The following is a 53,377-nucleotide window of genomic DNA, read 5'->3' as shown; positions in this document are numbered from 1 at the left end:
GGCGCACTGGAACAAACTGGCCCCTGCCGATGCCGTGGCCGCGCGGCTGTGGGTCGCGCTCAAGCACGAAATCACCTATCGCAAACCGGCATTTCTGGAAGACGATGTGATTGCCCGGACTGTGCTGGAAAAAATTCACGGTGCGCGCGCTTTCTATCACACCGTAATCGAACGCGGCGGCGAAGTTCTGGCCGAAGTCCGGTCGAGCTGGTGCTGCGTCGATGCCGACACGCACCGCCCGGCGCGGATCGGCGATGAAATCGCGCGGTTCTTTTTCCCGAACGACTGACGTATAGCGGCAGGCACGATGAGTGTGCTTGCCAATATCCTGTTCCCCGCTGCAATTGTCGCCGCCAGTGTGCTGGCGATGGAAGGTGTCGCGTGGGGCAGCCACAAATACATCATGCACGGCTTTGGCTGGGGCTGGCACCGCGATCACCACGAACCACACAGCGGTTTCTTCGAGAAAAACGATCTCTACGCGGTGTTCGGCGCTGCGCTCAGCATCGCGATGTTCGCGCTTGGCAGCCCGATGATAATGGGGGCAGGGGCGTGGTGGCCCGGCACATGGATCGGGCTGGGCGTGCTGATCTACGGCCTGATCTACACGCTGGTGCACGACGGGCTGGTGCATCAACGCTGGTTCCGCTGGGTGCCCCGGCGCGGCTATGCCAAGCGGCTGGTGCAGGCGCATAAACTGCACCATGCCACTGTGGGCAAGCACGGCGGAGTCAGCTTCGGCTTCGTCTTCGCCCGCGATCCGGCCCGCCTGAAGGCCGAACTCGCCGCCCAGCGCGTCGCTGGCATTGCCGAAGTGCGTGAGAGTGTGGGGCGGGGGTTTTAGCGGGCGTTTTGTCTGTTTCGCGAAAGGGGGAAGCTGGACCCCGGGTCAAGCCCGGGGTGACGAGAAAGGGAGGGGCAGTCAGGATAGCCAGCCGGCTTGGTATCTGCGTAACCACCCCACGGTTCACCCACCTCCGCCGCCACTCGCAACAACGTCACCCCGGGCTTGATCCGGGGTCCAGCTAACCTTCGCATCTCGCATTAGATCAGCCAGCCCGACAGGTCCTCCCAGCCGGGATTGCCTTTCTCCACCAACGCGAACTTCCATTCGCGTCGCCAGTGTTTGATGCGCTTTTCATGCGCGATGCACGTGGCGATATCCTCACCACGTTCCGCCCATACCAGTCTGGTCAGGCCATATCGTGCACAGAACTCGGAGCCATTGCCCGCGATATGCTGGTGAATGCGGCGCGGCAGATCGCTGGTGACGCCAATATAGATCGTGCCGCGATAACGGTTGGCCATCATATAAACCCAGCCGCCGCGCTTCTCCCGATCCATTTGCGTGGTGGAAGGGGAAGCTGGACCCCGGATCAAGTCCGGGGTGACGGGGTGACTAAGAATTGAGGGTTTTACGAATGATCAATGTGACGGCGTGACCGGCGCGCGCCGCCGCGTACAGATGATCCCTTCGCGAACCCGCACAACGTCACCCCGGACTTGATCCGGGGGCCAGCTACTTTCCGATCGCGCCACTCCCCACTTTCCTACACCCCATACGCGCCCCTAAAACGCGCTGTATGACAAATATCCACCACCTGCACATTTCGTCAAAAAGCGAAGTCCACACTCAGCCTCTGGCGCAGACCCCGTTTTACCGAGGGCGCGGCGGGCAAAAGTCACACTTTTCAAAACTCAAAGGAGCGGTCCATGTCTCCCCCGTTTTGACCGGTTTTCCTTGCTCCCGACCCGTCGCCCGCTAGGATAATGGCATAAAGGGGAGACCACGATGGAATATGTACTGATCCTGCTGCTCGCTGCGCTGGGCGTGTTTCTGATGAGCAGCGTCCGCGTCGTGCGGCAGGGGTATGTCTATACGATCGAGCGGTTCGGGCGGTTTACCAAGTCGGCCGATCCGGGGCTGCACATCATCACGCCGTTCATCGATCGCGTGGGCCACAAGATCAACATGATGGAACAGGTGCTCGATATTCCGGGGCAGGAGATCATCACGAAAGACAACGCGATGGTCGGGGTCGATGCCGTGGTGTTCTTTCAGGTGCTGGAAGCGGGCAAGGCGGCATACGAAGTGTCGGGCCTGCATCCGGCGATCATGGCGCTGACCACCACCAATCTGCGGACGGTGATGGGCAGCATGGATCTGGATGAAACCCTGTCGAAGCGGGACGAGATCAACGCCCGCCTGCTGTCGGTGGTCGATCATGCGACTTCGCCGTGGGGGGTGAAGATCACCCGTGTCGAGATCAAGGATATCCGCCCGCCGATGGACATTTCCGAAGCGATGGCGCGCCAGATGAAGGCTGAACGCCTGAAACGCGCCGAGATTCTGGAGGCGGAAGGCGACCGCGCCAGCCGCATTCTGCGTGCCGAAGGGGAAAAGCAGTCCGCTATCCTCTCCGCAGAGGGCAAGCGCGAAGCGGCGTTCCGCGATGCCGAGGCCCGCGAACGCGCGGCAGAGGCCGAAGCGCGCGCCACGCAGATGGTGTCGGACGCCATCGCGCAAAGCGGCAACGCGGCCATCAACTACTTCATCGCGCAGGAATATACCAAAGCGGTGGGCAAGTTCGCCACCAGCCCCAATGCCAAGACGATCCTGTTCCCGGTGGAGGCGACTCAACTGATCGGCTCGCTCGGCGGCATCGGTGAACTGATGCGTGAAGCGATCAAGCCGGGCGATGTGACGACGCCAGTGCCCTCTGCCACACCCGATGCGCCGGTGTCGCGCAGCCGGGCGCAGGCAACGGTGCCGCATACCGGGCGCAGCGGTTCCTGATGGACTGGCTGGGCGATCTGGACGCCTATTGGGCGTGGCTGTCGATCGGGCTGTTGCTGGCGATCATGGAAATGCTGGTGCCCGGCGTGTACCTGATCTGGCTGGCGCTGGCGGCTCTGGCGACCGGGGCGCTGACATACGTGCTCGATCTGGGGGTGCCGCTCCAGATCGTGAACTTCGTGTTCCTGTCGCTGATCATCGTGTTTTCCGCCCGCCGCATGGTGCGCGATAACCCGATTGAAAGCACCGATCCGTTGCTCAACAACCGCATGGGGCGATTGGTGGGGCAGAGCGCGACTGTCACTGTGGCGATCAGCGATGGCGACGGGCGCGTACGGCAGGGGGACAGCGAGTGGCTGGCTCGCGGGCCAGATATGGAGAGCGGTGCGCGGGTGCGGATCATCGGTTTCGAAGGCGGCACACTGCTGGTCGAACCACTCACCCGGCTGGAAGACAAGCGCGATGGTCCGGCGGCGAACGGCGCTCCGGCGTGATCGCTGGGCGGGCTTGCAGAACCTGACTGGATGGATGGGGGCCGTGCGCCCCCGGATCAGCCCGCTACGGTTTCGTTGAACCGGCCATAGCGACGGAAACGGGTCATCCAGCGGTCGAGGAACAGGCCCAGCGGGCGCGGCGCAATGCCGAGCTGCTTCATACCCGGCAGCTTGCCACTGGGGACGTTGCCTTGCCTTAGCATGGTCCACTGGTCGCTGTTCATCGGGGTGCCCGGCAGCGCCGCAAACAGCGCAGAGAGCGAATCGGGCATTTCGATGAAGGTTCGCTTGCGATGCTGGCTCGCTGCGATTCTTTGGTGCAGCGTCAGCATGGTGATGGTTTCCGGGCCGGCGATTTCGAAGGTCTTGCCCCCGAACGCCGCCGGATCGGCCAGTGCCACCACCACGGCCTCTGCCGCGTCGTCCACGAACAGCGGCTGGAGCGGGGCGTGGGGGGCGAACACGGGCAGGACGCGGAAAGTCGATACCAGCCCGGCGAACATCTGGATAAAGTGGTCGTCGTCACCGAACAGGATCGATGGGCGCATGATTGTCGCCTTGGGAAACGCGGCCAGTACCTCGGCTTCGCCAGCGGCCTTGGCCTGAGCATAGCCGCTGGGCGACTCGCTGTCGGCCCCGATGGCACTGACATGGACCAGCGCGGCTACCCCCGCTGCGGCGGCGGCGCGCGCGACATTGCCCGCACCATCGGCCATCGTCGCTTTCAGGTCGCCCTCAAATGCGCCGACGAGGTTGACCACGGCATCGGCCCCGCGCACCGCGAATGCGACAGTATCCGGCTTGGTCACGTCGCACGGCAGGAACTCGATCTGCCCCAGTTGCGCCAGCGGCTTAAGCTTGAATGCCCGTTCCGGGTGACGGCTGGCAATGCACAGCCGCGCCCCACGTTCGAGCAGCGCCTGCGCGACATGGTCGCCAAGGAAACCGCTGCCGCCGATGATTGTCACCAGCTTGCCATTCAGGGGATCGCGAGATGCCATTGCTTGCCTCGATAGGGGTATAATTTGGACGGTTGGTATCGCCCTGCCAAAACCCACCGCCTCCTGCAACACCGCATCGCGCGACAAGATGCGCGGCAAGGCATGCGCGGTGGGTTTCTGCGGTAATGTGTAGTTCGTAATGCGATCGTCGTTGACAACCCCCCGCCACCCCAGCTATCGGCGCGCCCCTACCCGCAGCTGGCTTTGATGACCGGCTCGATTGTGTGCCCAGATGGCGGAATTGGTAGACGCACCGTCTTCAGGTGGCGGCGCTCGCAAGGGCGTGGAGGTTCGAGTCCTCTTCTGGGCACCATTTGTTCTTCTCACGTTCTCCCAAATAATCTATAAAACCCGCAGAAATCCTAGGGATTTGGCCCTTGGATCGTTCCGGATCGTCCCGCCTGTTCTCGGGGGTTCCAGACACTTTTGTGGGCCTTTTGAGGCCGTTTCGCAAAGGCCCAGATGAAAAGGCCCCCACATGCCGCTGACAGATACTCGACTCCGAGCTCTCAAGCCCAAGGATAAGCCCTACAAGGTCACCGATGAGCGCGGCCTATATGTTGAGGTCACGCCCACCGGCGGCAAGCTTTGGCGATTCCGATACCGGATCGGCGGTGCGCAAAAGAAGCTCTGCATTGGTAGCTATCCAGACATCAGCCTCAAGCAAGCGCGAGACGTAGCCTACGAGGCGCGACGAGCTGTCGCTTCTGGAGGCGACCCGGCCTTTGAGAAGCGGAAGCGGAAAATCCGCGCGGAGTTCCTTTCTGCACAGACGTTCGAGGCAGTCGCACGTGAGTATATTGAACAGATGATGGTCCAGAATGGCCGCGCCGATGGCACGATCGTCAAGGCCAATTATTTCCTCGACAAGCTTGCGCCTGCCATCGGGAACCGACCCATCCACGAGATCGAGTCGTTTGAGGTCCTGGCTCCCCTCAAACGACTGGAAGCCACTGGTAAGCACGAGACTGCGAAGAAATGTCGCTCGTTCGCTGGCCGCGTGTTCCGCTATGGGGTCGCAACGACCCGTTGCAAATCCGATCCGACCAGTATGCTGAAGGGTGCTCTCGTAACGCCGCGAGCCACGCATTATGCTGCAATCCTCGAGCCCACCGAGCTAGGCGGGCTGCTGCGCGCAATCGACGATTTCACTGGCTACATGGTGACGAAGTTAGCCTTGCAGATAGCGCCGCATGTGTTCGTACGCCCCGGCGAACTCCGCCACGCCGAATGGCATGAGATCGACCTCGTCGATGGGGTCTGGAAGATCCCTGCCGGTAAAATGAAAACGCGCCGAGCGCATGCCGTCCCGCTTTCCAAGCAGGTTAGAGGCTATCTCACTGATCTGTCCGAGATGCTCGGTCGTGAAGGATATGTTTTCCCATCTGCGCGCAGCTCCAAGCGTCCCATGAGTGAAAACACGCTCAATGCCGCATTCCGTCGCATGGGATACTCGAAAGAAGAAGTCACCGCGCACGGACTCCGGGCGACAGCATCGACATTCCTGAACGAATCGGGACTTTGGAATCCGGATGCAATCGAGCGGGCCCTTGCACATGGCGACAGCAACGTTGTGCGTGGCATCTACCATCGCGGCAAACATTGGGATGAGCGCGTGCGGATGGCTCAATGGTGGAGCGACTACCTCGATGAGCTTCGGACAGGAGGAAAGGTCATCATGGGAAAATTTGCGAAGGGTTGATCGGAAGAACGAGTTTCTTCTCAGCCAGTGCAGGACTGAAGGCTCAGGATCAGCCCTATCAGGGACACTGACGCCAGCAAGCCGAACTCAATTCTGATGCCCCAGACGTTAAGCCAATTCCGCATCGTGCCGAGCCTCAGTTCTTAGAGCTTTGGCAGCTAAGCTGATCGAAGCGCTCAGCAACAGTCTTCCACGTTGCTATGCCTGCCTCGTCCCCTTCGTTGGATAGCCGCTGGATTTGCTGCGTGATATACGCGGCTCCCTCGTCGCCATGGTTCTTTTCGACCCAAAGCGCGACGGCCCACAATTCCTGGTCGCGGTTCAGCACCATGGTTCACGTCTCCCGGTCCAGGTCCGCGCCAGCCCTTCGCTGACTAACTGATCGCCAAGCGAGCGGCCGCCGCGCGTTACAACCCGCAGCTTACGACCGTACTGATCCTCATCTCTGCTCCCGATGGTCCTCAGTTCAAAGGGCCCGCCATTGAGCAATTCGACAAGGCGGTGCGTCGCACGCATGCCGAGTTGGTATTCATAATCGCAACGAGGCTCGCTGATCTCGGGAGTATCGATGTCGGCAATGCGGATCTTCACGCCATCAAGCCAGAAAGTATCTCCATCCACGACGCAAGTTCGCCGGATGGATCCGCAGATGTCGAATTGTGGGGAGCTCGCTTGCTGGAATAAAGCCAGAGGCTGCTGATCGTCGTTGGCAAGGCTGGCATCATGGACTGGCCAATTGAGTGCCAGCATCCCTCCAGCAAGTACGACCGCGAATGCTCCCAAACCCAACGCGATCTCCCTTCTCAGCTTTCGGCGCTTCTGTGCCTTCAACGCCTTGCGAAAGTCGAACGGCTCACCGGGGGTCTCATTCACTAGCGTTGTCCGTCTTCATTCCGGCACATGATTTCAGACAATAGCCGGAAATCAGGCAGTTTCGTCAATTGTGCGTACCAATTGCTTGCCAACGTCCCAACACGGACCGGACATATTGCGGTGTTTCACCGTTGCTGGGAATGCCGCGTGATCGGGAGACGGCACCTGGGCCAGCATTGTAAGCAGCCAAGGCCAGGTGGACTGCGTCGAACCGGTCCAACATATCGCGAAGGTACCTGGCGCCACCGTCGATCGATGCAAGAGGGTCATGACGGTTCCGGACGCCCAGTTCTCTCGCCGTGGCCGGCATAAGCTGAGCCAGCCCGGCAGCACCGGCTGGACTAACAGCCATCGGATTGAAGCGGGACTCAGCCCAGATAAGAGCACGAAGCAGGTTGGTCGGAAGCCCGTACCGGCGTTCAGCCTCGGCTATCGCCGCCATATACAAGCCTTCCCGGTGGGATACGTTTGCTGGCTCGGCCTGGTAGATTGCAGGAAGATATTCCCTTGCCGGCTGCTGGCCCGTCTTCGGCGGAACGATCGCGTGCTCGAACAAGGTGAAATCCTGGGCGCGTACTTGCTGTGAGGAGGTCGCGATCATCCCCAGACAGGCGACCGCTAGCGCGGTCAGACAATTGAGGCAGTTCATCTCGTCTTGTGCTCCATTGATTCGAATCGAAAGAGAACATAAAAAGAACATGTGCCTGTAGGAAATCAGGAACTGGATTTTGGGGCTGCCGACCAAGCAAAAAGCGACATCGGAAGGTGCGATGGCCGGGATTCGCGCAGGCTGATCGCGCAGCAGCGCCGCCTGTGCCGACTTTAGCGCGAAGGGTGCTGCGATACGCGCGAGCGCGGCCGGAATTCGCGCGAATTGTCGAAGGAAGCTGATTCGTTCCTTCCTCCATGTTCTCTAGATGTTCTTTTCGTTTTCCTACAGGCTTCCTTCGCGGTTAGCGGTGAGTCGTTCACTTCTAGAGATAAGGATTCGTCGATGAACAACATGGCGCTCTTTGCCGAACAACAGGTTCGCGCCGACCTCGCCCGGCTGCTTTTGGCGGCCGTCGAAGCCAGCGGTCGTGCCCGCTGCGACATCGCGCGCGACGCGCAGATCCATAAGGATGCCTTGCGCCGGGTCCTTGCAGGCGAGCGTTCGGCCAGCCTCGGCGAAGCCTTGCGCATTCTTGCCGCGAGCGGAGTTGCGCCGCACGCACACCTGCTCCTCTTCCTCGTCAGCAGCGGCGATCACGCGATTGCGTGGTTGCAATCGGACCTCGCGCAATTCTTCGAGGACTTTTCCGGGGAGCTGCCTTCAGCACTCGAGCGTGTCTTGGGCAACCAGGTTCATGACGTGAAGCCGCGTTGGGCCAAAGGCACCGCGCACCGGGTTGCGCGCTTGCTTTCCGACCACATCGATGAGCTTGAACGAAAGGATGCGCTACTCGGCGATGTCTTTGCCGGTGTCGAAGGAGGCCATCGTGGGTGAAGAGATCGACAAAGGAGCGACGGAAGCCCGCAGGGTCACTCGCCTCATTCGTTTGCCGGAAGTGCAGCATCGTGTCGGGCTGGGCCGATCGACGATCTATCGCTGGATGGCCGAGGGCAAGTTTCCGAGACCAGTGCAACTCGGTGGATATGCCGTTGCGTGGGCCGAGCACGAGATCGAGAATTGGATCGATGACAGACTCGGATGAACGCAATGGGGCCGGTAGCGTAAAGGCCGGATCCAAGCGGCGAAATATGAGAGCGGCGTCTCTGTACGACTTCGCCTGAACTTCATAGCGGCAGAAATGCCCATCCCAATTTCGGGAAAGATGAATAAATCACTCGGAACTCAGCACCAGAGGCCGGCACGAGTGAAAGAGCGTTGCGCACAGAGTCGAGCCGGACCGTCAAGATCCGGCTCGACTCAGGATGGTGTCCTATTGAACCGAGAACTTGGCGACCACGGGATTTCCGTCCTTCATGACCGGCTTGTCATAGTCCGTTGTGCCTGGCCCGAACTGGTATACGCTCGGCTCGCCATCATCGACATGCAGCATCGCGATTAGTTCGTTGCCTTCGGGAGCATCGAGAAGATCGACTTTGACATCGCTGTTGTCGCCCTGCTTGACGTAGGTGTGTCCGATCGAAGCGGGGACAACAGGTTTGCCGTCCTGGACGCGGTGGATCACCACCCAACCGTTCTGGGCTGCAGAAACCGACTGGACCGTTACGGACGAACCGGCAGGCTGGTCCTGAACGCTAAGTGCGTTGGCAGGCGCCGCGCTTGTCAACTCCGGTCCGGGGGATACCATGTCGTTCTGATCTGCCTTCTGCTCTTGTTGCGAACCGCATCCGGCGAGGGAGAGGGCAGTCATTGCAACTGCCGCGATGTTAAATGGTTTGAACATTGGTAGATACTCTTTCCTAATCCAGATTAGCCTAGCGGCTTTCTGGCATTTTCTAACGGTCCGACCTGTTATTTTGACACCTTCAATCCTGCTGAGTCTGCACGACAGTACCCGGCTGTCCGTCTGCCATTTCACGGATCGCGAGATACCTCCGGGTTGCCGTTTCGTTGCCTCGAACTATCTGACGAATTGGTCCGGTGGTGTTGACAATCGCACCTCCAGCAGGATTGGCCTTGAACTTAGCAATCGCCTCGACTTCGCCCGTACCATCGGGATGACTGGCAAGAATGAGCTGATATTCCTGTCCGGGCTTCAATCCGGCGACGCCCGCTTCCAGAATCTGTACGAGCCCCTGGTCGAACAGCGCGATCGACGTCATGCCTGTGCCAGTAAGGTTGAGCCGCGTCAGGTTCCCGGCGTCACCTAGTGGCATGAGATTCGCTTTTCCATTGCCGCTCACGGCACCGGGGACGTAGGCAATCGCCTGGGGAGCGTGACCAGTGGGCCATGAGCCAACAACCCTCTGAGATGCCGTATCGATGACGTCGACGCGGTTGTCGTTTTCTAGACCCACGTAGACGCGGCGACCATCTCCGGACGGCCAGACGCCGTGCGGCAATCGACCCACGGGAATTGTGGCGATCTGGCGAAAATCGTCCGTCCGGAACACCTTGACCTGGTTCAATCCGCCAATCGTCACATAGGCCATTAGACCGCGGTCGGTATTTGCGAAGTTGACGTGATTGCTGATTGCCCCGGTGTCGATCACCTTTATCGTATCGAAGGGCGGTTTCGCGTTTATCACGGCCACTTTGCCGATGTCTTTCAGAGTGTACCAGAGCTGTTTTCCATCGGGGCTCGCCGCAAGGTTTGGACAGAAAGGGCTGGGCTGCTCAAGTCGCGCAACCTCCTTATGTGAAGCCACGTCATATACGACGAGCTCGGGTGTAAAGGACGAACAAACGAAGCCGTATTTTCCATCGATGGAGAAGATCTGCATGCCTGGACCTTCAGGTGTATCGATCCGTTTTTTTACCTCGAAAGTCTTGGCATCGAGGACGGCGATGTGGCTTTCGCCGCGAACCGTGACCCAGACTTCTTTCCCGTCGCGCGTATAGAAAGCTTCATGCGGACTGCGTCCAAGATAGGTCGTATGCTTGACGGTATTGGTTGCCGTATCGATGAATGTCACCGAGTTCGATCCGACAGAAACCACCGCCAGCGTCTTTCCGTCGGGGGAAAATCCAAGGCCGTGGACGAGCAGCTGTCCCTTGTAGAGCGCGCCGAAATTGGCGGGCTGCAATTCACCCAGTTTGATGATCCCCAGCGTCTTGCCTTCGACGGGATCGATGACAGTGACGGTATTGGAGAACTGGTCGGCAGTATAGAGGCGATCCGCGCCGGTCTGAGCTTCACTCTCGCCCCACGGAATTTGGGGTCGATCCTGGGCATTTGCAGAGGAGGCAAGGAGAGACGCTGTGCCGATCATGGCGGCGATGATTGTTTTCACGGATAGTACCCCTTCACTGGTTTCACGGGTTCGATTTTCGCTGCTGCGTCGGCACGGGATTGGATGGCGGCAGCGGATCGCCCACGGCCATTTTCATCACGTCGATTTCCTGGCGTTGCTCGATAATGATTTCCTGTGCGATGCGCTTGAGCACGGGGTCCTTGCCGTATTTCAGCTGAGCAACGGCCATCTCTATTGCACCCTGGTGATGCGGGACCATCATCCGGACGAAATCACGATCGACATCTCCCGTTGGTTCAACGTGCATTTGCGCCATCATCCGAGACATCGCAGTGTCCATTTCGGAATAGAATGGACCAGGCGGTTGCGCATGCGGTCCTGCTGCCGAGAGAAGAAGTGCGGCCGGTACAATGGTATATCTCAGGGGCATGGTCTGTTGTCCTATCGAATATCTCAAGCTTTCGGCTTTACGATCGTTCCCCTTCCAGCGGTGTCCATTCGGAGCGTAGGGTTGCTCTCGCAACCATGACGGAGGTTCGGATATAAGCGTGGCCTTTCACCCGGCCAGCGAGAGCCGCGCGATGATCCCGATCGTCATAGCCATCACCGCCATACACGCCGGCAGGAAGAGCATCTGCATGAGCGCCTGCTTCCCCGTGATCAATTCGGTCAGGGTTTCAACCCGGCCCTCGAGGAATGCCCCGAACCCGCGCTGAGGTTCGGCAGGATCGACCGCGTCTGCGACCAGGATGCCACCGATCACGAGAGCGAAGTAGACCAGCATAAGCACGGTAACCATGACCAGGACGAGCGCCGCTTCCGGACTGCGGGCGAAGAAAATCCAGAACCCGGAGAGCATCGCGGCATACAATCCAACGAGCGACACGAGCGCACCGGGATGCACTCCGCGCATAGCTACGCCGGGAGCGGTTCTCTCGATCGCATCGTAGTTTCCCGCGGTATGAACCAGCGTCAGCATTGGGCGAGGTGCGGGCTGCAGTGGCTGGACTGCGAGCTCGACTTTATCAGGCAGGCTGGCCATCGTGATGTCTCCAATTCAACTCGTGCGGGATGCACGAACCGAACAAGGCAAAGATGGTGGACGGCCGATGATCGGTCCAACAGATCGTTCCAATTGTTCCAATCCGAAAGAATGATGAATGGTCGCAGATATGAAACAGCGCGCGCGCCGACTGAGCGAACCTCACGTTGCACCCTTGGAGCAATGGCGCGAAACTGTCGCATCGGGCAGGGCGATGCCCCATTTCGACCCATTCGATGGCGGCGCGTGTGCCCGGCTGCTGATATTGCTGGAGACGCCGCGGGCAATGCGAGGTCAGAGAAGCTCGGCCCTCCGCTTCGTTTCGCGTGACAATCCCAGCGGCACGCAGCGCAATCTCTCGCGCTTTCTCGACGAAGCGGGCATCGCGCGGTCGCACATGCTGCTGTGGAATTGCGTACCCTGGGTCGTTCACGAACCGGGCGCCATCAACCGCCGCTTGCGGCGGGCGGAAATCGCCGAGGGTCTGGATCTGCTTCCCGGTCTTCTTGCTATCCTGCCTCGAGTTCAGGTGGTCGTGCTCGCCGGGAAAGTGGCAAGTGAAGCCGGTGAGGTGATTGCCATTCAGCGCCCCGACGTTTCTATCCTTTACATGCCACACCCGAGCCCAGCTAACGTTTGCACATCGCCGCGCATCGGACAAAGCATCCGGACTGTGCTGTCAGATGCCGCTGCCAGATTGGAATGATCGCTATTCACGTTTGGACGAACCGATCTTTGAGCAATTAGGGATCGGCGATGTTTGTTATACCGATCCGAAAATCCGCAGCGGCGTTTGCGACACTTCTTCTGTTTACCGCAGGATGCGGCCAGGCAGAGCCCGCGCGCGATCCCGTATCCACTGCACGCCCACCCGTACCAGCAGCAGGCCCGGCAAAAGCTGCAACCGTCATCACGGTCTTTTCCGATTATCGGTGCGGCCATTGCCGCGCCTTTCACACCACATTGGAACACTATCGCCGCGACAATCCGGGAGTTCGGATCGTCTATCGGGACTGGCCGGTTCTGGGGCGGGAGTCAGTTGAAGCCGCGCGCTGGGCGATCGCGAGCAATTTCCAGGATCGACACGCAGATTTTAACGCGGCCCTCATGACAGCTCCCCAGCGTATGTCGCGCAGCGATCTCCAAGTGGCTGCCCGAACCGCCGACCTTGACCTGGACCGCCTCCATCAGGATCTGTTCGCCAAAGCATCGGATATAGATGCAATCCTCCAGTCGAATGACGCGCTTGCGCGCTCTTACAGGCTGCAAGGCACGCCCGGCATCGTAATTGGCGACATCATCGTGCCTGGAGCGATCGACCGGGCCACTCTCGATCAGGTGATCGCGCGCGCTGGAAAGCAAAGCGCGCAACCCAATCAATCATAAATGGCGATTGGAATGTTCATATCAAACTGTTGGAGTGATTGATCGAACGACGGTATCGATACCGGCAGGAGATCGAACATGACCCTTGAACAGTTACGGATATTCATCGGTGTGGCCGAGCGCGAGCATGTCACCAAGGCAGCACAGGACCTCAACGTCACCCAGTCGGCGGCGTCAGGGGCCATTGCGACGCTCGAGGCGCGGCATGGCGTGCCGTTGTTCCACCGTGTCGGTCGCGGCATCCAGCTGACCGAGGCTGGCAGCGCATTTCTCGAAGAAGCGCGTGCGGTGGTCGGACGCGCCGCCCATGCCGAGATGATGCTTGCCGAGTTCGGCGGCCTTGAACGCGGGACCTTGCGCCTGGTCGCGAGCCAGACGATCGCCAGCTACTGGCTGCCGGGCAAGCTTGCCGCCTTCAACGCCATGTATCCGAAGATCGCCGTGGAGCTTGCTATCGACAACACCGAGGGAGCAGCGATGCAGGTGTTGAGCGGCGCGGCCGAACTCGGCTTCGTCGAGGGGACGATCGACGATCCCGCGCTTGCCCATTGGGTGGTCGGGCATGACCCGATGGTCCTGGTGGGACGAGAGCGGGTGACCAACATCGACGATGCCTGGCTGCGCGAAGCCCGATGGATCGTGCGCGAGCAGGGATCGGGAACGCGGTCCACGTTCGAGGAGGTCCTGCAGGCGCGGCATATCGATCCGGCTCAGCTGGCGATCTCCATGACGCTGCCATCGAACGAAGCGGTCCGCACCGCGGTCGAGGCAGGCGCCGGCGTTGCCGCGCTCTCGCGGCTGGTCGTTGGGCGAGCTCTCGGCAACGGCGATCTTGTGGAACTGCCTTTCGACGTTCCCGACCGGCCCTTTCATGCGCTGCGGCACAAGGAACGTTATCGCACTCGCGCGGCCGACGCGCTGACCGATCTCATCAAGGAGCAACGCCCGTGACCAACGACCTCAAGGGCATTCTTCGCGGCCAGCGCCCGCTGGCACATCTCGATCATCCCCGCGAGATGATCCGGCAGTTCACGCCGAACTGGTTCGCCGCGACCATGGGAACCGGCATCCTTGCGCTGGCACTGCCGCAGATCCCCGGCATGGGACATATTCTGACGCCCGTCGGCGAAGCACTGTGGTTTTTCAACATCGCATTGTTCGCTTTGTTTACCGTCCTCTATACAGCACGGTGGTTGATGTTCGGGCACGAAGCGCGGCGCATCTTCGGCCACAACACCGTCTCGATGTTCATCGGGACCATTCCGATGGGCCTGGCGACCATCATCAATGGCTGTCTCGCTTTCGGCATTGCACGCTTCGGCGACGCAATCGTGCCGGTGGCGCATGTCCTGTGGTGGATCGATGTCGCAATGTCGCTCGCGTGCGGCGTGCTCATACCGTATTTTATGTTCACTCGGCACCAGCACAGCCTCGATGCCATGACCGCCGTCTGGCTCCTGCCGGTCGTGGCGGCAGAAGTCGCGGGGGCGAGCGGCGGCCTGCTCGCGCCGCATCTCGCCGATCCGCAGGCGCAGCTAATCGTTCTGGCCACATCGTACGTGCTGTGGGCATATTCGGTGCCGGTCGCCTTCGGAATCCTCGCAATCCTGATCCTGCGGATGGCGCTGCACAAGCTGCCTCATGAGGGCATGGCTGCATCATCCTGGTTGGCACTCGGCCCGATCGGCACCGGCGCACTCGGAATGCTCGTCCTTGGCGGCGACGCACCGCAGATCATGGCACAGCACGGGCTGGGCGCGGTTGGTGAAACGGCCCAGGGCATCGGCGTGATCGCGGGGCTGACACTTTGGGGCTTCGGTCTGTGGTGGCTGCTCCTCGCAACGCTCATTACCATTCGCTACTGGCGTGCCGGGGTGCCGTTCAATCTGGGCTGGTGGGGCTACACGTTTCCGCTCGGTGTTTACACGGTAGCGACCTTCCGCCTCGGCACCACCTTGAACCTTGTCTTCTTCGACGTCGCGGGAACGGTGCTCACGATTGCACTTGGAGCCATGTGGTTGCTGGTCGGCGCGAAGACCGTCGCCGGTGCCTGGCGCGGAAACCTGTTCGTGTCACCCTGCATCGCTGCCACCAATTGATCAGGCTTCTGGATCGGTTGGGTCAAACCGATCGCTTGCAGATCACGGATGTCATAGCGCAAGTAATAAGCCGGGTTGGAGAGAGTTAAATGAAGTCACTGGACGGCGAGCTAGCCACTGAAACGAGCCGGAGAAGATTTCTCGCGCAGGCAGTTCTGGGCACAGCAGGTTTCGCGGCAGCTCCTGCGCTCGCGCAACAATTGGTGGACCTGCACTTACCGGGAGGTAATTCGGACAGACCGGTGACCGACGCCTTTCCGGGTAAGGGCCGGATGATCCTTCAGCGGATCCATCCCCCGCTGCTCGAAACGCCCATGGAGGTGTTCGACAAGTCTGTTTTCACGCCCAACGACCAGTTCTACGTGCGCTGGCACTGGGCCGATATCCCCACGTCGATCAATGTCGACTCATTTCGCCTCGAGGTGTCCGGGCACGTCGATAAGCCGATTTCGATCAGTCTTGATCGGCTTCTGAGCTTGCCGCGGATCGAGTATGCCGCGGTCAACCAGTGCTCGGGAAACAGCCGGGGCCTGTTTGTGCCTCGCGTGCCGGGCGCCCAGTGGGGCAACGGGGCGATGGGGAACGCCAAGTGGCTCGGTGTCAGCCTGCGTTCCGTGCTCGACCTGGCCGGGGTCAGGCCCGGGGCGGCGCAGGTGCGGTTCGGCGGGCTCGACCAGCCGGTGGTTCCCGATGGTCCGGACTATTTCAAATCGCTCGCGATCGATCACGCCCGTGACGGAGAGGTCATGATCGCCTTCGGGATGAACGGAGAGCAACTCCCACTGCTCAATGGCTTTCCCTGCCGTCTGATAGTGCCCGGATGGTACTCGACCTATTGGGTGAAGATGCTCAGTTCCATCGAGGTCCTGCCGGGACCCGACGACAAATACTGGATGGCGAAGGCGTACAAGATACCCGACACACCCCGTGCCGATGTCAAGCCTGGTGCTACAGGCTACAAGACCGTGCCCATCAATAAAATGGTGCCACGTTCCTGGGTAACCAGCCTCGGCGATGGCCAGGCCATTGCCTATGAACCGACTATTCCTCTGGGCGGAATTGCCATGGGAGGAGATTGCGGTGTTGCGAGAGTGGCGGTTTCTGCCGACGGTGGGCGAAGCTGGTATCAGACACAGCTCGGACCCGACGAAGGCAAGTACAGCTTCCGCCGATGGGACGCGAGAGTTCCGCTCCCCGGACCCGGGTCCGTCAAACTGATGTCGCGTTGCTGGAATACCGACGGTGTTTCCCAGCCGATGCAGCCAATCTGGAATTCGGGTGGCTACATGCGCGGCAATATCGAAATCACCACGATCGTAGCGTCGTAAGAGGAAAGAGCCATGAAAGCCCCTCCGATCGGAACGCTCGCATTTGGTGCAGTAGGTGTAACGGCCATTGCTCTGATAATCATCGGACCGCCTGGCGCGCGACCAACCAAGCTTCGTGAACCCACGTCCGAGACTGTGCCGCAAGCATCGAGTGTTTCCGTGGCAGGGTTCACACTTACTTCTGAATCGATCGATCTGCCATTCGATGAGCAACAATATCCCGAAGGAGCAAATGCAGATGTTATCAACGCCAATTGCACGTCGTGCCATTCGGCGAGCATGGCACTGACACAACCGCCGCTGTCAAAAGACAAGTGGCGCGAGATCGTGATCAAAATGCGCGATGTCTACAAGGCACCTGTCGGCGAGCAGAGCATTCCCGCGATAGTGGATTACCTTTCAACAATGCCCGGCCAAGCAAACTCAGCCGAACCTGGCATTGAACGGTCAGCGCAAGATAAATCTTAGCCGGAAGGAGTGCGATCATTCGAATTGCTGATCGAGCGACCTGAAGAAATAGCCAGTGCGTTGTCAGGTTTGTTCACGTCCCAGCACGGACTTGCAGAATATCATTTTGGTGTTCGCCTTCTATGCAGTTTGGGAAGGCGATTGGCGAGAAGAACGAACCCCGAACCAGCGATGACGGTCCCACCGATGCCAAACAGAAGCAGCCACCAGCTGTTGATCCGGTCGCGCTGGGTCCAGTCCATGATGTGGAGCCCCCAGACGAAATCGAAGAAGCGCCAGGTGTCGCTCCGCGCCGCAAGAACCGCGCCGGTTGATGCATCGACATAGAGGCGCGTGCTATCCGGATCGGCGAACTGCACCTGCCAGGCAGGGAACGGCCCACCGAATTCGGTGCCGACCGGCGCTTCGATGGACTTCGAGGATCTGATCGCGCTGCCGGGCCCCGTCCAGGCAGCCGAGGCGATTTGCTCGGCGGTGTCGCGGGAGAGCGGCGACAATATCCGTCCGGTCATTGCTTCGTGCAGCGTGGCGCTGCCATTGACGCGCTTCAACTCGACCACCGGTTTTCCGTTGACGGTCTTCGTGGTTGCCGAGACCAGGTCGCCGTCATTCGTTGCCCAAGCGGGTAGCGGTGCGTCAGCACCCAGGGGTAACGGCTCGCGCGAGATCACGTGCTCGGAACGGACGTGTTCGATCTTCAGGAACGACATGATCGTCCCGGTTGCCATCCACAGGAGCGCTTGGACACCGACGAAGACGGCGAGCCACTTGTGGACCTTGCTGCCGAAGATGTGCAGCCGCAGTTTGCGCGAACGCTGGCTTGTCATTGCGGAAGCGGCCGCTCGATCAGTTCGGGCGCGGCGCGCGGGACGAGGAATGGTACTGGAGGATTTTCCAAGCGCCATCCTCGTGAGTCAGGACCGATGTAGGAACCCCGTCGCGCTCGATTGCACGACCATCCGTGAGGGCGATCCGGTAGTGGTAGGTTTCATGACCAAACGCCACATGACCGACCATCCGGACGTTCACCGTCGGATTGGTGATGTAAACTCGGTTATTTCGCCGAGCTCCGGGCCGAGGTGGTGCTCCATGTATTGCGCGAACGTGTCCTCGGCCTTGCCGTTCTCGAACACCAAGGAGTCCGCGGCAAACAGCATACGCATGGCAGCCTCGTCGCGGGCAACCAGTGCGTCGCGGTAGGCAACGAGCACGGACTTCGCCTGCTGCTTGAGCGCGTCCGGCGCTGCGGTTTGGGTACCATGGGCCGAATGATCGGCGTGATCGGCATGCTGAGCGTGTGCCGCAGGGACGAACGCACCGAGTGCCGCTGCAGCCGCAGCCGCGAAACCTGTAAACCTCATCGTTTACCTCCTCAGAACCAGAACCGGACGCCTACGACGTAGTTGGTCACGCTCGGATCTTCGCCTGCAAGGCGGGCATAGTCGGCGCTTTGGCCCACCTTCCATTCCTGTTCGACGCCGACATAGGGCGCGAATTCACGGGCGAATTCGTAGCGCAGCCGCAGGCCCAGTTCGACGGAATCGAGACCAGCTCCGACACCCAGTTCGGGAATGTCCTGCGCTGACAGGTTCACCTCGGCGCGCGGCTGGAGGATGAGACGTTGAGTAATGCGCTGGTCAAGTTCGGCTTCGACTCGTGCGGTCAGATCGCCCTTGGTCGACAGGAAAGCGGCCGCGTCGACCTCGAACATATAAGGCGCAAGACCCTGCACGCCGAGGACGGCATGGGTCCGTTCAGGGCCGGTCAGGTCCTGTCGGACACCAGCCTGCAGGTCCCACCAAGGACCGATCGCGTGACTCCAAAGGCCTTGGATTTCGGCGGACTCGGGCTTCTCCCCGAAGGTACCTTCGCCCTCGCTCTTGAACCAGAACTTGTCGAGGTCGCCGCCGTAATAGCCCTGCACGTCCCACAGGTAACCATCGCCACCTTCGCGTGCGCGATATTCGGCACGGTCGCCCTGGAACCAGAACACCTTCATCCCACCGTTCTCAGCGCGCAGGGCATCGCGCGAGGCGCGCATTGCGTCCGCACCCCAGATCGCATCGGCGGCGCGAGGCGGTCCCGATCCCGCCGCAGCCGGAGGCGGTCCTTGCGGAATGGAGGGCATGTCCATAGCGCCATGGTCCATGGCTCCATGTTCCATCGCTCCGTGGTCCATCACCTGATGGTCCATCGGCGCTTGGCCGGACGATTGCATCCCTTCATGGCCCATCGCCGCGTGGTCCATGCTTTCCATATTGGAATGGTCCATCGCTGGATGGTCCATTCCCTCCATCTGGCTATGCTTCATCTGCGAATGATCCATGCCGGAGTGGCTTTCGTGCAAGTCGGCCGAGGCTGTTTCGCTCGGTTGCGTAGTGGGCTCACACGCCCCTTCGGGTACCGCATGACCCATAGAACGATGGCGGGCGGCTTCCTTTTCGCATTCGGTCTGGGCTGGTGACTGCGCGGCGGGCATTGCGTGGCCCGAATGGTCCTGCGCGAAGGCCGGCGTGGCGGTGCCCGCTAGGAGCATGGCGACGATCAGGCGCATCAGTCTTCTCCCACCCGCTTCACATCGGGAGCCGAAGGCGGCTTGGCGACGGTCACAATCTGGAACATGCCCGAATGCATGTGGTAGAGCAGATGGCAGTGGAAGGCCCAGTCGCCCTGTTCGTCAGCGGTGAGGTCGAAGGTCGCGCTGCCGCCGGGCTGCACGATCACCGTGTGCTTCTGCGGCTGCCGGTCGGCAGGCGCGCCGTTGACCAGCTCGAAGAAATGCCCGTGCAGATGGATCGGATGTGCCATCATCGTGTCGTTGACGAGCTTCACGCGGACGCGCTCGTTGTAAGCGAAGCGAATGGGGTCGTCGCTCACGGCGGTGAACTTCCTGCCGTCGAACGACCACATGTAGCGTTCCATGTTGCCGGTCAGATGGATCTCCATGCTCCGTGACGGGCGGCGCAGATCGTCGTTCGGCTCGAGCGCAACAAGATCCTTGTAGGTGAGAACCTTGTGGGGAACGTTGTCCAAGCCGAGGCCCGGATCGCCCATGCGATCGACCGGATTCATCGACACCATGTCGATGCCGGGCCCGACCTTCACGTCAGGCGGAAGAAGGGATGTGTCGCGCATGTTCATGCCGCTCATATCCATTCCGGCCATCTGGTCGGCGGTCGCACCTTGTGATGACATGTCATGGCCCATGGCCGAATGATCCATGCCGGCCATGTCGCCGCCACCATGGTCCATTCCGCCCGAGCCGTGGTTCATGCCCATGTCCGCCATCGTCAGCAGTGGCGGATCGCGCAAGGGCGGGACCGGTGCCCGCGCGCCGGGACGCGAGGCGAGGGTCGCCACAGCCATGCCCGAGCGGTCCATGCTTTCGGCCACGATCGTCCGGGCTTCGCCGGTCGGCTCGACGACGATGTCATAGGTCTCCGCAGTGCCGATCTGAAACTCCTCGACCTCGACCGGGCGCACGCTCTGCCCATCGGCGCCGACCACCCAGAATTTCACGCCCGGAATGCGGACGTTGAAGAAGGTCATCGCGCTGCCGTTGATGACGCGCAGCCGCACCCGCTCGCCGGGGTTGAACAGGAACTCGAGACCCTCTTCCGGGCCGCGCCCATTGGCGAGGTAGGTGTAGGTCGATCCCGTCACGTCCAGAATGTCGGTTGCCATCATACGCATGCGCGCCCACATCCGCCGGTCCTCGCCCGACAGCGGATAGTCGTCGGTCCAGGTGTTCTGCTGGTAATTGAAGTAGCCTTCACCCTTCTTCAGCTTATCCATGATCGTGTGCGGGTGAAGCGGGGTGAAATCGCTAAGCAGCAGCACGTAGTCGCGGTCCGCCTGCACGGCGTCCGTGCCGGACGGTTCGACCACGATCGGGCCGTAATGTCCGGCCTGTTCCTGCAGTCCCGAGTGGCTATGCCACCAATATGTGCCGCTCTGTCGCAGCGCAGGGATGTCGTAGACGAAGGTTTCGCCCGGCCTGATTCCGGGGAAGCTGACACCGGGAACGCCGTCGAACTGGAACGGCAGCAGCAGGCCATGCCAATGGATCGAGCTGTCCTCATCAAGAGTGTTCGTGACCGCGAGGCGAACCGGCTGACCTTCGCGCAGGCGCACCAGCGGACCGGGCACGCTACCGTTTACGGCGACTGCGTGTCCGCGTCGACCCTGAACCACGCGAGGTCCTTCGCCGATGGTCAGCGCGATGTCGCGGCCTGACACTTCGTCGAAGCCGGGGCGGATCGATCCACCGCCGTGCAGATCGGCACCGCGTGCCCAGGCGGGCAAGGCCAGTGCACCTGCGCCAAGCGCTCCTGCTCCAATCAGCCTTCGACGGGAAACCAGCAATTGAGACATGGGTCTTGCAACTCCTTCTGCCCTTGTCATATATACCCCCCAGGAGTATTGCAAGATACCCCGCAGGGTATTCTGACAGATGGAGCGTTAAACGTGTCAGCAACCGATGGTTCCCGCATCGTCAATCGGCTTCGGAGAATCGAAGGGCAAGTGCGCGGCGTGGCGCAGATGATCGAAGACGATCGTTACTGCATCGATGTCCTCAACCAGGTCCAGGCGGTCAAGGCTGCCCTTGGCCGTGCCGAGAGCGAAATCCTCAAGCGCCATGCGGCGTGCTGCGTGGCCGAAGCGATCGCGAGCGGTGATGCCGACGAGCAGAAGCAGAAGTTCGGCGAGCTGGTCGACCTTTTCGAGAAGGCAAAGCGGTGAACTTCGTGCTTCGCCTCGGCGCTGGTATTTTTCTCTTATTCTCTGCGACGATTGCGTTCGCGCATGGCGACGAGAAGCATGGGGAGGAGAACACGCGCGCAGTTGCAAGCGAGGCGGTCCGTGCTCAGCCCGGTCACGATATGGAAGCGATGGGCGGTGCAGCAGTTTCCGAAGAAACCACCCAAGGCCATGATACCGAGCAAGTCGAGAGCGGCGGCATCGCCGGTGTCTTGAAGAGCTTGCATCCGGCAACCGTCCACTTCCCGATTGCGCTCTTGCTGATGGCTGCGCTTACCGAGCTGTTCGTGATGGCGCGCCGCACTCCCGAACGCGAAGCGGCCGTGAAGATCATGATCTACGGCGGCGCTGCGGGAGCGGTCGTTGCAGCCCTGTTCGGATGGATACACACCGGACTGTGGTTCGGCGGGGATACCGTCATGCAGCTTCACCGCTGGAACGGGATGCTGATCGCGGCCCTCAGCTTGGTGGCAGCGTGGATCGCGTTTCAAAATCCGCAGTCTCGCCTTGCTTTTCGCCTCACGCTTTTCCCGATTGCAGCGCTGCTGATCGCTCAGGGTTACATGGGCGGCGAACTCGCTCACGGCCTCAATCACCTCAAACTCTGAAGGAGCCTGCCATGCGTCTCAATTATCTCGCCTTCGCCGGTAAGTCGTTGCTTGCGCCCGCGCTCCTGCTTCCGCTGGCAGCGTGCGGAGAAGCTGCTGCTCCGGTGGAAGAGGAAACTCCGGCAGCCGAGGCGGCTGCCGCAACCCCGGCTCCGATCGCTTCCGAAGCGATTTCCGAGGCGGTCACCGAGCCAGTCTCCGAGCCGCGATCTGATGCGCCAGTCGCCGCGTCGAGTCCGCAGCCTGCAACCACCAGCGCGCCCGCGCCTTCCGCTCGCAAGGTCGCGCCGGCACCCGTCGCAACTCCCACGCCGACGGCAGCCGCAACGCCCGCCGCTGATCCGCATGCCGGCCACGACATGTCCACCATGTCCGACGAAGACATGAAAGCAATGGGACACAACTGATGAGCCAAAGCAGAAATCTGACCCGTCGCCCGCTTCTCCCCATACTTGGCACGATGTTGCTCGCAGCCTGTACGGGCGCGGCGCAGGCAGCCAGCTTCACCATGTATCGCGATCCCAGCTGCGGATGCTGCGAAGCCTGGGCCGCGCACATGCGGCAGGGCGACCGGCATGAAGTCGCCACGGTCGATCACCCCGACATGGCGTCTGTAAAGGCGCAGAACGGCGTGCCCGATGACCTTTGTTCGTGTCATACCATGATTGCGGATGGATACGTCATCGAGGGCCACGTGCCTGCCGCGGACGTCGAGCGTCTGCTCGCGGAAAGGCCCGACTGGGTCGAAGGGCTAGCGGTCGCCGGTATGCCGCTCGGGTCGCCCGGCATGGAAGCGGGGGGCAAAGTGCAACCCTATCAGGTCATAGCGTTCGGCAGCGGCCGCCGCGAGGTGTTCGCGTCCTATCCCTGATTTCAGTCATACGCACCTGCGAAGCAGAGGAGCCAATCCATGAGCTGTTGCGACACCCACCACGCAGGCCAAGGCCAAGGTGAAGCTACCGCCATCGACCCTGTCTGCGGCATGAGCGTGACGATCGAGGGTGCTACGCATATCGCCGAGCACGACGGCGCGACGCACTACTTCTGTTCGGCGCGGTGCAAGGACAAATTCGTTGTCGATCCGGAACACTATCTGTCCGGAGCGCATCTCAAGCAGGTCGAGGACGTTCCCGAAGGGACGACTTACACCTGTCCCATGCATCCCGAGATCCGGCAGGTAGGACCGGGAAGCTGCCCCATCTGCGGAATGGCGCTGGAGCCCGAGACGGTGAGCCTCGAAGATGGACCCGACCCCGAACTCGTCGACATGACCCGCCGGTTCTGGATCAGCGCGCTCTTCACCCTGCCGTTGTTCGTCTACGCGATGAGCGACATGGTGCCCGGGATCAGCTTCGACCGGCTGATCGAACCGGCACGCGCGCAATGGGCGCAGCTGGCGCTCGCCACACCAGTGGTTCTGTGGGGCGGCTGGACTTTCTTCGAGCGCGCGTGGCAGTCGCTGAAGACCCGTAATCTCAACATGTTTACGCTGATCGGCTTCGGCGTTGCGATCGCATTCCTGTTCAGTGTCGTCGCAACGCTCCTGCCCGACATATTCCCGCCCGCCTTCCGCGATCACTCGGGGCGCGTCGGCGTCTATTACGAGGCGGCGGCGGTCATCACCACGCTCGTCCTACTTGGCCAGGTGCTTGAACTCAGGGCGCGGGGCTCGACCTCGAGTGCCTTGCGCGCGCTCCTTGAACTCGCGCCGCCGACCGCGCTCAAGATCTTCGGCAGTGGCGATGAACGCGAAGTCTCCCTCGACCAATTGGCGAGCGGAGACATGCTCCGCGTCCGCCCGGGTGACAGGGTGCCGGTCGATGGCGAAGTGACCGAAGGCGCGAGCGCGATCGACGAGTCCATGATCAGCGGTGAGCCGTTGCCCGTGTCCAAGAAGGCCGGCGACCAGGTGATCGGCGGAACGGTCAACCAGACCGGCGGCTTCGTCATGCGCGCTGGCGCCGTCGGCAAGGACACCATGCTGTCCAAGATCGTCCAGATGGTCGCTGAGGCACAGCGCAGCCGGGCACCTATCCAGCGTCTGGCCGATCAGGTCGCGGCCTGGTTCGTGCCTTCCGTCGTCGTCATCGCGATCGTGACGTTTATCGTCTGGGCAATCTGGGGGCCATTCCCCGCGCTTGCCTATGCGCTGGTCAACGCGATCGCGGTTCTCATAATTGCCTGTCCATGTGCGCTCGGCCTTGCAACGCCGATGTCGATCATGACCGGGACCGGCAAGGGCGCCCAGCACGGCATCCTCATTCGCAACGCCGAGGCGCTGGAGACGCTTGAGAAGATCGACACGCTGGTGGTCGACAAGACGGGCACTCTCACCATGGGCAAGCCCGATCTCGTAGCCGTCACTCCCCGAGTGGGCCTCGACGAGGCCGAGTTCCTTTCCGCCGTTGCCGCAGTCGAAGCGGGGAGCGAGCATCCGCTCGCCCACGCAATAGTTGAAGGCGCCAAGGCGCGAGACGTGGCGTTCGAGGCAGCGTCGGAACTGTTGTCGACTACCGGCGAGGGTGTCGAGGCGCGCGTGGGACCGCAGAAAGTCGCCATTGGCAACGAGAAACTGATGCGGCGACTCGGTATCGATGATGCGGAATGGCTCGCGTCCGCAGAAGCCGGACGCTCCCAAGGCCAGACCGTGATGTTCGTGGCCGCCGATGGCGCACCGGCAGGGCTGATCGCGGTCGCCGATCCGATCAAGCCGACAAGCGCTGCGGCCATTCGGGCGCTGCACGAGCGCGGGATCGAAGTGGTCATGCTAACCGGCGATAGCCGCGCCACCGCCGAAGCCGTGGCCCGCCAGCTCGGCATCGACGAGGTCGAGGCAAACGTCTCGCCCGAGGATAAGCATCGCAAAGTCGAGGCGCTCAAGGCCTCCGGTAAGCGCGTTGCAATGGCGGGGGACGGCATTAACGATGCGCCAGCGCTGGCGGCTGCGGATGTCGGCATTGCAATGGGAACCGGCACCGACGTGGCGATCGAAAGCGCGGGTGTCACGCTGGTCCGCGGCGACCTGACCGGTGTGCTCCAAGCTATCGTGCTGTCGCGCGCCACCATGCGCAATATTCGCCAAAACCTCGTGTTCGCGTTCGGCTATAATGCGCTGGGCATCCCGGTGGCGGCGGGCGTGCTGTTTCCCGCCTTTGGCCTTCTTCTCAATCCGATGATCGCTGCCGCGGCCATGAGCCTCTCGTCGGTGTCGGTCATCGCCAATGCCCTGCGTCTTCGTGGGCTCAAACTTCCAACCTTGAGCGAAGGTCGGGCATGATCGCGGCAACGGCAATCGGGATTTCACTCTTTATTGCGTCACTGATCTTGCACTTGGCCATGCTGAGACTTGCGAAGAAGCTTTCACCGCCGGGGCTTGCGCCGACCGGTCTGAGACTAACGGGCGGCTCATTGCTCGTTCTCATCAGCCACATGATGGTAGCCGTCGTCTTCGCGGCTGGTTTCGCATGGGCAGCCTCGGTCGGTCTTGGCGGGTTCGCCAAGGAACCGGCGATGTCGCCCATGGATTATTATTACTTCGCCCTGATCACCGTGACGACGGTGGGCCTGGGCGACATCTATCCAACCGATCACCTCAGGGTGATTGCTGGCATCGCGTCGCTGACGGGCTTCATCCTGATCAGCTGCACAGCCCAGTACGTATACAAGACGATGAGCCAACAGGAGGATTGAATGGCCGAGAACCACAGCGCGAATCACCAGCAGAACGGTGGTGGAGGCAACTACTGGCGCTTCATGGCGATGGTGGCGACGTCGACCGCGATCATGTTCGGTTTGATGTATCTCAACACGTACGAAATCGATCACGTGTTCTGGAGCGAAACGCGCTTCTGGATGACGTTCGTCATGGGCGGCATGATGATGATCGTCATGCTGCTCTTCATGTGGGGCATGTACAAGGACAAGACCAAGAACTTCATCATCCTGGGCGTCGGTGCCCTGACTTTTGCGGTGGCGCTATGGCTGGTCCGCAGTCAGGCGACTGTAAACGATGAAGAATACATGTCAGCGATGATCCCGCATCACTCGATCGCAATCATGACGAGCGCGCGGGCTGAGATCACCGACCCGCGTGTTCGCAAACTTGCAGACTCCATCATCGAAGCGCAGGTCAAGGAAATCGCCGAGATGAAGATGCTGATCGAAGACATTGAGACCAATGGCGAAATGGGCGATGGCACGCCACTCCCCGCGCGGACGACTGATCTCACACCGGAGCTATTGCAGGAAGCCGAAAAGGCGGTCGAACGTCGTATCAGTCCGGCGGTGCGCGACGAGGTCACGGTGGGCGAATAAAGGCTCCACGCAGATTTATCCCGCAATTCGCGAAAACGCGAATTTGCGGGATAAAAACCCGATGGGATGGCTGTGCGGAGTTGGTTCGCTGACTGCTTTTGCGGACTTGTGTTGGCGATGCCAAGACGGGAAAAGTGTTGGTGCCGAGTCCTGAAAAAGCTACCTTGATGATCGCCCAACTTATCGAAGCTCAATCAGAAAGCAGCCTCGTAAGGTGACGGGGCCTCTAGGTCAGCCCAAATAAATTTCGAGCCTGTCGGCTCAATGACTGACTTTGGGCTGCAAACAGATTGCCTCCTTCCGGCAAGATATTGAAAACAGAAGCCTGTCGAGCGACCCGAACTCGACATGCAGCTCATTTGACTATTTTGCTGGACGTATCTCCAATGCCAAACCGGCTTCGTTGGCAATCGTGATGCTCCACACATGCGCTTCAGCGACGGCTTTTACCAATGCAAGACCAAGGCCGCTGCCGCGTGTGGTTCGGGATGCGTCGGCTCGATAAAAACGGTCAAAAATATAGGGTCGATGCTCCGGATCGATGCCGGGGCCACTGTCAGTGACCTTGGCTATCCAATCATTGCCGCGTCCTTCCAGGGTTACGCGCACGATTGTTCCGCGAGGGGTGTGGACCACCGCATTGTCAATGAGGTTGGAGAACAACTGCTGCACCAGCGCGCGATCGCCGAACACTTCTATGTCTGGCTGAATATTCGCTACAAGCTCTCGGCCACCATCGGCCATGGCGGGGCGATAGGTATCGGCAAGGTCCGCCAGCATGGCTGAAAGGTCGAAACGCACAAAATGCTTCTGCAAACCGCCGCCTTCGATCTGGGCTATCCGCAGCATGGAGCCGAACATGTCGAGCATGGTCCGCGATTCATCGAGGGCGCTGTCTACAAGGGCGTTGGCAGCAGCAGGATCATCCGCAATCTGAGCCTGTTCCAGCTTGCGCTGCAGACGTCCCAGCGGGGTCCGCATATCATGCGCGATGTCATTGGTGACCTGACGGATCGCCCCCATCACGTTTTCCAGCTGCCCCAGCATACGGTTCAATTGCGCGGACAGTAGGTCGATCTCGTCCCGTGTCGCGCTGACCGGCATACGCTGTGCCATATCGCCGCCCATGACTTTGGCTGCGACGGTGTTCAGCCCCTCAATCCGGCGGAAGTTGCGCAGGGCGATCCACCAGCCCAGCAAGAATGAGAGCAGGACCGCAAGGCCCGTCGCGACCAGCCCTGCCTGCAACAAGGCTTCACGCAGTTCGCTGACCTGCTCATCCTCCTGACCGACAAAGACATAGCCGCCGTCGCGTCCTGTCATGCCAAAGCCGATGATACCGGAATCGTCGAGTTGCCCACCATCGACAAAGCCGCTTTGGACCTGCTCCGTTGAAAGGACTTCGGCGCCGATGATATGTTGCCGGGGTACAAGATCGGCGATCAGCGCCTTGCCTTCGGCATTTTCGACATAGCGAAAGAGTTCTTCCTGTGCGGGGACAATATTCGATAGCTCCCCTGTATCGTCATCCTCCTCCAGCGCTTGCTCAAGTGTGCGTGCGCGCGCTTCCACCGAAGCAGAAATCTGATGTTCTATTGTCGATGTGGCGACTTCGTAGACAAGCGCCAGAAGCACCACCGTCAGCCCGACGAAGAGCACGCCAGAAAGCATTGCAGTGCGAAACGCACCAGAGCGCCAGAATCCCGTGTCACCCATCGATGATATATCCCGCGCCGCGGACCGTGCGGATAGCGGACTGGTCGAACCCATCGTCCAGCTTAGACCGCAGACGGCTGATATGGGTCTCGACGATGCTGGTTGCCGGATCGAAATGGAAACCCCACACACCTTCCAGCAGCATGGTGCGGGTTACGATCTGGCCTGCGTTGTTGAGCAGGAACTCCAGCAGGCGAAACTCCTGCGGTTGAAGGGTGATCGGCTTGCTATCGCGGGTGACCGTGCGGGCGAGCAGGTCCATTTTAAGATCACCCGCTGCCAGTTCGGTCGGGGTATGGGCGGTCTGACGCGGTCTCCGGCCTAGTGCCATCACCCGTGCCGCAAGCTCTGAAAAGGCAAAGGGTTTGACGAGGTAGTCGTCTCCGCCAGCTTCGAGGCCATCGACCCGGTCCGACACGCCATCCAGCGCGGTCAGGAACAGTGCCGGCGTCGTGTTCTCCATCGACCGCAAACCACGGATAATGGCAAGGCCGTCCATTCCCGGCAGCATCCGGTCGAGCACCAGTACATCGTATGGTTCGCTGCCCGCCATCAGGAAGGCTTCTCTTCCTTCGCCGGTCACATCGACGACATGGCCCAGCTCGCGCAAGCCCTTGACAACGAACTGAGCGGTTTCATTGTCGTCTTCGGCTACAAGTATTTTCATATCCGTCTGGCTTTAGCAGATAAGAAGCGGCGGGTCGCAACCCGCCGCTTTCCTGTGCGATCAGTCCTCGTCCTGTTCGCCATTTTCATTGCCCTCATCGTCCGCCTGGACGGAGAGTACCTTGCCGGATGTGCCGTCGATCTTCACTTCCTGCTCATCCGCGCCCGAGCCGACGCTGACTTCCCAGGCGGGCGTAGCCGCTTCATCGTCAAGCTCGACTTCGGCAACCTTCAGGCCGGTGTGTTCCGCTGCGATCCGCGCAGCATCGCTGGCCGTGATTGTCGCGCTGGCGAGCATCCGCGCTTCATCGGCATCTTCCTGTGCTTCGGTCTGTTCGGTGTCTGCGCCCTTTGTACCGAGACTTTCAGCATTGGCGATGCCCGCTGCGCCGAGACCGCCGAGTGCCGCGACACTCAGCACAGCAGCCAATAGCTTGTTCTTGGTCGTCATAGTCTTCATTTTTCAGCTCCTTCACTCGATCCGTGAATGGACCGTGAGCTCCTTATGGCGATGTCCAGATTGCAGCAGGCATTCGCTCCGAATACAATTTTGTAAGAATAGATTGGCGGCTGCTGCGCGAAACATACAATTCGGTAAGGTTGGGGAGCGGGCTGGACCGACAAGTGCATCTGCCCTTAATGCCTTGGGCAAGCTGATGGAGGGAAAGTTTGGAGCGGCGCAATGCAATGCTGAAAAAATGCGGCGTGCTTGTATCCCTAGCCGCCCTCGGCTCGCTGTCTGCCTGCGCGAGCTATCAACCGCAGCCACTCGACACCCAGGCCGCTGTTCTCGCATCGGCGCCAGAGGGTCTTGTGCAGGACGCCGCACTGATCGAGCGCCCGTTTCTGGCGGGCAAGCCAGTCGATGTGTCGCAGCCGCTGGATCGCGATGCGCTGGGCCTTATTGCACTGCTCTATAATCCTGACCTGATCGCCTTGCGCAAAAGGACGGGCGTAGCAGAAGCGCAATTGCTGGATGCGCGGTTGATCCCCGATCCCTCTGTCGGCCTTTCGGCAGACCGGGTGATTTCCGGCCCGCCCACAGCGCTTTCCGGTACGATTGCGGCACAGATCGCGCAGGACATCAACAGCCTGCGCAGTCGGGGCGCACGGGTGGATTCGGCGCAGGAAGGAGTCAATCAGGTTCGGCTCGACCTGGCATGGGCGGAATGGCAGGTGGTGGAGCAAGTGCGCCTGTTGGGCGTGCGGGTTTCCTATCTGCAACGGATTGCGGAGCTGGCGGAGGCCAATCGCGCCGATGCGGAGGATCTGCTGCAAAGAACTCTGCGAGCTGCGGGGCGCGGTGACATTCCGCCAGACCAGCTGCAGGCGGCGCGAATTGCCGCACTGGATGCGGCGGACAGAGCCTATACCGCGCAGATTGATCTGACCGGGGCGCAGCAGGATTTGCGGCGGCAATTGGGCGTTCCACCTGATTTTGCGGTGACACTTGCGGTTCCCGCCGATGCGCCGGCGGTTCCGGCTCTGCTCGACATGACCGATGCTGCGATAACAGAGCGACTTGACCTTGCCGCGCTGCGCGCTGGCTATGCCTCGCAAGAGGCCAATGTGCGGCAGGCCATTATCAACCAGTTTCCGGCCCTCAATCTGGGTTTCAGCGTCACGCGCGATTCCAGCGACAATGGAATTATCGGCGCGCTGCTGGACTTCACCCTGCCGCTGTGGAACCGCAACCGTGGGCAGATCGCCATCGAGCGGGCTACGCGGGAGGCATTGCGCGCCGAGTATGAGGCGCGCCTGTTTGCGGTGCGCGCCGATCTGGCGCAGTCGTTGGCGCTGATCTCTGACCTGCACAGAGAGGAAGCGCGGCTCGCCGCCGAGATCGAACCGCTCCAGCAATTCTCAGATGCTACGGCGAGAGCGGCGGGGCGCGGCGATTTGCCACTCGCCACCGCCATGACAGCCCGTCAGTCGCTGCGGGACAAGCAATTGCTGCTTGCCAGCGTGCAGCAGAGCCTTGCCGAACAATATATCGCCCTGGAACTCGCCAGCGGGATTCCCTGGCAGAACTGGAACCGCCCATGACCGTCAAAAACCTTTCAACCCGAACGATGCTTGCGGCCATGGCGCTGGCAGTTGCGGGATGTTCTCAATCGCAGCCTGCACAGCAAGCCGATCCGGTAGTGTCGGTGGAAACGGCAACGGCGCAATTGGGCAATCTTGCGCAGACCGTGACCGTATACGGCACCGTGTCTGCCGATGCCGCCGGACAGCGCGCTTTGATCGCGCCGGTCGATGCCATTGTCGACCGCATTTACGCCCCGTTCGGTTCCTATGTCCGGCGCGGCGCACCGGTTGTCGGCCTGCGCCCCAGCCCGCAAACCCTGGCTAGTATCGCGCAGGCCACCGCGACCGCCAATCAGGCCAATGAAGCGCTCGCGCGTGCCAGACGCCTGCGCGCTGACGGCTTGATGAGCGATGCTGATGTTGAGCTGGCGCAGGCCAGCGCAACGTCGGCCAATGCCACGGTCCGCAGCCTGCGCGGTCAGAGCACTACGCTGCGCGCGCCGATTGGCGGTTCGGTGACCCAACTTGATTATTCTACCGGCGATCTGGTGAGCGCGGGCACTGCGGTTGCGCGCCTCACTGCCGATTCCGATGTTCGCGGCCAGTTCGGCATCGACCCGGTGCTCGCGCGACAGGTTCGGGTAGGCGACACGATCCGCATCCTGGGTTCCGAGGGGAGCGCTGATTTCTCTGTTCGCGTCAATGCTGTTGATCCCGTCGTCGATCCGACAACCCGGCTTGCCTCGGTCTTTGCCACGATACCGGCGCAAACCGAGATCGCTCCAGGCGAACCCCTGCGCGGGGAGATAGTCGTGTCGAGCGACCCCAATGCGATCCTGATCCCCTACGCCGCGCTGCTTGACGATGCCGGCCAGCCCTACGTCTTTACCGTCAGTAATGGCGTCGCCAAGCGCGTGGACGTGACCATTGCCGCGCGTGATGGCGACAATGTCGGTATAACGAGCGGGATTGCATTGGGCGATGTGGTGGTCGTGCAAGGCGCGGCAGGGGTCAGCGATGGGGTGAAGGTCACAACGGCGAAACCTTCGCCCACACCAACGCGTTCCCCGACCGCATCGGGAAACTGACCGGATGGCGAAGACTGCCCGCTCCTCGATTAGCAAGCATGGTTCCGCGATTCTGCTGGCCGTGGCCTTGCTCACCATTGCAGGTGCAATGGCAGGCTGGCGACTGCCGGTCAGCCTGTTCCCCTTTATCGATTATCCGCGCGTTGTCGTGTCGGTCGATGCAGGCGAACGCGATGCGGCAACCATGGCCGCTTCGATCACACGCCCGGTGGAAATTGCCTTGCGAGCCGTTCCCGGCGCCAAAAGTGTGCGCTCCACCACAAGTCGCGGCTCGGCCGAAGTGGCGGTGGATTTCGCCTGGGGGCAGGACATGGTCGCCGCCACGCTGGAAACGGAAGCGGCGCTGGCCTCCATCCTGCCCGACCTGCCGCAAGGGGCGCGGTTTAATGTTCGGCGATCCGATCCCACTATCTTCCCGGTCTATGGCATTGCGCTGACGTCGGACAGTCTGTCGCCCGCCGATTTGCGCCAGCTTGCCGAACTGAAATTGCTTCCGTCGCTGATCTCGGTCGATGGAGTGGCTGGGGTCGATATCCTTGGGTCTTCCCCGCGTGAATTTGCCGTCAATCTCGATCCGGCACGCCTCGGTGCTCTGGGCCTGACGCTGGACGATGTCAGCAAATCTCTCGCCGCGCAGAATGCAGTCAATGGCGTGGGTCGCCTGACCGATCAGCATCAGCTGTTCCTTGTGCTGGTAGATGACCGGCTCACCTCAATCGCCGATCTGGAGGATACGCCCGTCACTGTGGGAGGGCAGTCAGGGCCGGGCGTCGTGCGACTGGGCGATATTGCCGATATCTCCAGCGCGCTCGAACCGAGCTACACGCTGGTCAACAGCGGCGGGCAGAGCGCGGTGCTGCTGAATGTGCGGCAGGCCTTGCAAGGCGATACCGTTAAAATCGTCAAGGACGTGCAACAGAGGCTGGACCAGTCGGGCCTCCCCTCTTCGGTCAAGGTCACGCCGTTTTACGACCAGTCCGAACTGGTCTCTGGCGCAGCCAATGCTGTGCGCGATGCAATTCTGATCGGGGCGCTGTTGGCGGGTCTGGTGCTGTTCGTGTTCCTGCGATCATGGCGGTTGATGGTCCTGACCGGCCTGCTGCTGCCTGCCGTGCTGGCGGCCGCCTGCGTTGCGCTGGAACTGCTGGGACTTGGCTTCAACATGATGACGCTGGGCGGCATGGCGGCGGCAGTCGGTCTGGTGATCGACGATGCGGTCGTGGTGCTGGAACACATGATGCGCCGGATGCAGGAGAAGAACTCAACCGCTGAGCAGCATCTGCTGGGTGCGGCGGCGGAAATGGGCCGCCCGTTGCTCGGCTCGACATTCGCGACAATCGTTGTTTTCATCCCGCTCGCCTTCGTCAGCGGCGTGACCGGCGGTTTCTTCAAATCGCTGGCGATCACGATGGTCGCCTGCCTTGTCGTATCGCTGCTTTACGCCCGTTTCGCCATCCCGCTGCTGGCCGCGCGCTGGCTGACGGAGAAGGACGCCGAGCAGGTGGAAAAGGGCGAAAAGGTCATGAACCCGCTTATCCGCGCCTATGACCGTTCGGGCGGCACGGCACTGGCGCGTCCCGGCCTATTCGTGCTGCTGGTGGGCGGCGTGCTGGGGGTGCTCGGTTATCTCTCATGGTCGCACGTGCCCTCCGGCTTCATGCCCGCAATGGACGAAGGCGGCTTCATTCTCGACTATCGTGCGCCGCCGGGAACCGCGCTGGACGATACCGACCAGATGCTGCGGCAGGTCGAAACGATCATCTCCTCCACGCCCGAAGTGGCCAGCTATTCGCGGCGCACGGGCATTCAGCTTGGCGGCGGGCTGACGGAAGCATCGGAGGGCGATTACTTCGTCCGCCTGAACGGTGGCAGTCGCCGCAATATCGAAGCGGTGATGAGCGAAATTCGCGACAAGGTGGCACAACAGGTTCCGGCGCTGGAAGTCGAAACTGCGCAGCTAATGGAAGACCTGATCGGCGATCTGACCGCCGTTCCGCAACCGATTGAGGTTAAGCTGTTCTCCAACGATGAAGCCGAACTCGAAGCTGCTGCGAAGCAAGTCGGCAGTACATTGTCAGGCATTCAGGGTGTGGTCGAAGTGGTCGATGGCCTGCGTGTCGCGGGCAGCGATATCACCGTACGGGTGGATCGCGGCGCAGCGGTGCAGGCGGGGCTGGACCCGCAAGCCATATCGGACCAGCTATCGGCTTTGATCGACGGAACCGTCGCCACGCAGATCCGCGACGGTGAGCAGCTTGTCGGGGTGCGAGTGCGTGGGCCGGAAGACCTGCGTCAGCATATCGCGCAGGTTCAGGACATGGTTCTGCGCGCGCCGGACGGGCATTCGGTCAGGCTGGCACAAGTCGCTACGGTCGAAGTGGTAGGCGGTGCAAAACAACTGACGCGCGAACAACTCGCCCCGTTCATCGGTGTGACCGCACGGCTCGAAGGGCGAAGCCTGGGCGCGGCCATGAGCGAGGTTCAAGGCAAGGTGCAGGCGCTCAACCTGCCGGCGGGTATCCGCGTGGAATATGGCGGCCTCTACAGCCAGCAACAGCAGAGCTTTTCAGACCTCGCCATGGTGTTCTCAGCAGCGATCCTGCTGACCCTGCTGCTGGTCACAATCCTTTATGGCCGTTTCTATTGGGGACTTGCTGCCGTCACTACGATCCTGCTGGTGGCATCGTCCAGTCTGCTTGGCTTGTGGATCACAGGCATTGAACTCAATATCTCGGCGCTGATGGGTCTGACGATGGTGGTGGGCATGGTGAGCGAACTCATCATCTTCTACCTCGCCGAACTGCCAGAAAACCAAAAAATCGGCCTCGCAGATTTGCGCGAAGCAGGAGTTAAGCGGTTGAGACCAATCCTAATGTCAGCTCTGATTGCGATCCTTACCCTGCTCCCGCTGGCTATCGGCTTCAGCCGCGGCGCGGGATTGCAACAACCGCTGGCAACTTCGATCATCTTTGGCCTGTTGGCGGCTGTCCCGCTAGTTCTGCTCTTCCTGCCTGCAATGCTGGCGATGAGAAGTGAGAAGATCGAGCAAGAAGGCCAAGCTGGAATTCGGTGACGGACACCTTCCAGCTGATTTGCAATCGGGCCTGAATGTCTCTTGATGGAAGCAAGAATGGACCGTGATCACGCCCAGAATGAAAGCCGAAAGAATCAATTTTGAGTCCCAAAAAAGCTATCGTGATGTTCGCCCAAACAATTGACGTATAACAAAGATTCTGAATCGCTTGGTGTCGAGGCTCGCATCCGGGCCCGCATTAGCTCCCGAGGTACCTTTCTGAGGTCTGGAACTGGGCGCTTGCTGACCGTCAGCTTTTGGGCAGCATCGAGCTGAAGCCGACTATGCAAATCGGCAAGGGGTCCCATCAGATGATCGTCGCGATGGTCATCATCCTCACGAGGTCGGACAGCGTCTTCGCCTGCATTTTCATCATCGCGTTGGCGCGGTAGACCTCGACCGTTCGTGGGCTAATGTTGAGGTCGATGGCGATGACCTTGTTGGCCTTGCCTTCGACCAGGCCGTCGACGACTTCGCGCTCCCTGCGGGACAGGGTCTCTATGCGGGCCACGACCTCGCGTCGCTGTGACTGCCCTTCCTCCTCTTCGCTCCGTCGCGCCAGTGCGGTTCGGATAGCCGAAAGAATCGCCTCGTCGTCGAAGGGCTTTTCGATGAAGTCTGCGGCACCGGCTTTCATTGCCTGGATCGCGAGCGGAACATCGGCATGGCCGGTGATGACAACCACCGGGGGCCCGGCATCTCCCTCGGACATCCTGGCGGCGAGTTCGATCCCGCTCATGCCGGGCATCCGCACGTCGGTGACGATGCAGGCCCCTGCGAGCGGGGGGGCAGACTTCACGAACGCGTCGGCAGACGAGAACGAGCGAACCCGGATCCCAACGACGTCCAGCAGGAATTCCAGCGATTGACGCGCGCTTTCGTCATCATCGATCACGTAAACGATCGCGTCCTGCGCCACATCATTCTCCATCGTAGAGATCCTCGTCTGCAACTGCCTGTAAAGTAAAGCCGAATTCGGCGCCGCCATCCGGCGCCTCCTGTCCCCAGATCCGCCCGCCATGCGCTTCGACGATCGTGCGGGAGATCGAGAGCCCCACGCCCATGCCGGTTCGCTTGGTCGTGATGAAGGGCTGGAACAGCTTCTCGGCCACCTCCGGGTCGATCCCCAGTCCGGTGTCGATCACCCGGACAAGAGCCATCGCTTCATCGGCCGGTTCGATCGCAATGGCCAAGTCGCGGCGATCCGTGTCCGATTCCGCGATCGCGTCCACCGCGTTGCGCACGAGGTTGAGCACGACCTGCTGGATCTGCACCTTGTCGGCCAGAACGAGATCGATTGCCGGACTGAAATCGTATCGCACGCGGATGCCGTGCTCCTTGGCCCCTACAAGGGCGAGCGCGCTCGCCTCTTCGACCAGCTTGGGCAGGCTTTCGATAGTCCGCTCGGTCTCGCCCCGCGCTACGAAATCCCGCAAGCGGCGGATGATCTCCCCGGCACGCAGGGCTTCGGTCGCGGCCCTCTCCACCGCCTCCGCCACGCGATCGTGCGGAACTTCGTCCCGCCCCAGCAGGATGCGTGTACCCTTCAGGTAGTTTGCGATAGCGGAGAGCGGCTGGTTGATTTCGTGCGCGAGCGCAGAAGCCATTTCTCCCAAGGCGGTCAGGCGCGAGATATGGACCAGCTCGGTCTGCAGTTCCTGCAACCTCGCTTCGGCCTGCTGCCGTTCGGTCAGGTCGCGGATGAAGCCGGTGAAGTAGCGCTGCCCGCTAGCGGACATTTCGCCAACAGCGAGCTCGATCGGGAATGTGGAGCCGTCCTTGCGCGCGCCCACGACCACGCGGCCCTTGCCGATTATCCGCTTTTCGCCCGTCTGATAGTACCTCGCGAGATAGCCGTCGTGGGCGCTGCGATAGGGCTCTGGCATCAGCAGATTGACATTGCGGCCGGCGACTTCCCGGGCGGTCCAGCCGAACATCCGCTCGGCAGCCGGGCTGAACTCTCGGATCGCGCCCGCCTCGTCGATCACGACCATGGCATCGGGCACGGTGTCGAGGATCGACTGCAAGTGAGCTTCCCGGCGCGCCAGGATCGTCGCCGATGCCTCGGTTTCGACCCTCGCTCTCTGGAACCACTCGCCCCCGAAGGCGACCGAAACGCCGATGACCACGAACGCGGCCGCCGCGATGTAACTGCCCTGCGTCACCGGTCCTGCCAGGACGTCGCACCACAGGCCTGCGGCGGCACCTGCAACCGCTGCGACCGCGCCAGCGCGCAGCCCCGACAAGGCACTGGCGACCACCACCCCCGGCACGAAGAAAATGAAGGTGGCGCGCTGCGCCAGTTCCTCGGCGAAAAGCAGCCGGATCCCCGCGCCGGCGCCGATTGCCGCAAGCGCCAGCAACAGCGCGGCGGCAAACGACAGGCGCGGCAGGAACCGGCTCATGAAACTGGCCGACGGTGCCTCCGGTAAGGCCCTTAGGGCGCTCTCCATAGGGTGATCATCCAAATTTCGCGTTTCCGTTCATCAGCCTAGATCGTCTCCAGCAGCGGCGCTTCCAGTTCAACGTGCCGCCAAGCGGAGAAGTTTCAATGACTGCACCCTTCATCGATCTGGGCGTTCATCACAACCCTCGCGGGCTGTCGGACCGGATCGCGTTCGGCTTCACCAAGGCCCTTCGCTGGTGCGCCGATACCTTCTTTGCCGAGCGTTATGGCCACCGTGCCGTCGTGCTCGAAACGGTAGCTGCCGTACCCGGAATGGTGGGAGCGACGATCAACCACCTCGCCTGCCTGCGCCGCATGTGCGACGACAAGGGCTGGATCAAGACGCTCATGGACGAAGCCGAGAATGAGCGCATGCACCTGATGACCTTCATCGAGATCTCCAAGCCTACGCTGTTCGAGCGGGCGGTGATCATCGGCGTCCAGTGGGTGTTCTACCTGTTCTTCTTCGGACTCTACCTCGTCAGCAGCAAGACCGCGCACCGCGTGGTCGGCTACTTCGAGGAAGAGGCGGTGATCAGCTACACCCACTACCTCGCCGAAATCGACGAGGGCCGCAGCGCGAACGTGCCGGCTCCCGAGATCGCAAGGCGGTACTGGGGCCTGCCCGACGATGCGACGCTGCGCGACGTCGTTCTGGTGGTCCGGGCCGACGAGGCTCACCACCGCGACGTGAACCACGGCTTCGCCAACGAAATCGCCGGCCTGCCGGTTGGTCGTGTGGCCGAATGCCCGCCGCACGCCGCACTCGAACCCAACTGGAAGAAGGCGGCCTGATCGAAGGCCGCGGGCAAGGAGGAACGGACATGGATCGTTCGAACGTGATCGGCTTGTTCATCGACGACGTCCCGGTCCTTTCCTCCCTGCAGTTCTCGCTCGCGACCGAAGGCTTGGCGACCATCGCGGGCGGGCCCGCGAGCGGGGGCAACGCCGCCGCGCGGGTTCTGGTGATAGACCAGAACTACCGGGGGGACGGTCTTGGCTTCCTCGCTGGGCTGCGCGAAGCGGGATGTGCGGCCATGGCAATCGTACTCGTGACGAATCCCGCCGCGCAGTTCCGCACACGCGCTGCATCCCTTGGCGCGGACGTCATCGAGAAACCCCTGCTCGGCGACGAACTCAGCAACGCGATATCGGCCCTGCTCGGGCATCAGAAAGCAGCATGACATGAACCCGGCGCTTCCTCCCGGCCTTGAGGCCTACAAGCAGACCGCAACCTTCACCGAAACGACCGTTCCCGCCGGCTTGCTGGGCGATCACTCGACCAAAGACGGGGTCTGGGGGCTGATCGAGGTCGAGAGCGGCAAGCTCCGCTACCTCGTGACCGACCCCCGCCGGCCGAACCGCAAGCAGACCCTTGTGGCCGACGGCGAAGCGGGTGTCGTCGAGCCGACGATCCTGCACCGTGTCGAACCAATTGGCGAGGTGCGATTCCACGTCCGGTTCCTGCGGGAACCCGGCGCCAGCCAGGAAAGGAGCGGCGCATGACCATCCGAACCGCGATTCCGCAAGAGGATCGACCCGACACTCGCACAATTGCCCTGGCGAAGCGCGCCGAAAAGCGTGCAGCCGCAGAATCCGTCGGAGTTGATGCTCATTTCATCGATAATCTAGTAGAGGATTTCTACGAGAAGATCCGCGAGGACAATCTGCTCGGTCCGATCTTCGCCGAGCAGATCGCCGACTGGCCGCCGCATCTTGCGCGCATGAAGGCCTTTTGGCGTTCGGTCTTGCACAACAGCGGCGAGTTCTCGGGCAATCCGATGCTCAAGCACCTCGCGATCCCCGGCCTCGAACTGCGCCACTTCGGCCGCTGGCTGGAGCTCTTCTACGAGACGCTGCGCGAAGCGGAGGGTGAACGCGAGGCGACCCAGCTCGTCGGCGGGCGCGCCAGGATGATCGCGGACAGTCTTTTGACAGCAATCGCAATGCGCCGCGACGGATTGACCGCGGGGCGCGCAGGAAAGGACCTACCCCATGCCTGATGCAATTCGCCAGCCGCAGCTTGCCCCCGTTCGGGGTCAACCAGTCGCGAAGCCGTCTCCCTTGCGCGTCGTGGAGGCCGAGGCAAACGACAACGTTCGATTGCTTGCGCCGGAAGCGCGGCTATTCGAATTGCCGCCCGCCGTGTGGATCACGATGGTCGGTTCCTACGTGGTCTTCCTGCTCGCCCTCCTCGGGGCGACGGGCGGAGCAAGCGCCTCTTTTGCGATCGCCATCTCTGCATTTTACATAGCGATGTTCTTCGGAACTGCCCGGGCGATGCTGCGCCAGGCCCCGGCGCAACCCGACAGCCCGTTGCAGCGCACCGGCTCGGTTCTCCAGACAGCGTTCGGACCCCTCACCCGCCGTGAAGTGTACGGTCAGGTACTTATTGTGCCCGTCGCTGTTGCATTTTTCGGGATCGCGATTGCGATAATCAGTGCGACAGTGATGTGAGCTGGCAGCGAGGGGAGGGAGCGGCCGATGTTCTGTCTTGAATGCAGTGAGCTGGTCTTTCCGGGCGCACTCAACATCCGCGGGTGTGCACCGCGCTCCCGCCCCAAACTTCTGCGTCAGCCAACACGAGCAGCGCGATCGGCTCGGGTCGGCTCTCGAGGTGGCGACGCAGCTACCCAATCGAGCGATTGATAGCTCGCGTGGCTACCCTCGACGTTAATCTGAACCGATGGCAGCTTTCGTGGAATGAGCGCTATCCTTCAAACGGCCGCGATTAGGGCGCTGAGCGGATATTGATTAAACGTGCTTTTCGGAGTTGGAGAATCAATTCTGAGTCCGAAAAAGCTACGTCGCTGATCACTCAATTTATTGCAGCGGAATCAGAAAGCTGTTCCCATCCGGTGCCGGGGCCCGCAGCTAGGCCCGCATAAATTCCGAGCTTGCCGCCTCAATGAATGATTTGGCCGGACACCGGCTGGCAGATTTCAGTGCGAGAAAATGGGAAAGCTGCCAATCAAGTGGGAGAAGGTTACCAGATTTCTAGGTAGCATTCCATTTCCATAAGCATAAATCCGAGCCTGCAGGCGCAATCGCCCGGCAGGACTACTCCCAGGAAATCACCCCGTCGGCAGAACGCCAGCTCGCTGGCCGGATCATCTTTTCGTGTGCGATACGGACTGACCTGATCTCCGCTTCGATCTCGCGCCGCCAATGCGCGAGGAAGTCGAACAGTACCGGAAAATCCGGTGCTGCGTCGTATTCCTGCCAGGCATAGACCTGCAAGAGCGAGGGGTGATCCGGCATGAAATAGCAGATTTCTGCCGTGGTCAGCCCGTATCCTTCCAGCTGAATCAGGAAAGCGCGGTCGGTCATTGCAGTGTGGGCTGGCTGTCTGGGCCGTCGAGCGACCGCAGTGCCGCGAATACATCGTCAACGGAAACCGGAGCCTTGACTTCGGGAGGCTGGCGCATCGCAGGTTGGTTTTCGACGGCATGCCGATCGGACGCCCAGGAAGCCAGGATGGCTCGCTTCACTTCGGGCTCAAGCGAGGGATGATGCGCTACATCGAACGGATGCAGGTAGCGCGCGAATGGTTGCGACATAGGAACATCCTCCTTTCTGCCTTGCCGCTGATCACTCACTGCGGATTGCTCCGCTCACCATATTTTGTGAGTCCATTTCAGACCGTCAAGACCCTGATAAGGTGTACGGAAAGTGCCCATTGGCAGTCGCAATCGGCGAGTGCCAAAAAACTTGGTTTGGACCTCTTGAAGCCGTTTTCGGCAAAACTAGATCGCAAAATGCCTCCTGCCGATCATCCGGGGGAGGCGCTGTAAGTCATTTCGCTTTGTAATGGAGGTTATGCATGCATTTCCGACCTTTGCACGATCGCGTGCTGGTTCGCCGAATCGAGGCCGAAGAAAAGACGGCCGGCGGCATCATCATCCCTGACACCGCCAAGGAAAAGCCGATGGAAGGCGAAGTCGTCGCCGTCGGCCCGGGTGCACGTGACGATGCCGGGAAGTTGGTCGAACTTGCCGTCAAGGCAGGCGATCGCATCCTGTTCGGCAGGTGGTCCGGCACCGAAGTGCGGATCGACGGCGAGGACCTGCTCATCATGAAGGAGAGCGACATCCTCGGCATCATCGAAGTCACCGCCGAGCTCAAAAAGGCGGCGTAAGCAACCAACCCGATCTTCGGTTCGATCGAAAGAAGAGAAAGGAGCAGGCCAGATGGCTGCGAAAGAAGTAAAATTTGCGTCGGATGCACGTGATCGCATGCTCCGCGGCGTGGATACGCTTGCAAATGCGGTCAAAGTAACTCTCGGCCCCAAGGGCCGTAACGTGGTGATCGAGAAGAGCTTCGGCGCCCCTCGTATCACCAAGGATGGCGTCACCGTTGCCAAGGAAATCGAACTCAAGGACAAGTTCGAAAACATGGGCGCGCAGATGCTGCGCGAAGTCGCCAGCAAGCAGAACGACAAGGCGGGTGACGGCACGACCACCGCCACCGTTCTGGCCCAAGCCATCGTGCGCGAAGGTGCCAAGGCAGTTGCCGCCGGCATGAACCCGATGGACCTGAAGCGCGGTATCGACCTCGCCGTCGGCACCGTGGTCAAGGACCTCGAAAGTCACGCCAAGAAGGTGTCCGCCAACAGCGAAATCGCGCAGGTCGCGACGATTTCCGCCAATGGCGACGAAACCGTCGGCCGCATCCTTGCCGAAGCGATGGAGAAGGTCGGCAATGAAGGCGTGATCACGGTCGAGGAAGCCAAGAGCCTCGAGACAGAGCTCGAAACGGTCGAGGGCATGCAGTTCGATCGCGGCTATCTCTCGCCCTATTTCGTGACCAACGCCGAAAAGCTCAAGGTGGAACTCGAGGATCCCTACATCCTCATCCACGAGAAGAAGCTGTCGAACCTGCAGGCCATGATTCCGCTACTCGAACAGGTCGTGCAGTCGGGCAAGCCGTTGCTCATCATCGCCGAGGATGTCGAGGGCGAAGCCTTGGCAACCCTGGTGGTGAACAAGCTGCGCGGCGGCCTCAAGGTCGCGGCGGTCAAGGCACCAGGCTTCGGCGATCGCCGCAAGGCCATGCTGAAGGATATTGCCATCCTCACCGCCGGCAACGTGGTCAGCGAGGAACTCGGCACCAAGCTCGAGAACGTTAAGATCGGCATGCTCGGCCGGGCCAAGAAGGTCATTATCGACAAGGACAACACCACCATCGTCGATGGTGCCGGTAACAAGGCCGACATCGACGCCCGGGTCAGCCAGATCCGCGCCCAGATCGAGACCACGACCAGCGACTACGACCGCGAAAAGCTGCAGGAACGCGTGGCGAAGCTGGCTGGCGGCGTTGCCATCATCCGCGTCGGCGGTGCGACCGAAGTCGAGGTCAAGGAGCGCAAGGACCGTGTCGACGACGCGCTGCACGCAACCCGTGCTGCTGTCGAGGAAGGCATCCTGCCGGGTGGCGGTATCGCCCTGCTGCGCGCGCTCAAGTCGCTGGAGGGCCTCAAGGCCGCCAATGACGACCAGCAGTCGGGTATCGACATCGTTCGCCGCGCGCTGCGCGCCCCGGCTCGCCAGATCGCCGAAAACGCGGGCGAGGACGGTGCTTATATCGTCGGCAAGCTGCTCGAAGGCGACGACTACAACCATGGCTTCAACGCCGCGACCGGCGAATATGAAGACCTGGTGAAGTCGGGCGTAATCGATCCGGCGAAGGTGGTGCGCACGGCGCTGCAGGATGCGGCTTCGGTCGCCTCGCTGCTGATCACCACCGAGGCGCTGGTAGCCGAACTGCCCAAGGAAGACACGCCCGCACCGATGCCGGCGATGGACTTCTAATCCGGTGTGGAGAGCGCGGCATCAAGCTGCGCTCTCCCATCCGCCCGTGCACGGCAGCGCCCCTTGGGTGCCTGCACACGCTGTTCGAAACCCGGCAGGCTCCCAACACGGCGACATCGGAAAATCGGTCGAATGAGAGAGGAGGAGATAATGACCGACAGGTTTCTGGACTATCTTGCACGCGAACATGCGCGGCTGGAGGACGAAATCCGGCTGGAAAGCAGACGACCCCGGCCTGACGAAATTCTGATTGCCCGCCTGAAGAAGCTCAAACTGGCGCTCAAGGACCAGATGCAAAGCTGGACTTCCGATCACGCGAGCAGCGATCGGCAGACCGCGTAGACGGACTGCATCCAATCATATTCTCTCCTGGAAGAAGGCCAGGCGCACCTCTATGGGTGTGCCTGGTTTTCTCTTGCAAAGCACTGACAACAAACTCAGAATAAATTTTTATCGGGCCTTGAAACCAATTGCGCGATTCCCAATTTTTTCAGTACCGGATGCCATAACGGATCCGGTTGGACAGAGGGCGTCGGCTCTTGGTTCCCGGCGCCTCTCATGCCCAGATTGCTCAACAAGGAGGATTTGGAAATGAGAACTGCATTTGATTTGACCCCCTATCGCCGCTCGACGGTTGGCTTCGATCGGCTGTTCGATGCGCTCGAGAACAGCTTCCGTGCAGAGACGCAGGACAGCTATCCGCCCTTCGACATCGTCCGCACCGGCGAAGACAGCTACCGGATCACTCTGGCGGTGGCCGGCTTCCGTCCGGACGAAATCGACATCACTGCACAGCAGAACCAGCTCGTCATCTCCGGCCAGAAGACCGAGAAGGACGAAGACGGTGTCGAATTCGTTCATCGCGGTATCGCTGCCCGTGCGTTCGAGCGCCGGTTCCAGCTGGCGGACTATGTCGAAGTGCGCGATGCGGATTACGAGCACGGTATGTTGACGATTTCGCTCCAGCGGATCGTCCCTGAATCGCTCAAGCCGCGCAAGATCGCCATCGGAAGCCGCGAGCATGTCAATGACGACACGCCGCAGCTGACTGAAGACAAAGCGGCCTAAACCTTAATCACCGGGCAAATCCTCGGCGGGGTGGGTGCAATCGCGCCTGCCCCGCTTGACGGGGCCTTGCCTGAACCAGTCGGAAAACAGGAGGAATGTCGAGATGGCCATTCGCGATCTCATTCCCTGGAAAAGCCAGGGCCAAGACATCGCTCCCCGGCAGGAGGAGCGGGTCGATCATTCGGTGATGTCGCTTCATCGGGATATCAATCGCTTATTCGACGACATGTTTCGCGGGTTTTCCATGCCCTCGCTGCCGTCCATCGGACGCAGCATTGGCTGGCCGCGTGTGGAGTTGTCGGAGAACGACAAGGAAATCCGTGTCATGGCCGAACTGCCGGGCATGGAGGAAAAAGACATCGAAATCAGCCTAGACGATCATCAACTGGTGATCCGGGGTGAGAAGAAGTCCGAGACCAGCGACGAGGAACGCGGCTATTCCGAACGCAGCTACGGCCGCTTCGAGCGCCGCATCGGTCTTCCCTCGCAGATTGACGAAGACAAGGTCGAGGCCGCTTTCCGCAACGGTGTTCTGACCGTTAGAATTCCGCGTACCTTAGAAGCGGCAAAAGGCCGCAAGACGATCCCGATCAACGCCGGTTAATGGCAGCCGTGAGGGCCGGTGATACCAGTGGACCGGCCCTTCTTTATGCATCAACTTCCCGGTTCGAGTTCGAGCCTGACCGTTCGCACCTCGCCGCCGCGCATCAACGTCAGTTCAACGCTTTGCCCGACCCGAAAGTCGTCAAGGCGGGCGAGCAGGTCGCCGACCCGCGAAACAGGTTTGCCGTTCATAGCGGTAACGATGTCCCCGGGAGCCACGCCGCGCCTTGTGCGCTGCGCTGCGACCAGACCGGCGCGCTCGGCTCCCGACCCGGGATCGACCCGCAGGACAAAAACACCCTCGATCCCTGAAGCGCGCTTGAGCCGGTCGTTGATATCGTCGTCGCTTTCGAGGCCAAGGCTGGGCCGCGTATAGCGCCCCTCGGAAATGAGCTGCGGCACAACGCGCATCACCGTGTCGAGCGGCACAGCAAAGCCGATTCCTGCCGATGCCCCGGAGGGACTGTATATCGCGGTATTGATCCCGATTAGTCGGCCAGCGGAGTCGAGTAGCGGGCCACCCGAATTTCCCGGATTGATTGCGGCATCGGTCTGGATCAGGTGCCGAATGTCGGGGCCGTTTTCGTTCGGCAGCGAACGATCCAGTGCCGAGACAATGCCCTTGGTCAAGGTCCAGTCCAGGCCGAACGGATTTCCGATCGCGAAGACATTCTGTCCGACCTGCAGGTCGCTGCTCGTGCCTATGGGCACCTGGGCAGGCGCAGTGAAGCCTGCACCGCCAATTTTTAGGACAGCAAGATCGTGTTGTGGGCTCACACCGACCAGAGTGGCGGAAAACTGGCGACCGTCGGCAAGCTGTATTTGTGCTTCGGATGCACCCTCGATGACATGGAAATTTGTTACAATATGGCCTGCCTCGTCCCATACGAGACCCGAGCCCGATCCGCGGGGCACGCTATAGACATTGCGTGTCCAGAAATCGGCCACACGCTGCCGGGTGGAAATGAACACCACTGAATCGCGCGCATTGCGAAACAAATCGATTGTAGCACGTTCATCCGCGGCAAGATCGCCCCGCGCAGTGACGACGCGGGGTTCGGCCAACGGGGCGGATTGGTTGATCAAGAGGGCTGCGGAGGCGGCGAGAAGAAAGACGTTCATGATGATCAAAACCACTATCCACGGACGCGCATATGACATTGGCTTCGTCAACGTTTGTCTCATCATGGATAAATAGCGCCGGTTGTGCCACGATCAACGCAATGCCAACCATCATCGAACATCAGCGGTGCACATAACTAGAGCAAGCTACCTGTTGGCTTTCAGATCGTTTGTTAGAGCCTGAACGTCCGACATGAGGGCGCTTTGCTGCCTGGCAGCTTCTGGGCCGTTGCGGAATGACCGCTTTCGACGCCCAGCCAGCGAAAGCGGACCCAACCATCCGTTTTGTCGGTCCTCACCGCCAACAGCCCCGAGGAAGGCATTCGCAGTGCCTGCGACCGAAGTTGGTTCGATCTGCAGGAACGTCGAACGGGTACCGCTATAGAAGGTCAGCCGATCTGGATCGAATCACTTGGATAAGCGAGGCCGAAGACCAACCAAGAATACTAGCGCCTACCGCTTAGGACAGACCCGAGCACTCCGCCCAATCCGCCTCCCAGTCCACCGCCCCCGGCGCCTCCCATGCTGCCGATGACCTGACCCAAGACGTCGCCGAGACCACCAGTCTGGCCGGTCTTGTTGCTTTGCGAAGACAGGTATCCCGCCACGAGCATCGCCACGATTGGCAGCATCTTCTTCAGGAGTGCCGGATCTAGGCCGGTGGATTGAGATGCTTCCCCGGCAACCTGCCGACTGACGTCCTTGGACCCAAAGATCTCACCGAGGATGTCGTTGCCCCGTTCGACGCGAGTCGGTTCCGGTCCGACTACGTTGCGGCTGAGGTCTGCTCCTCCAAGTGATTCTAGGACTGCTCCCAGGCCGCCAAGGCCGCCACTCTCTGAGCCGCCAGCTCGCTGGCCAAAGCCGCTGAGGATGGAAGGCAAGAGGGCCGCAGCACCTTGCTGTGCCTGTGCTTCCGAGATGCCCAGCTGGTTGGCGATTGCGCCAATGCCGCCTTGCGAGCGAAGAATTTCGTTGAGATCCATGGGCACTCTCCGTTCTTTTCAGCTTCCTGCTTCTTGTAGGTCATTACGCTGCAGAAGCAACGCGGAGCCGGGTCCTTGCCAATCTCGGTTTTGGGGCGCACCCTGACGAGGTCGCAACAAGGAGAATTCCATGAGCATCTTCGGAAAGATCAAGGACGCTATTTTCGGCAAGGCGCATGCGGCCACTCCGCCCGCTGGCACTGGTAGCGTAGCGCCTCCCAGCAACCCCGCTGCCCCGCCGCAGCAGGCAGGTCCCGCCAAAGTCTCCGACGTCGATGTCGAACGCAACCTGGCGGCGATGGCCGAGGGCAAGAACCTGAATTGGCGCACCTCGATCGTCGATCTTATGAAGCTGATCGGAGTCGACTCTAGTCTGGACAATCGCAAGGAACTGGCGCGCGAGCTGGGCTATACCGGTGAGCTTGACGGTAGCGCCGAAATGAACTTGTGGCTGCACAAGGCGACGATGCGCGAACTCGCGGCGAATGGCGGGAAAGTTCCAGCAGAACTTCTGGACTAAAAGCCGCAATTTTCAGACAATCGGTCTCGCAGCACGGATGACATGCGAGACCGATTGACTATCTATCGCTATCGCTTGACCGCAACCGGCCCTTGTCCCGGCGAAGTGTACACCTGATAGCTCTCTCCGCCTGAGCAAGTGGCGTTTATTGTTCCGTCACTTGCTCGCTCCGCGTTTGCTACCTGCCCGCATGTCTGGCCACTAGCTGTAATCACCTCCCGCGCTATGCGTGAGGGCAGTCCTTCGGGAGCAGGTTCCATGGCTACGGGTGAGCCCATCGTCGGGGCCGGTGCCGCCGCTACTGTCGAAGCCTCGGTTGGCGCTGCCTCGTCCGCAGACTTCGATCCGCAGGCTGCAACCACCGCGCAAAGGCAAAGGATTCCAAAGGTTCGTGCGCTCATTTCACAGCTCCTAGTAAGGGTTCAAAATCTATGTCATTTCCCTGTATGGCACGGATCCGACACCTGTCAGCTGTTGTCCTCAATAGCTGCGCCGGGTCCGTTCTTTTTGAATGATTCAATGGCAGACATTGCGGACGATTTACTGATATAACCTTCCGATGAAAACATGACTTCGGAATTGTATTTGAAGCGAATGCGGAACTCACCCTTCTTGTCCTTATAAACTTCGAACTTGTGTGGCATCAGTCACCTCCCCGGTTTAGTTGACGATAAATGTAACGACCATCGTCACGCGCCATTCGGCGACACCGCCATCACGAACGACGACCTTGGTGTCTTTGACCCATGCGCCCTCGATGTTATCGACGGTTTGCCCGACCTTGGCGATCCCATCGCGGACCGCGGATTCTATGCCTTGAGTTGAACTCGCTATCACTTCTATCGTTTTTGCAATGGCCATGTGGCTTCTCCCTTGGGCTGCAATGTCGTGTGCAGCTACCTTGCACTCCTCCGCCGCTGTCGAACGGACATGCTGGTGAATGTTAGACCCGCCCGCTCGCACACGACAAGCCGTAAGCACCGAAACTTCGATAAGGTACGTCTTTTCACCTTGGAACCTGATTTCGGTGCGTCTGCTGTTGCTCTGCCACCTGAAAACTGGACCATTCGCAGTTAGAGTTTTCCGCCGTATGTATCCTTGGCTGGGCGAGGAGTTACGGCATGAAAGCATCGAAGTTCACGGACGCGCAGAAGGCGTTCGTTATCAAGCAGGGTGAAGAAGGGACGCCGGTTGCTGATATTTGCCGCAAGGCGGGGATCAGCCAGGCGACCTACTTCAACTGGAAGAAGAAATACGCGGGGCTGATGCCATCGGAGATGCGGCGGTTGCGCGAGCTGGAAGATGAGAACGGCCGGCTGAAGAAGATCGTCGCCGATCTGACGCTGGATCGCGAGATGCTGCAGGATGTCATCAAGCGAAAGCTTTAAGGCCGGACCGGAAGCGCGAGATTATCGACGCTGTTCGGCAGGACTGGCAGGTGACGATCCGCAGGGCATGCTCGGCATTGCGGTTTGATCGTTCGACCTATCACTACCAGTCCCGCCGGACCGATCCGGCCTTTCTGAAGAAGCGGATCAAGGAGATCTGCGAGACGCATGTTCGCTACGGCTACCGGCGGGTATACTACATCCTTCGCCGCGATGGCTGGGTTGTGAACCTGAAGAAGGTCTACAGGCTTTACAGGGAGTTGGGCTTGCAGCTGCGGAACAAGACGCCCAAGCGGCGGGTGAAGGCGAAGCTACGCGACGATCGTGCACCGGCGGTTCGGCCGAACGATGTGTGGGCGATGGACTTCGTGTACGACCAGCTGGCGACAGGTCGCAAGCTGCGTATCCTGACGGTGGTCGACACGTTCTCACGGCTATCGCCGGTGATCGATCCCCGGTTCAGTTATCGCGGTGAGGACGTGGTTGCTACACTGGATCGTGCCTGCCGGAAGATCGGCTATCCCAAGACGATCAGGGTGGACAATGGCAGCGAGTTTATCTCGCGGGACATGGATCTGTGGGCTTACCAGCGCGGTGTGATCCTGGACTTCTCCCGCCCTGGCAAGCCCACAGACAATGCGTTCATCGAGGCATTCAACAGCAAGCTGCGCAGCGAATGCCTGAATGCGCACTGGTTCCTGTCGCTGCAAGATGCTTGCGAAAAGCTGGAGGCCTGGCGTAGACACTACAACGAAGAGCGACCGCACAGCGCGATCGGGAATATCCCCCCGATAATGCTGGCAAACTCAGCCGGTGCATCCAGCCCACCGGAAATGAGAAAGGCGGAAAACTCCAGACCCAAGTGGTCCGACGTTGGGTAGCAGTGCAAACAACCGTGCGGCTCTAGTCCCAGCTGGGGGAAAGCTGGGGGTCACGTCACGGGCGCTAAGCGCCCGGTTCCTTCTTCTCGTCGTCTAGCGGCGTGCGCAGGACGATCCGGTAAACGCGTTCGCGACGGTTGGCATAACGTGCAAGCGCACTTCGATCTCAAGTGCGCAGCACCTCGTTGCCGGCGATCAGTCTTCCGACAAGTTCCTGACAAAATGCCTTCTAAGACCGGCCAAGGGCAGACTAATGTCCGGTGCCGATAATCGGATGCCGAAGAGCCTGGCGCAGTACAACCGGGCCGAGAAGGCCAGATTCCAGCAGCGGCGAATTCTTCGCGAAATGCTTCCAGGTCGCAAAAGTGATGCGTCCCCCGGGTGGTTTGGGCAGTCCTGCACGATACCAAGCGGGCAAAGCCTCAATCCCGCCCGCCGCGCGAAAGGCCTTTTCGGAAGGCAATTGCTCATCGCCAATCAGCCGATTAGGCCAAAGGCTGGTGACCAAAACCTCCAGCAAATTCTCGCCTGACCCCACCGCATCCGTCACGTCGTGTCGGAAGGGCGGCTTCCACAGCGTCGCAAGCACGGTGCCGTTAAGGCGGACCTCCGCGATGACCTCCACGCGGCCGAGATCGAGATAGAGGCGCATCTCTCCCCCTGCTTTCATCGCCGGTAAGATGAAACGGGTGCGGTAACTGGCGGTACCCGCGAAATGGCGCACGCCCGGATCGGGGTGGCGGTGGAGTGACACCAGCGTACGCAACGAGATTTGTTCCGGCGCGCCTGAATCGGCCGGGAAGTGCAGCGGAATGTTCCGGCTTCACCGTCCAAACCTTGGCAATGGCTCCTTCGCTGCTTCCCAGGTCGGGATCCAGAGGACGTGTTCTTCACGGACCTGCCGGAACAGGCCGGAAAGCCAGGTGCCTCAGCCAACGCCGATGAACCGGAGGGTGCCGATGCGCCGAGGCGCGGGCGGCCTCCGGCTTCTTGTGGGCCGGTTGCGGTCAGTCTGCTTTGGGTCTGAAAATGCGGAAAGCCGCCGTTCGGCTCACGACCTCACCGCAATCTTTCATCTTCGGACGCAGTAGCCTTCAAAGACACAAGACAAACTCTGTGCTAGGTCGAAGGCATGGAAACGGGCCGACCCTCACGGCTTGATATCAGTTATTGTCGTTGAACGCCTGGGAAGCGAAGGGATCATAAATGCACCCCATTACAGTTGTCCTCACAGAAGGTTATTCTGATTGGGAAATTGCACCGCTGTGCGGTGCTGGCCGCGCCTTCTACGGAGCGGAGTTCCGGTTCGTATCTCCCAAGGGGGGCGCACTTAAGTCCGCCGCAGGTTTGCCTATAGCCGAGACTGGGAGGTTCGAAGCACCAGACGAGGGCGTCGTCGTCATCTGCGGGGGGCCCGCTTTCGAGGCGGACGATGGCTTGGACATTGGCCAAAAGTTGAGACAATCTCGTGAGTCAGGTTGCGTCATCGCTGGCATTTGCGGTGGAACGATCGCCCTGGCCCGTGCCGGTATGCTCGATAATGTCAGCCACACATCTAACGGGCCTGATTATCTCGGCAATTACGTAAAAGCGTATTCGGGCACAGGTAGGTACGTCGATGAGCCGAGGGCCGTTCGCGACAAGGACATTATCACTGCTCCTGCCCCTGCCCCTGCGAGCTTCGCACGCGAAGTCCTCGTGGCAGCGGGACTCGATCCTCAGAAGGCAGAAGAGTTGGAAAACATGCTCGGCGCCGAGCATTCGAAGTAAGAGAAAGGCAAAGCGCGAAAAGGGCAATGCGCGACCGGAAGCCAACAACGTTGGAAGACATGCAGTCGCGGCCACAAATATCGTGGTCCTAGCCCCTGCCCGAAGTGCTGGCCGGCTGGCGCGGCCCGGGTGCGATCGAAAGCTGATCGGCCCTGAGACTTTAATTCGCCCGGTGGCTAACCTGGATCGTCCCAAGTTGGCCCGAGAGCGGACTGGCAGCTTGTAAGCCTCGAAACAGCGAAAGCTGCTCTCGTGCCGATTGGACAGACATCTGGCAGGAGGTCGATGCCAGCATTGCTTGCACAAGCGCAGCAAGTAAGGCGCGTTCGTGAGCGCCCGGCCCGCGGCGGGGAGCGAACCGCTCGGCAACAAGCCTGCTCCCGGCGATCTGTCGATTATGTCGTCAATTCATCCGGATTCGTCATAAACCGCGAAACAAGGCCCGACCCGACAAAAAAAGAAATTGTCAGTATCACCAAAGCTGTGAGCGGCCGAAGGGCGTCCGATAACGGCGCGCCCATCTGGTCGGTGAGAAGGAGGGCGCGGCTGGCGTGGGTTGAAGGGAGCAGTGCGCCCAGCGCCGAGACCCAGCCCGGCATCGCCTCGCGCGGCCAGGTCGCGCCCGAGAGGAAAAAGATCGGTAGCGAGGTGGGGATTAGCAACAGCAGCGCGGCGCGCGCGTTGGGGAACAGCCGGGCGGCGAACAGCGAGAAGGCGGCGATGGCTCCTGCCGCAAACAGCGCGACGATCAGCAGGGCGCCGATTCCGGCTTGGCGCGGGATATCCTGCGCAGCGAAGAACCAGCCGAAATAGGTCAGCGTGAGCACGAACGACACGAGGCTCAGCGCCAGCCATTGGCCACCCAGTTCGTTCCATCCGCGCCGCCTGCGCCCGGCGAATAGCACGGCGGTACCAAACAGCATGGTCTGCTGGAGGATCACCGGTGCAACGGCGGGAAAGATATAGGCGCCGTATTCCAGATTGGGGTTGAACAGCGGTTGCGACTCGACGGGATCGGTAATTTCGATACTAACCCCGAGCCGTCCTTTCGCCTCGTTGTTGAGCGTGTTGACGATGGCCCCCTGGATCGCCTGGCCCAAAGCTTTGGTTCGCACGAGGTAGGTTCCGTTGATCCACAGCGCTATGCCACTGTCCTGGCCGCGCAGGGCGTCATCCAGTGCTCGGTCAGGCAGCAGCAGCACGCCATCGACCTTTCGCTCTACCAGCAGGGTGCGCGCCTCGGCTAGGTTGGCGGGCCGGGCGGCGACCTCGGCCAGCGGGCTGGCCTCGATCAGATCGACGAGCTGTCGGCTGAGCGGGGTGCGCGCCTCGTTCACCACTGCCAGCCGCACGTCCTGCGCATGGCCTTGGCTGTAAGGCGCGGGATAGTAGAAGCCGTAGAACAGCGCTGCGACCACTATCAGCATCAGCGCATCGGTGTTGCAGCCAAGCTGGCGCAGCGTGTCGAGGAAGGC

General features: G+C 60.8%; 63 protein-coding genes and 1 tRNA gene (1 of these 64 cut by a window edge). 37 read left to right on the top strand and 27 right to left on the bottom strand.

Annotation, left to right across the window (positions count from 1 at the left end; genetic code table 11):
• Both D6858_RS03950 and D6858_RS03945 read left to right on the top strand, forming a co-directional pair.
• Window positions 1–289, top strand: the 3' portion of a protein-coding gene (locus D6858_RS03950; protein WP_102155031.1) for an acyl-CoA thioesterase. Its footprint begins 110 nt before the window's first position; 289 of the gene's 399 nt are visible here — the last part of the coding sequence; its start codon lies off the left edge, out of view; the stop codon is at window positions 287–289.
• Window positions 290–307: 18 nt separating this feature from the next.
• Complete coding sequence (locus tag D6858_RS03945; protein ID WP_120107357.1) at window positions 308–844, top strand: sterol desaturase family protein; 537 nt, start codon at window positions 308–310, stop codon at window positions 842–844.
• A 200-nt stretch (window positions 845–1,044) separates the two neighbouring features.
• On the opposite strand, the gene D6858_RS03940 is transcribed toward D6858_RS03945, so the two are convergent.
• Window positions 1,045–1,344, bottom strand: coding sequence for a GIY-YIG nuclease family protein (locus D6858_RS03940; protein WP_120107355.1), 300 nt, complete (start codon window positions 1,342–1,344; stop codon window positions 1,045–1,047).
• Window positions 1,345–1,792: 448 nt separating this feature from the next.
• On the opposite strand from D6858_RS03940, the gene D6858_RS03935 reads away from it, so the two are divergent.
• Window positions 1,793–2,797: an SPFH domain-containing protein gene (locus D6858_RS03935; protein ID WP_120107353.1), complete on the top strand. Its 1,005-nt coding sequence runs from the start codon at window positions 1,793–1,795 to the stop codon at window positions 2,795–2,797.
• Window positions 2,797–3,291 (top strand): NfeD family protein, encoded by a 495-nt coding sequence (locus D6858_RS03930; protein ID WP_120107351.1) that lies wholly within the window; start codon window positions 2,797–2,799, stop codon window positions 3,289–3,291. Before D6858_RS03935 ends, D6858_RS03930 begins: the two co-directional genes overlap by 1 nt.
• Before the next feature lie 56 nt (window positions 3,292–3,347).
• Here the strand turns inward: D6858_RS03930 and D6858_RS03925 are convergent, their stop codons facing one another.
• On the bottom strand, window positions 3,348–4,292 hold the full coding sequence (locus tag D6858_RS03925; RefSeq protein ID WP_120107349.1) for an NAD(P)H-binding protein: 945 nt from the start codon (window positions 4,290–4,292) through the stop codon (window positions 3,348–3,350).
• Between the two features lie 226 nt (window positions 4,293–4,518).
• Here D6858_RS03925 and D6858_RS03920 point away from each other — a divergent pair.
• Window positions 4,519–4,605: transfer RNA gene (locus D6858_RS03920), tRNA-Leu, on the top strand.
• Between the two features lie 165 nt (window positions 4,606–4,770).
• Window positions 4,771–5,994, top strand: coding sequence for a tyrosine-type recombinase/integrase (locus D6858_RS03915; RefSeq protein WP_120107347.1), 1,224 nt, complete (start codon window positions 4,771–4,773; stop codon window positions 5,992–5,994).
• A 136-nt stretch (window positions 5,995–6,130) separates the two neighbouring features.
• On the opposite strand, the gene D6858_RS03910 is transcribed toward D6858_RS03915, so the two are convergent.
• From D6858_RS03910 to D6858_RS03900, 3 genes are all read right to left on the bottom strand, one after another.
• Window positions 6,131–6,325 (bottom strand): DUF6961 family protein, encoded by a 195-nt coding sequence (locus tag D6858_RS03910; RefSeq protein WP_120107345.1) that lies wholly within the window; start codon window positions 6,323–6,325, stop codon window positions 6,131–6,133.
• Window positions 6,316–6,867 (bottom strand): thermonuclease family protein, encoded by a 552-nt coding sequence (locus D6858_RS15950; RefSeq protein ID WP_205664871.1) that lies wholly within the window; start codon window positions 6,865–6,867, stop codon window positions 6,316–6,318. The genes D6858_RS03910 and D6858_RS15950 overlap by 10 nt, the downstream gene beginning before the upstream one ends.
• A gap of 64 nt (window positions 6,868–6,931) precedes the next feature.
• Window positions 6,932–7,516 (bottom strand): lytic transglycosylase domain-containing protein, encoded by a 585-nt coding sequence (locus D6858_RS03900; RefSeq protein WP_120107897.1) that lies wholly within the window; start codon window positions 7,514–7,516, stop codon window positions 6,932–6,934.
• Window positions 7,517–7,861: 345 nt separating this feature from the next.
• Between D6858_RS03900 and D6858_RS03895 the strand changes: the two genes are divergently transcribed.
• Window positions 7,862–8,353, top strand: a complete 492-nt coding sequence (locus tag D6858_RS03895; protein ID WP_120107343.1) for a hypothetical protein — start codon at window positions 7,862–7,864, stop codon at window positions 8,351–8,353.
• The gene (locus D6858_RS03890) at window positions 8,346–8,561 is read left to right on the top strand and encodes a helix-turn-helix transcriptional regulator (protein ID WP_039388545.1); all 216 of its coding nucleotides are present in this window, start codon (window positions 8,346–8,348) and stop codon (window positions 8,559–8,561) included. Before D6858_RS03895 ends, D6858_RS03890 begins: the two co-directional genes overlap by 8 nt.
• 228 nt (window positions 8,562–8,789) lie before the next feature.
• Here D6858_RS03890 and D6858_RS03885 read toward each other — a convergent pair whose 3' ends face one another.
• The 4 genes from D6858_RS03885 to D6858_RS03870 all read right to left on the bottom strand — a co-directional run bounded on the left by D6858_RS03885 (window position 8,790) and on the right by D6858_RS03870 (window position 11,773).
• On the bottom strand, window positions 8,790–9,260 hold the full coding sequence (locus tag D6858_RS03885) for a DUF7282 domain-containing protein (protein ID WP_120107341.1): 471 nt from the start codon (window positions 9,258–9,260) through the stop codon (window positions 8,790–8,792).
• Between the two features lie 82 nt (window positions 9,261–9,342).
• The gene (locus D6858_RS03880; RefSeq protein WP_240623684.1) at window positions 9,343–10,770 is read right to left on the bottom strand and encodes a YncE family protein; all 1,428 of its coding nucleotides are present in this window, start codon (window positions 10,768–10,770) and stop codon (window positions 9,343–9,345) included.
• Window positions 10,771–10,792: 22 nt separating this feature from the next.
• Window positions 10,793–11,071, bottom strand: coding sequence for a DUF305 domain-containing protein (locus D6858_RS03875; protein WP_039388542.1), 279 nt, complete (start codon window positions 11,069–11,071; stop codon window positions 10,793–10,795).
• Window positions 11,072–11,287: 216 nt separating this feature from the next.
• Window positions 11,288–11,773: a hypothetical protein gene (locus D6858_RS03870; protein WP_039388541.1), complete on the bottom strand. Its 486-nt coding sequence runs from the start codon at window positions 11,771–11,773 to the stop codon at window positions 11,288–11,290.
• 118 nt (window positions 11,774–11,891) lie between these two features.
• Between D6858_RS03870 and D6858_RS03865 the strand changes: the two genes are divergently transcribed.
• The 6 genes from D6858_RS03865 (at window position 11,892) to D6858_RS03840 (ending at window position 17,054) form a co-directional block, all read left to right on the top strand.
• A complete protein-coding gene (locus D6858_RS03865) occupies window positions 11,892–12,479 on the top strand; it encodes a uracil-DNA glycosylase (protein ID WP_039388540.1) in 588 nt (195 codons plus the stop codon).
• Window positions 12,480–12,529: 50 nt separating this feature from the next.
• Window positions 12,530–13,159, top strand: a complete 630-nt coding sequence (locus D6858_RS03860; RefSeq protein WP_084591923.1) for a thioredoxin domain-containing protein — start codon at window positions 12,530–12,532, stop codon at window positions 13,157–13,159.
• A 78-nt stretch (window positions 13,160–13,237) separates the two neighbouring features.
• Entirely contained in the window at window positions 13,238–14,110 is an 873-nt protein-coding gene (locus tag D6858_RS03855) for a LysR substrate-binding domain-containing protein (protein ID WP_120107339.1), read from the top strand.
• Complete coding sequence (locus D6858_RS03850; protein WP_205664870.1) at window positions 14,107–15,258, top strand: TDT family transporter; 1,152 nt, start codon at window positions 14,107–14,109, stop codon at window positions 15,256–15,258. Before D6858_RS03855 ends, D6858_RS03850 begins: the two co-directional genes overlap by 4 nt.
• Before the next feature lie 89 nt (window positions 15,259–15,347).
• The gene (locus D6858_RS03845) at window positions 15,348–16,586 is read left to right on the top strand and encodes a molybdopterin-dependent oxidoreductase (RefSeq protein ID WP_039388536.1); all 1,239 of its coding nucleotides are present in this window, start codon (window positions 15,348–15,350) and stop codon (window positions 16,584–16,586) included.
• A gap of 12 nt (window positions 16,587–16,598) precedes the next feature.
• Complete coding sequence (locus D6858_RS03840; RefSeq protein ID WP_084591922.1) at window positions 16,599–17,054, top strand: hypothetical protein; 456 nt, start codon at window positions 16,599–16,601, stop codon at window positions 17,052–17,054.
• 101 nt (window positions 17,055–17,155) lie between these two features.
• Here the strand turns inward: D6858_RS03840 and D6858_RS03835 are convergent, their stop codons facing one another.
• From D6858_RS03835 to D6858_RS03820, 5 genes are read right to left on the bottom strand one after another with little or no spacing between them, the layout of a single operon-like run.
• Entirely contained in the window at window positions 17,156–17,881 is a 726-nt protein-coding gene (locus tag D6858_RS03835; protein ID WP_084591921.1) for a PepSY domain-containing protein, read from the bottom strand.
• A 19-nt stretch (window positions 17,882–17,900) separates the two neighbouring features.
• Window positions 17,901–18,071, bottom strand: a complete 171-nt coding sequence (locus D6858_RS16065; RefSeq protein WP_240623703.1) for a nuclear transport factor 2 family protein — start codon at window positions 18,069–18,071, stop codon at window positions 17,901–17,903.
• An 8-nt stretch (window positions 18,072–18,079) separates the two neighbouring features.
• A complete protein-coding gene (locus D6858_RS03830; protein WP_052321960.1) occupies window positions 18,080–18,415 on the bottom strand; it encodes a hypothetical protein in 336 nt (111 codons plus the stop codon).
• Window positions 18,416–18,426: 11 nt separating this feature from the next.
• The gene (locus D6858_RS03825; RefSeq protein WP_120107337.1) at window positions 18,427–19,608 is read right to left on the bottom strand and encodes a copper resistance protein B; all 1,182 of its coding nucleotides are present in this window, start codon (window positions 19,606–19,608) and stop codon (window positions 18,427–18,429) included.
• Window positions 19,608–21,428: a copper resistance system multicopper oxidase gene (locus D6858_RS03820; RefSeq protein WP_120107335.1), complete on the bottom strand. Its 1,821-nt coding sequence runs from the start codon at window positions 21,426–21,428 to the stop codon at window positions 19,608–19,610. The genes D6858_RS03825 and D6858_RS03820 overlap by 1 nt, the downstream gene beginning before the upstream one ends.
• On the opposite strand from D6858_RS03820, the gene D6858_RS16345 reads away from it, so the two are divergent.
• Genes D6858_RS16345 through D6858_RS03785 form a run of 7 tightly spaced genes read left to right on the top strand, consistent with a single transcriptional unit; the run spans window position 21,327 to window position 26,737 of the window.
• The gene (locus tag D6858_RS16345) at window positions 21,327–21,797 is read left to right on the top strand and encodes a metal-sensing transcriptional repressor (RefSeq protein WP_338067262.1); all 471 of its coding nucleotides are present in this window, start codon (window positions 21,327–21,329) and stop codon (window positions 21,795–21,797) included. The genes D6858_RS03820 and D6858_RS16345 overlap by 102 nt on opposite strands.
• A complete protein-coding gene (locus tag D6858_RS03810) occupies window positions 21,794–22,423 on the top strand; it encodes a DUF2231 domain-containing protein (RefSeq protein ID WP_240623683.1) in 630 nt (209 codons plus the stop codon). The genes D6858_RS16345 and D6858_RS03810 overlap by 4 nt, the downstream gene beginning before the upstream one ends.
• 11 nt (window positions 22,424–22,434) lie before the next feature.
• A complete protein-coding gene (locus tag D6858_RS03805) occupies window positions 22,435–22,830 on the top strand; it encodes a hypothetical protein (protein ID WP_120107333.1) in 396 nt (131 codons plus the stop codon).
• Complete coding sequence (locus D6858_RS03800; protein WP_039388531.1) at window positions 22,830–23,294, top strand: DUF411 domain-containing protein; 465 nt, start codon at window positions 22,830–22,832, stop codon at window positions 23,292–23,294. The genes D6858_RS03805 and D6858_RS03800 overlap by 1 nt, the downstream gene beginning before the upstream one ends.
• A gap of 39 nt (window positions 23,295–23,333) precedes the next feature.
• A complete protein-coding gene (locus D6858_RS03795) occupies window positions 23,334–25,700 on the top strand; it encodes a heavy metal translocating P-type ATPase (protein ID WP_120107330.1) in 2,367 nt (788 codons plus the stop codon).
• A complete protein-coding gene (locus D6858_RS03790) occupies window positions 25,697–26,113 on the top strand; it encodes a potassium channel family protein (protein WP_120107328.1) in 417 nt (138 codons plus the stop codon). Before D6858_RS03795 ends, D6858_RS03790 begins: the two co-directional genes overlap by 4 nt.
• Window positions 26,114–26,737 carry a DUF305 domain-containing protein gene (locus D6858_RS03785; RefSeq protein ID WP_120107326.1) on the top strand — a complete coding sequence of 208 codons (624 nt, stop codon included), beginning with the start codon at window positions 26,114–26,116 and terminating at the stop codon, window positions 26,735–26,737.
• Window positions 26,738–27,100: 363 nt separating this feature from the next.
• Here D6858_RS03785 and D6858_RS03780 read toward each other — a convergent pair whose 3' ends face one another.
• The 3 genes from D6858_RS03780 to D6858_RS03770 are packed head-to-tail and all read right to left on the bottom strand — an operon-like array spanning window position 27,101 to window position 29,579.
• On the bottom strand, window positions 27,101–28,453 hold the full coding sequence (locus tag D6858_RS03780; RefSeq protein WP_165859622.1) for an ATP-binding protein: 1,353 nt from the start codon (window positions 28,451–28,453) through the stop codon (window positions 27,101–27,103).
• The gene (locus D6858_RS03775) at window positions 28,446–29,120 is read right to left on the bottom strand and encodes a winged helix-turn-helix domain-containing protein (protein ID WP_120107322.1); all 675 of its coding nucleotides are present in this window, start codon (window positions 29,118–29,120) and stop codon (window positions 28,446–28,448) included. Before D6858_RS03775 ends, D6858_RS03780 begins: the two co-directional genes overlap by 8 nt.
• Before the next feature lie 60 nt (window positions 29,121–29,180).
• Window positions 29,181–29,579 (bottom strand): PepSY domain-containing protein, encoded by a 399-nt coding sequence (locus D6858_RS03770; RefSeq protein WP_120107320.1) that lies wholly within the window; start codon window positions 29,577–29,579, stop codon window positions 29,181–29,183.
• Between the two features lie 245 nt (window positions 29,580–29,824).
• Between D6858_RS03770 and D6858_RS03765 the strand changes: the two genes are divergently transcribed.
• The 3 genes from D6858_RS03765 to D6858_RS03755 are packed head-to-tail and all read left to right on the top strand — an operon-like array spanning window position 29,825 to window position 35,308.
• Window positions 29,825–31,165, top strand: coding sequence for a TolC family protein (locus tag D6858_RS03765; RefSeq protein WP_240623682.1), 1,341 nt, complete (start codon window positions 29,825–29,827; stop codon window positions 31,163–31,165).
• Window positions 31,162–32,235, top strand: coding sequence for an efflux RND transporter periplasmic adaptor subunit (locus D6858_RS03760; protein ID WP_120107316.1), 1,074 nt, complete (start codon window positions 31,162–31,164; stop codon window positions 32,233–32,235). The genes D6858_RS03765 and D6858_RS03760 overlap by 4 nt, the downstream gene beginning before the upstream one ends.
• Window positions 32,236–32,239: 4 nt before the next feature.
• A complete protein-coding gene (locus D6858_RS03755; protein WP_120107314.1) occupies window positions 32,240–35,308 on the top strand; it encodes an efflux RND transporter permease subunit in 3,069 nt (1,022 codons plus the stop codon).
• Between the two features lie 307 nt (window positions 35,309–35,615).
• Here the strand turns inward: D6858_RS03755 and fixJ are convergent, their stop codons facing one another.
• Both fixJ and D6858_RS03745 read right to left on the bottom strand, forming a co-directional pair.
• On the bottom strand, window positions 35,616–36,239 hold the full coding sequence (gene fixJ, locus D6858_RS03750; RefSeq protein WP_240623681.1) for a response regulator FixJ: 624 nt from the start codon (window positions 36,237–36,239) through the stop codon (window positions 35,616–35,618).
• Window positions 36,229–37,761, bottom strand: coding sequence for a two-component system sensor histidine kinase NtrB (locus tag D6858_RS03745; RefSeq protein ID WP_240623680.1), 1,533 nt, complete (start codon window positions 37,759–37,761; stop codon window positions 36,229–36,231). The genes fixJ and D6858_RS03745 overlap by 11 nt, the downstream gene beginning before the upstream one ends.
• Window positions 37,762–37,859: 98 nt before the next feature.
• On the opposite strand from D6858_RS03745, the gene D6858_RS03740 reads away from it, so the two are divergent.
• Genes D6858_RS03740 through D6858_RS03720 form a run of 5 tightly spaced genes read left to right on the top strand, consistent with a single transcriptional unit; the run spans window position 37,860 to window position 40,211 of the window.
• Window positions 37,860–38,549: an alternative oxidase gene (locus D6858_RS03740; protein WP_120107310.1), complete on the top strand. Its 690-nt coding sequence runs from the start codon at window positions 37,860–37,862 to the stop codon at window positions 38,547–38,549.
• Window positions 38,550–38,578: 29 nt separating this feature from the next.
• Window positions 38,579–38,938 (top strand): DNA-binding transcriptional response regulator, encoded by a 360-nt coding sequence (locus D6858_RS03735; RefSeq protein WP_120107886.1) that lies wholly within the window; start codon window positions 38,579–38,581, stop codon window positions 38,936–38,938.
• A gap of 1 nt (window position 38,939) precedes the next feature.
• Window positions 38,940–39,260, top strand: a complete 321-nt coding sequence (locus D6858_RS03730) for a TehB family protein (RefSeq protein ID WP_120107308.1) — start codon at window positions 38,940–38,942, stop codon at window positions 39,258–39,260.
• Window positions 39,257–39,757: a group III truncated hemoglobin gene (locus D6858_RS03725; protein WP_120107306.1), complete on the top strand. Its 501-nt coding sequence runs from the start codon at window positions 39,257–39,259 to the stop codon at window positions 39,755–39,757. The genes D6858_RS03730 and D6858_RS03725 overlap by 4 nt, the downstream gene beginning before the upstream one ends.
• Window positions 39,750–40,211 (top strand): hypothetical protein, encoded by a 462-nt coding sequence (locus D6858_RS03720; protein ID WP_120107304.1) that lies wholly within the window; start codon window positions 39,750–39,752, stop codon window positions 40,209–40,211. Before D6858_RS03725 ends, D6858_RS03720 begins: the two co-directional genes overlap by 8 nt.
• 603 nt (window positions 40,212–40,814) lie before the next feature.
• On the opposite strand, the gene D6858_RS03715 is transcribed toward D6858_RS03720, so the two are convergent.
• Window positions 40,815–41,084, bottom strand: a complete 270-nt coding sequence (locus D6858_RS03715) for an usg protein (protein ID WP_120107302.1) — start codon at window positions 41,082–41,084, stop codon at window positions 40,815–40,817.
• Entirely contained in the window at window positions 41,081–41,314 is a 234-nt protein-coding gene (locus D6858_RS03710; RefSeq protein ID WP_120107883.1) for a hypothetical protein, read from the bottom strand. The genes D6858_RS03715 and D6858_RS03710 overlap by 4 nt, the downstream gene beginning before the upstream one ends.
• A 263-nt stretch (window positions 41,315–41,577) precedes the next feature.
• Here D6858_RS03710 and groES point away from each other — a divergent pair, with 263 nt between their 5' ends.
• The 5 genes from groES to D6858_RS03685 all read left to right on the top strand — a co-directional run bounded on the left by groES (window position 41,578) and on the right by D6858_RS03685 (window position 45,236).
• Window positions 41,578–41,892: a co-chaperone GroES gene (gene groES / locus D6858_RS03705; protein ID WP_120107300.1), complete on the top strand. Its 315-nt coding sequence runs from the start codon at window positions 41,578–41,580 to the stop codon at window positions 41,890–41,892.
• 52 nt (window positions 41,893–41,944) lie between these two features.
• The gene (gene groL, locus D6858_RS03700; protein WP_120107298.1) at window positions 41,945–43,564 is read left to right on the top strand and encodes a chaperonin GroEL; all 1,620 of its coding nucleotides are present in this window, start codon (window positions 41,945–41,947) and stop codon (window positions 43,562–43,564) included.
• Between the two features lie 150 nt (window positions 43,565–43,714).
• Window positions 43,715–43,906, top strand: coding sequence for a DUF465 domain-containing protein (locus D6858_RS03695; protein ID WP_120107296.1), 192 nt, complete (start codon window positions 43,715–43,717; stop codon window positions 43,904–43,906).
• Between the two features lie 249 nt (window positions 43,907–44,155).
• Window positions 44,156–44,632 carry an Hsp20 family protein gene (locus D6858_RS03690; RefSeq protein ID WP_205664869.1) on the top strand — a complete coding sequence of 159 codons (477 nt, stop codon included), beginning with the start codon at window positions 44,156–44,158 and terminating at the stop codon, window positions 44,630–44,632.
• Window positions 44,633–44,735: 103 nt separating this feature from the next.
• Window positions 44,736–45,236 carry an Hsp20/alpha crystallin family protein gene (locus D6858_RS03685; RefSeq protein ID WP_120107294.1) on the top strand — a complete coding sequence of 167 codons (501 nt, stop codon included), beginning with the start codon at window positions 44,736–44,738 and terminating at the stop codon, window positions 45,234–45,236.
• A 50-nt stretch (window positions 45,237–45,286) separates the two neighbouring features.
• Here the strand turns inward: D6858_RS03685 and D6858_RS03680 are convergent, their stop codons facing one another.
• Both D6858_RS03680 and D6858_RS03675 read right to left on the bottom strand, forming a co-directional pair.
• Window positions 45,287–46,300: a S1C family serine protease gene (locus D6858_RS03680; protein WP_240623679.1), complete on the bottom strand. Its 1,014-nt coding sequence runs from the start codon at window positions 46,298–46,300 to the stop codon at window positions 45,287–45,289.
• A gap of 503 nt (window positions 46,301–46,803) precedes the next feature.
• Window positions 46,804–47,343, bottom strand: coding sequence for a DUF937 domain-containing protein (locus D6858_RS03675; protein WP_120107290.1), 540 nt, complete (start codon window positions 47,341–47,343; stop codon window positions 46,804–46,806).
• Window positions 47,344–47,473: 130 nt separating this feature from the next.
• Between D6858_RS03675 and D6858_RS03670 the strand changes: the two genes are divergently transcribed.
• A complete protein-coding gene (locus D6858_RS03670) occupies window positions 47,474–47,863 on the top strand; it encodes a DUF3597 domain-containing protein (protein WP_120107288.1) in 390 nt (129 codons plus the stop codon).
• A gap of 467 nt (window positions 47,864–48,330) precedes the next feature.
• On the opposite strand, the gene D6858_RS03665 is transcribed toward D6858_RS03670, so the two are convergent.
• Window positions 48,331–48,507, bottom strand: coding sequence for a YegP family protein (locus tag D6858_RS03665; RefSeq protein ID WP_120107286.1), 177 nt, complete (start codon window positions 48,505–48,507; stop codon window positions 48,331–48,333).
• Window positions 48,508–48,523: 16 nt separating this feature from the next.
• Entirely contained in the window at window positions 48,524–48,724 is a 201-nt protein-coding gene (locus D6858_RS03660; RefSeq protein ID WP_120107284.1) for a dodecin family protein, read from the bottom strand.
• 260 nt (window positions 48,725–48,984) lie between these two features.
• Here D6858_RS03660 and D6858_RS03655 point away from each other — a divergent pair.
• Window positions 48,985–50,132, top strand: a protein-coding gene (locus tag D6858_RS03655) for an IS3 family transposase (RefSeq protein ID WP_420823817.1) whose coding sequence is annotated in 2 segments (ribosomal slippage) — window positions 48,985–49,240 and window positions 49,240–50,132 — 1,149 coding nt in all. Because the reading frame shifts where the segments join, the coding sequence is not laid out codon by codon here.
• 250 nt (window positions 50,133–50,382) lie between these two features.
• Here D6858_RS03655 and D6858_RS03650 read toward each other — a convergent pair.
• Entirely contained in the window at window positions 50,383–50,940 is a 558-nt protein-coding gene (locus D6858_RS03650) for a glycosylhydrolase-like jelly roll fold domain-containing protein (RefSeq protein WP_338067266.1), read from the bottom strand.
• Between the two features lie 398 nt (window positions 50,941–51,338).
• On the opposite strand from D6858_RS03650, the gene D6858_RS03645 reads away from it, so the two are divergent.
• Window positions 51,339–51,902, top strand: a complete 564-nt coding sequence (locus D6858_RS03645) for a DJ-1/PfpI family protein (RefSeq protein WP_120107278.1) — start codon at window positions 51,339–51,341, stop codon at window positions 51,900–51,902.
• A 395-nt stretch (window positions 51,903–52,297) separates the two neighbouring features.
• Here the strand turns inward: D6858_RS03645 and D6858_RS03640 are convergent.
• Window positions 52,298–53,377: ABC transporter permease (locus tag D6858_RS03640; protein ID WP_133305236.1), on the bottom strand; the 1,080-nt coding region annotated here is incomplete at its 5' end.

This window comes from Tsuneonella suprasediminis, from assembly GCF_003605755.1.
Taxonomy (GTDB): domain Bacteria; phylum Pseudomonadota; class Alphaproteobacteria; order Sphingomonadales; family Sphingomonadaceae; genus Tsuneonella; species Tsuneonella suprasediminis.
This window is presented reverse-complemented; position numbering and strand designations above follow the sequence as displayed.

What these genes read in the sequence shown, in the direction of transcription:
- D6858_RS03945 (WP_120107357.1), top strand. Translation starts at nt 308, where the DNA reads ATGAGTGTGCTTGCCAATATCCTGTTCCCCGCTGCAATTGTCGCCGCC.
- D6858_RS03940 (WP_120107355.1), bottom strand. Translation starts at nt 1,344, where the DNA reads ATGGATCGGGAGAAGCGCGGCGGCTGGGTTTATATGATGGCCAACCGT.
- D6858_RS03935 (WP_120107353.1), top strand. Translation starts at nt 1,793, where the DNA reads ATGGAATATGTACTGATCCTGCTGCTCGCTGCGCTGGGCGTGTTTCTG.
- D6858_RS03930 (WP_120107351.1), top strand. Translation starts at nt 2,797, where the DNA reads ATGGACTGGCTGGGCGATCTGGACGCCTATTGGGCGTGGCTGTCGATC.
- D6858_RS03925 (WP_120107349.1), bottom strand. Translation starts at nt 4,292, where the DNA reads ATGGCATCTCGCGATCCCCTGAATGGCAAGCTGGTGACAATCATCGGC.
- D6858_RS03915 (WP_120107347.1), top strand. Translation starts at nt 4,771, where the DNA reads ATGCCGCTGACAGATACTCGACTCCGAGCTCTCAAGCCCAAGGATAAG.
- D6858_RS03910 (WP_120107345.1), bottom strand. Translation starts at nt 6,325, where the DNA reads ATGGTGCTGAACCGCGACCAGGAATTGTGGGCCGTCGCGCTTTGGGTC.
- D6858_RS03900 (WP_120107897.1), bottom strand. Translation starts at nt 7,516, where the DNA reads ATGAACTGCCTCAATTGTCTGACCGCGCTAGCGGTCGCCTGTCTGGGG.
- D6858_RS03895 (WP_120107343.1), top strand. Translation starts at nt 7,862, where the DNA reads ATGAACAACATGGCGCTCTTTGCCGAACAACAGGTTCGCGCCGACCTC.
- D6858_RS03885 (WP_120107341.1), bottom strand. Translation starts at nt 9,260, where the DNA reads ATGTTCAAACCATTTAACATCGCGGCAGTTGCAATGACTGCCCTCTCC.
- D6858_RS03875 (WP_039388542.1), bottom strand. Translation starts at nt 11,071, where the DNA reads ATGGACACTGCGATGTCTCGGATGATGGCGCAAATGCACGTTGAACCA.
- D6858_RS03870 (WP_039388541.1), bottom strand. Translation starts at nt 11,773, where the DNA reads ATGGCCAGCCTGCCTGATAAAGTCGAGCTCGCAGTCCAGCCACTGCAG.
- D6858_RS03865 (WP_039388540.1), top strand. Translation starts at nt 11,892, where the DNA reads ATGGTCGCAGATATGAAACAGCGCGCGCGCCGACTGAGCGAACCTCAC.
- D6858_RS03860 (WP_084591923.1), top strand. Translation starts at nt 12,530, where the DNA reads ATGTTTGTTATACCGATCCGAAAATCCGCAGCGGCGTTTGCGACACTT.
- D6858_RS03855 (WP_120107339.1), top strand. Translation starts at nt 13,238, where the DNA reads ATGACCCTTGAACAGTTACGGATATTCATCGGTGTGGCCGAGCGCGAG.
- D6858_RS03845 (WP_039388536.1), top strand. Translation starts at nt 15,348, where the DNA reads ATGAAGTCACTGGACGGCGAGCTAGCCACTGAAACGAGCCGGAGAAGA.
- D6858_RS03840 (WP_084591922.1), top strand. Translation starts at nt 16,599, where the DNA reads ATGAAAGCCCCTCCGATCGGAACGCTCGCATTTGGTGCAGTAGGTGTA.
- D6858_RS03835 (WP_084591921.1), bottom strand. Translation starts at nt 17,881, where the DNA reads ATGACAAGCCAGCGTTCGCGCAAACTGCGGCTGCACATCTTCGGCAGC.
- D6858_RS16065 (WP_240623703.1), bottom strand. Translation starts at nt 18,071, where the DNA reads ATGGTCGGTCATGTGGCGTTTGGTCATGAAACCTACCACTACCGGATC.
- D6858_RS03830 (WP_052321960.1), bottom strand. Translation starts at nt 18,415, where the DNA reads ATGAGGTTTACAGGTTTCGCGGCTGCGGCTGCAGCGGCACTCGGTGCG.
- D6858_RS03825 (WP_120107337.1), bottom strand. Translation starts at nt 19,608, where the DNA reads ATGCGCCTGATCGTCGCCATGCTCCTAGCGGGCACCGCCACGCCGGCC.
- D6858_RS03820 (WP_120107335.1), bottom strand. Translation starts at nt 21,428, where the DNA reads ATGTCTCAATTGCTGGTTTCCCGTCGAAGGCTGATTGGAGCAGGAGCG.
- D6858_RS03805 (WP_120107333.1), top strand. Translation starts at nt 22,435, where the DNA reads ATGCGTCTCAATTATCTCGCCTTCGCCGGTAAGTCGTTGCTTGCGCCC.
- D6858_RS03800 (WP_039388531.1), top strand. Translation starts at nt 22,830, where the DNA reads ATGAGCCAAAGCAGAAATCTGACCCGTCGCCCGCTTCTCCCCATACTT.
- D6858_RS03795 (WP_120107330.1), top strand. Translation starts at nt 23,334, where the DNA reads ATGAGCTGTTGCGACACCCACCACGCAGGCCAAGGCCAAGGTGAAGCT.
- D6858_RS03790 (WP_120107328.1), top strand. Translation starts at nt 25,697, where the DNA reads ATGATCGCGGCAACGGCAATCGGGATTTCACTCTTTATTGCGTCACTG.
- D6858_RS03785 (WP_120107326.1), top strand. Translation starts at nt 26,114, where the DNA reads ATGGCCGAGAACCACAGCGCGAATCACCAGCAGAACGGTGGTGGAGGC.
- D6858_RS03780 (WP_165859622.1), bottom strand. Translation starts at nt 28,453, where the DNA reads ATGGGTGACACGGGATTCTGGCGCTCTGGTGCGTTTCGCACTGCAATG.
- D6858_RS03775 (WP_120107322.1), bottom strand. Translation starts at nt 29,120, where the DNA reads ATGAAAATACTTGTAGCCGAAGACGACAATGAAACCGCTCAGTTCGTT.
- D6858_RS03770 (WP_120107320.1), bottom strand. Translation starts at nt 29,579, where the DNA reads ATGAAGACTATGACGACCAAGAACAAGCTATTGGCTGCTGTGCTGAGT.
- D6858_RS03760 (WP_120107316.1), top strand. Translation starts at nt 31,162, where the DNA reads ATGACCGTCAAAAACCTTTCAACCCGAACGATGCTTGCGGCCATGGCG.
- D6858_RS03755 (WP_120107314.1), top strand. Translation starts at nt 32,240, where the DNA reads ATGGCGAAGACTGCCCGCTCCTCGATTAGCAAGCATGGTTCCGCGATT.
- fixJ (WP_240623681.1), bottom strand. Translation starts at nt 36,239, where the DNA reads ATGGAGAATGATGTGGCGCAGGACGCGATCGTTTACGTGATCGATGAT.
- D6858_RS03745 (WP_240623680.1), bottom strand. Translation starts at nt 37,761, where the DNA reads ATGGAGAGCGCCCTAAGGGCCTTACCGGAGGCACCGTCGGCCAGTTTC.
- D6858_RS03740 (WP_120107310.1), top strand. Translation starts at nt 37,860, where the DNA reads ATGACTGCACCCTTCATCGATCTGGGCGTTCATCACAACCCTCGCGGG.
- D6858_RS03735 (WP_120107886.1), top strand. Translation starts at nt 38,579, where the DNA reads ATGGATCGTTCGAACGTGATCGGCTTGTTCATCGACGACGTCCCGGTC.
- D6858_RS03730 (WP_120107308.1), top strand. Translation starts at nt 38,940, where the DNA reads ATGAACCCGGCGCTTCCTCCCGGCCTTGAGGCCTACAAGCAGACCGCA.
- D6858_RS03725 (WP_120107306.1), top strand. Translation starts at nt 39,257, where the DNA reads ATGACCATCCGAACCGCGATTCCGCAAGAGGATCGACCCGACACTCGC.
- D6858_RS03720 (WP_120107304.1), top strand. Translation starts at nt 39,750, where the DNA reads ATGCCTGATGCAATTCGCCAGCCGCAGCTTGCCCCCGTTCGGGGTCAA.
- D6858_RS03715 (WP_120107302.1), bottom strand. Translation starts at nt 41,084, where the DNA reads ATGACCGACCGCGCTTTCCTGATTCAGCTGGAAGGATACGGGCTGACC.
- D6858_RS03710 (WP_120107883.1), bottom strand. Translation starts at nt 41,314, where the DNA reads ATGTCGCAACCATTCGCGCGCTACCTGCATCCGTTCGATGTAGCGCAT.
- groES (WP_120107300.1), top strand. Translation starts at nt 41,578, where the DNA reads ATGCATTTCCGACCTTTGCACGATCGCGTGCTGGTTCGCCGAATCGAG.
- groL (WP_120107298.1), top strand. Translation starts at nt 41,945, where the DNA reads ATGGCTGCGAAAGAAGTAAAATTTGCGTCGGATGCACGTGATCGCATG.
- D6858_RS03695 (WP_120107296.1), top strand. Translation starts at nt 43,715, where the DNA reads ATGACCGACAGGTTTCTGGACTATCTTGCACGCGAACATGCGCGGCTG.
- D6858_RS03690 (WP_205664869.1), top strand. Translation starts at nt 44,156, where the DNA reads ATGAGAACTGCATTTGATTTGACCCCCTATCGCCGCTCGACGGTTGGC.
- D6858_RS03685 (WP_120107294.1), top strand. Translation starts at nt 44,736, where the DNA reads ATGGCCATTCGCGATCTCATTCCCTGGAAAAGCCAGGGCCAAGACATC.
- D6858_RS03675 (WP_120107290.1), bottom strand. Translation starts at nt 47,343, where the DNA reads ATGGATCTCAACGAAATTCTTCGCTCGCAAGGCGGCATTGGCGCAATC.
- D6858_RS03670 (WP_120107288.1), top strand. Translation starts at nt 47,474, where the DNA reads ATGAGCATCTTCGGAAAGATCAAGGACGCTATTTTCGGCAAGGCGCAT.
- D6858_RS03665 (WP_120107286.1), bottom strand. Translation starts at nt 48,507, where the DNA reads ATGCCACACAAGTTCGAAGTTTATAAGGACAAGAAGGGTGAGTTCCGC.
- D6858_RS03660 (WP_120107284.1), bottom strand. Translation starts at nt 48,724, where the DNA reads ATGGCCATTGCAAAAACGATAGAAGTGATAGCGAGTTCAACTCAAGGC.
- D6858_RS03645 (WP_120107278.1), top strand. Translation starts at nt 51,339, where the DNA reads ATGCACCCCATTACAGTTGTCCTCACAGAAGGTTATTCTGATTGGGAA.